Annotated in this window: 52 protein-coding genes and 13 pseudogenes (2 of these 65 cut by a window edge); 27 read left to right on the top strand and 38 right to left on the bottom strand. The window is 67.7% G+C overall.

The features are described 5' to 3' along the window. The 5 genes and pseudogenes from ACFJGX_RS26720 to ACFJGX_RS26700 form a co-directional block, all read right to left on the bottom strand. A protein-coding gene (locus tag ACFJGX_RS26720) for a cupin domain-containing protein (protein ID WP_382161853.1) crosses the window boundary here: on the bottom strand, positions 1-188 show its 5' portion. Its footprint begins 178 nt before the window's first position; 188 of the gene's 366 nt are visible here — the first part of the coding sequence; its start codon is at positions 186-188; its stop codon lies off the left edge, out of view. Positions 189-214: 26 nt separating this feature from the next. After that, positions 215-1,133: pseudogene (locus ACFJGX_RS26715) on the bottom strand (zinc-binding alcohol dehydrogenase family protein). Between the two features lie 131 nt (positions 1,134-1,264). Further along, positions 1,265-2,164, bottom strand: coding sequence for a 3-keto-5-aminohexanoate cleavage protein (locus ACFJGX_RS26710; protein WP_382323223.1), 900 nt, complete (start codon positions 2,162-2,164; stop codon positions 1,265-1,267). 17 nt (positions 2,165-2,181) lie between these two features. Further along, positions 2,182-2,943, bottom strand: coding sequence for an SDR family NAD(P)-dependent oxidoreductase (locus ACFJGX_RS26705; RefSeq protein WP_382323224.1), 762 nt, complete (start codon positions 2,941-2,943; stop codon positions 2,182-2,184). An 18-nt stretch (positions 2,944-2,961) separates the two neighbouring features. Further along, positions 2,962-3,780: a dioxygenase gene (locus ACFJGX_RS26700; RefSeq protein WP_382325875.1), complete on the bottom strand. Its 819-nt coding sequence runs from the start codon at positions 3,778-3,780 to the stop codon at positions 2,962-2,964. Between the two features lie 202 nt (positions 3,781-3,982). Here ACFJGX_RS26700 and ACFJGX_RS26695 point away from each other — a divergent pair, with 202 nt between their 5' ends. The 7 genes and pseudogenes from ACFJGX_RS26695 to ACFJGX_RS26665 all read left to right on the top strand — a co-directional run bounded on the left by ACFJGX_RS26695 (position 3,983) and on the right by ACFJGX_RS26665 (position 10,781). Further along, entirely contained in the window at positions 3,983-5,065 is a 1,083-nt protein-coding gene (locus tag ACFJGX_RS26695; RefSeq protein ID WP_382323225.1) for a LacI family DNA-binding transcriptional regulator, read from the top strand. Between the two features lie 76 nt (positions 5,066-5,141). Next, entirely contained in the window at positions 5,142-6,512 is a 1,371-nt protein-coding gene (locus ACFJGX_RS26690; RefSeq protein WP_382327417.1) for an amidohydrolase family protein, read from the top strand. Beyond that, positions 6,509-7,498, top strand: coding sequence for a tripartite tricarboxylate transporter substrate binding protein (locus ACFJGX_RS26685; RefSeq protein WP_382327415.1), 990 nt, complete (start codon positions 6,509-6,511; stop codon positions 7,496-7,498). The genes ACFJGX_RS26690 and ACFJGX_RS26685 overlap by 4 nt, the downstream gene beginning before the upstream one ends. Before the next feature lie 62 nt (positions 7,499-7,560). After that, positions 7,561-8,661 (top strand): Bug family tripartite tricarboxylate transporter substrate binding protein, encoded by a 1,101-nt coding sequence (locus tag ACFJGX_RS26680; RefSeq protein WP_382327413.1) that lies wholly within the window; start codon positions 7,561-7,563, stop codon positions 8,659-8,661. Beyond that, positions 8,658-9,414: pseudogene (locus ACFJGX_RS26675) on the top strand (sulfite exporter TauE/SafE family protein). The gene ACFJGX_RS26680 and the pseudogene ACFJGX_RS26675 overlap by 4 nt, the downstream one beginning before the upstream one ends. 13 nt (positions 9,415-9,427) lie before the next feature. Further along, positions 9,428-10,177, top strand: a complete 750-nt coding sequence (locus tag ACFJGX_RS26670; protein WP_382323229.1) for an AAA family ATPase — start codon at positions 9,428-9,430, stop codon at positions 10,175-10,177. Positions 10,178-10,457: 280 nt separating this feature from the next. Further along, the gene (locus ACFJGX_RS26665) at positions 10,458-10,781 is read left to right on the top strand and encodes a hypothetical protein (RefSeq protein WP_382323230.1); all 324 of its coding nucleotides are present in this window, start codon (positions 10,458-10,460) and stop codon (positions 10,779-10,781) included. Here the strand turns inward: ACFJGX_RS26665 and ACFJGX_RS26660 are convergent. Further along, positions 10,760-11,857: a hypothetical protein gene (locus ACFJGX_RS26660; protein WP_382323231.1), complete on the bottom strand. Its 1,098-nt coding sequence runs from the start codon at positions 11,855-11,857 to the stop codon at positions 10,760-10,762. The two genes, ACFJGX_RS26665 and ACFJGX_RS26660, sit on opposite strands and share 22 nt — an antisense overlap. A 130-nt stretch (positions 11,858-11,987) precedes the next feature. Between ACFJGX_RS26660 and ACFJGX_RS26655 the strand changes: the two genes are divergently transcribed. Together ACFJGX_RS26655 and ACFJGX_RS26650 are read left to right on the top strand one after the other, a co-directional pair. Then, positions 11,988-12,617 carry a GNAT family N-acetyltransferase gene (locus ACFJGX_RS26655; protein WP_382323232.1) on the top strand — a complete coding sequence of 210 codons (630 nt, stop codon included), beginning with the start codon at positions 11,988-11,990 and terminating at the stop codon, positions 12,615-12,617. Positions 12,618-12,769: 152 nt separating this feature from the next. Beyond that, the gene (locus ACFJGX_RS26650) at positions 12,770-13,303 is read left to right on the top strand and encodes an RNA polymerase sigma factor (RefSeq protein ID WP_382327411.1); all 534 of its coding nucleotides are present in this window, start codon (positions 12,770-12,772) and stop codon (positions 13,301-13,303) included. A 24-nt stretch (positions 13,304-13,327) separates the two neighbouring features. Here the strand turns inward: ACFJGX_RS26650 and ACFJGX_RS26645 are convergent, their stop codons facing one another. From ACFJGX_RS26645 to fliF, 14 genes and pseudogenes are all read right to left on the bottom strand, one after another. After that, positions 13,328-14,890, bottom strand: a complete 1,563-nt coding sequence (locus ACFJGX_RS26645; RefSeq protein WP_382327409.1) for a methyl-accepting chemotaxis protein — start codon at positions 14,888-14,890, stop codon at positions 13,328-13,330. 135 nt (positions 14,891-15,025) lie between these two features. Then, positions 15,026-15,793: a flagellar biosynthetic protein FliR gene (gene fliR, locus ACFJGX_RS26640; RefSeq protein ID WP_291113517.1), complete on the bottom strand. Its 768-nt coding sequence runs from the start codon at positions 15,791-15,793 to the stop codon at positions 15,026-15,028. A 19-nt stretch (positions 15,794-15,812) separates the two neighbouring features. Continuing rightward, on the bottom strand, positions 15,813-16,082 hold the full coding sequence (fliQ, locus tag ACFJGX_RS26635; protein ID WP_382323234.1) for a flagellar biosynthesis protein FliQ: 270 nt from the start codon (positions 16,080-16,082) through the stop codon (positions 15,813-15,815). Positions 16,083-16,091: 9 nt separating this feature from the next. Then, complete coding sequence (gene fliP / locus ACFJGX_RS26630) at positions 16,092-16,868, bottom strand: flagellar type III secretion system pore protein FliP (RefSeq protein ID WP_382323235.1); 777 nt, start codon at positions 16,866-16,868, stop codon at positions 16,092-16,094. Next, positions 16,855-17,220 carry a FliO/MopB family protein gene (locus tag ACFJGX_RS26625; protein WP_382327407.1) on the bottom strand — a complete coding sequence of 122 codons (366 nt, stop codon included), beginning with the start codon at positions 17,218-17,220 and terminating at the stop codon, positions 16,855-16,857. The genes fliP and ACFJGX_RS26625 overlap by 14 nt, the downstream gene beginning before the upstream one ends. A gap of 130 nt (positions 17,221-17,350) precedes the next feature. Beyond that, positions 17,351-17,772: pseudogene (fliN, locus tag ACFJGX_RS26620) on the bottom strand (flagellar motor switch protein FliN). Next, positions 17,762-18,766 (bottom strand): flagellar motor switch protein FliM, encoded by a 1,005-nt coding sequence (fliM, locus tag ACFJGX_RS26615; RefSeq protein ID WP_382327405.1) that lies wholly within the window; start codon positions 18,764-18,766, stop codon positions 17,762-17,764. The pseudogene fliN and the gene fliM overlap by 11 nt, the downstream one beginning before the upstream one ends. 15 nt (positions 18,767-18,781) lie before the next feature. Next, entirely contained in the window at positions 18,782-19,354 is a 573-nt protein-coding gene (gene fliL / locus ACFJGX_RS26610; protein ID WP_382327403.1) for a flagellar basal body-associated protein FliL, read from the bottom strand. Between the two features lie 240 nt (positions 19,355-19,594). Next, the gene (locus tag ACFJGX_RS26605; protein ID WP_382327401.1) at positions 19,595-20,881 is read right to left on the bottom strand and encodes a flagellar hook-length control protein FliK; all 1,287 of its coding nucleotides are present in this window, start codon (positions 20,879-20,881) and stop codon (positions 19,595-19,597) included. 34 nt (positions 20,882-20,915) lie between these two features. Then, complete coding sequence (gene fliJ, locus ACFJGX_RS26600; RefSeq protein ID WP_382323237.1) at positions 20,916-21,380, bottom strand: flagellar export protein FliJ; 465 nt, start codon at positions 21,378-21,380, stop codon at positions 20,916-20,918. After that, positions 21,377-22,811, bottom strand: a pseudogene (gene fliI, locus ACFJGX_RS26595) (flagellar protein export ATPase FliI). Before fliI ends, fliJ begins: the two are co-directional and overlap by 4 nt. 37 nt (positions 22,812-22,848) lie before the next feature. Further along, positions 22,849-23,553, bottom strand: coding sequence for a FliH/SctL family protein (locus ACFJGX_RS26590; RefSeq protein WP_382323239.1), 705 nt, complete (start codon positions 23,551-23,553; stop codon positions 22,849-22,851). A 13-nt stretch (positions 23,554-23,566) separates the two neighbouring features. After that, positions 23,567-24,565 (bottom strand): flagellar motor switch protein FliG, encoded by a 999-nt coding sequence (fliG, locus tag ACFJGX_RS26585; RefSeq protein ID WP_291113495.1) that lies wholly within the window; start codon positions 24,563-24,565, stop codon positions 23,567-23,569. Between the two features lie 161 nt (positions 24,566-24,726). After that, positions 24,727-26,428 (bottom strand): annotated as a pseudogene (fliF, locus tag ACFJGX_RS26580) (flagellar basal-body MS-ring/collar protein FliF). Between the two features lie 183 nt (positions 26,429-26,611). On the opposite strand from fliF, the gene fliE reads away from it, so the two are divergent. After that, a complete protein-coding gene (gene fliE / locus ACFJGX_RS26575; RefSeq protein WP_382161780.1) occupies positions 26,612-26,926 on the top strand; it encodes a flagellar hook-basal body complex protein FliE in 315 nt (104 codons plus the stop codon). Positions 26,927-27,051: 125 nt separating this feature from the next. Here the strand turns inward: fliE and ACFJGX_RS26570 are convergent, their stop codons facing one another. From ACFJGX_RS26570 to ACFJGX_RS26530, 9 genes and pseudogenes are all read right to left on the bottom strand, one after another. Continuing rightward, positions 27,052-27,354 carry a flagellar protein FliT gene (locus ACFJGX_RS26570; protein WP_382161778.1) on the bottom strand — a complete coding sequence of 101 codons (303 nt, stop codon included), beginning with the start codon at positions 27,352-27,354 and terminating at the stop codon, positions 27,052-27,054. 1 nt (position 27,355) lies between these two features. Continuing rightward, on the bottom strand, positions 27,356-27,766 hold the full coding sequence (gene fliS / locus ACFJGX_RS26565) for a flagellar export chaperone FliS (RefSeq protein ID WP_382161776.1): 411 nt from the start codon (positions 27,764-27,766) through the stop codon (positions 27,356-27,358). A 131-nt stretch (positions 27,767-27,897) separates the two neighbouring features. After that, positions 27,898-29,101, bottom strand: a pseudogene (locus ACFJGX_RS26560) (flagellin). 80 nt (positions 29,102-29,181) lie between these two features. Next, positions 29,182-30,355 (bottom strand): annotated as a pseudogene (locus ACFJGX_RS26555) (flagellin). Positions 30,356-30,582: 227 nt separating this feature from the next. Next, positions 30,583-31,732 (bottom strand): annotated as a pseudogene (locus ACFJGX_RS26550) (flagellin). A gap of 40 nt (positions 31,733-31,772) precedes the next feature. Beyond that, the gene (locus tag ACFJGX_RS26545) at positions 31,773-32,840 is read right to left on the bottom strand and encodes a flagellin (RefSeq protein ID WP_382327399.1); all 1,068 of its coding nucleotides are present in this window, start codon (positions 32,838-32,840) and stop codon (positions 31,773-31,775) included. Positions 32,841-33,125: 285 nt separating this feature from the next. Beyond that, positions 33,126-33,869: a flagellar filament capping protein FliD gene (fliD, locus tag ACFJGX_RS26540; RefSeq protein WP_382327397.1), complete on the bottom strand. Its 744-nt coding sequence runs from the start codon at positions 33,867-33,869 to the stop codon at positions 33,126-33,128. Between the two features lie 172 nt (positions 33,870-34,041). Further along, positions 34,042-34,536 (bottom strand): annotated as a pseudogene (locus ACFJGX_RS26535) (flagellar cap protein FliD N-terminal domain-containing protein); the annotation flags it as partial. Between the two features lie 163 nt (positions 34,537-34,699). Beyond that, positions 34,700-35,888: pseudogene (locus ACFJGX_RS26530) on the bottom strand (flagellin). Positions 35,889-36,435: 547 nt separating this feature from the next. Between ACFJGX_RS26530 and flhD the strand changes: the two are divergent. From flhD to ACFJGX_RS26475, 11 genes and pseudogenes are all read left to right on the top strand, one after another. Beyond that, positions 36,436-36,771, top strand: coding sequence for a flagellar transcriptional regulator FlhD (gene flhD, locus ACFJGX_RS26525; protein WP_297403347.1), 336 nt, complete (start codon positions 36,436-36,438; stop codon positions 36,769-36,771). Between the two features lie 65 nt (positions 36,772-36,836). After that, positions 36,837-37,374 (top strand): annotated as a pseudogene (flhC, locus tag ACFJGX_RS26520) (flagellar transcriptional regulator FlhC). A gap of 159 nt (positions 37,375-37,533) precedes the next feature. Then, positions 37,534-38,391: a flagellar motor stator protein MotA gene (gene motA, locus ACFJGX_RS26515; RefSeq protein WP_382323243.1), complete on the top strand. Its 858-nt coding sequence runs from the start codon at positions 37,534-37,536 to the stop codon at positions 38,389-38,391. Between the two features lie 20 nt (positions 38,392-38,411). Next, a pseudogene (gene motB, locus ACFJGX_RS26510) lies at positions 38,412-39,507 on the top strand (flagellar motor protein MotB). Positions 39,508-39,554: 47 nt separating this feature from the next. Further along, complete coding sequence (cheY, locus tag ACFJGX_RS26505) at positions 39,555-39,941, top strand: chemotaxis response regulator CheY (protein WP_382161749.1); 387 nt, start codon at positions 39,555-39,557, stop codon at positions 39,939-39,941. A 12-nt stretch (positions 39,942-39,953) separates the two neighbouring features. After that, a complete protein-coding gene (locus ACFJGX_RS26500; RefSeq protein WP_382161746.1) occupies positions 39,954-40,580 on the top strand; it encodes a protein phosphatase CheZ in 627 nt (208 codons plus the stop codon). Between the two features lie 311 nt (positions 40,581-40,891). Further along, positions 40,892-42,049, top strand: a complete 1,158-nt coding sequence (locus ACFJGX_RS26495) for a flagellar biosynthesis protein FlhB (protein WP_382327395.1) — start codon at positions 40,892-40,894, stop codon at positions 42,047-42,049. Beyond that, positions 42,046-44,122 (top strand): annotated as a pseudogene (gene flhA / locus ACFJGX_RS26490) (flagellar biosynthesis protein FlhA). The gene ACFJGX_RS26495 and the pseudogene flhA overlap by 4 nt, the downstream one beginning before the upstream one ends. Next, positions 44,119-45,648 (top strand): flagellar biosynthesis protein FlhF, encoded by a 1,530-nt coding sequence (flhF, locus tag ACFJGX_RS26485; RefSeq protein WP_382323245.1) that lies wholly within the window; start codon positions 44,119-44,121, stop codon positions 45,646-45,648. Before flhA ends, flhF begins: the two are co-directional and overlap by 4 nt. After that, positions 45,641-46,438, top strand: coding sequence for a hypothetical protein (locus ACFJGX_RS26480; RefSeq protein WP_291112636.1), 798 nt, complete (start codon positions 45,641-45,643; stop codon positions 46,436-46,438). The genes flhF and ACFJGX_RS26480 overlap by 8 nt, the downstream gene beginning before the upstream one ends. 2 nt (positions 46,439-46,440) lie before the next feature. After that, a complete protein-coding gene (locus ACFJGX_RS26475; RefSeq protein ID WP_291112634.1) occupies positions 46,441-47,157 on the top strand; it encodes an RNA polymerase sigma factor FliA in 717 nt (238 codons plus the stop codon). Between the two features lie 144 nt (positions 47,158-47,301). Here ACFJGX_RS26475 and ACFJGX_RS26470 read toward each other — a convergent pair whose 3' ends face one another. Together ACFJGX_RS26470 and ACFJGX_RS26465 are read right to left on the bottom strand one after the other, a co-directional pair. After that, on the bottom strand, positions 47,302-47,874 hold the full coding sequence (locus tag ACFJGX_RS26470; RefSeq protein ID WP_382323247.1) for a putative glycolipid-binding domain-containing protein: 573 nt from the start codon (positions 47,872-47,874) through the stop codon (positions 47,302-47,304). Positions 47,875-47,882: 8 nt separating this feature from the next. Next, positions 47,883-48,383, bottom strand: coding sequence for a DUF2059 domain-containing protein (locus ACFJGX_RS26465; protein WP_382323248.1), 501 nt, complete (start codon positions 48,381-48,383; stop codon positions 47,883-47,885). Between the two features lie 111 nt (positions 48,384-48,494). Between ACFJGX_RS26465 and ACFJGX_RS26460 the strand changes: the two genes are divergently transcribed. From ACFJGX_RS26460 to ACFJGX_RS26450, 3 genes are read left to right on the top strand one after another with little or no spacing between them, the layout of a single operon-like run. Further along, positions 48,495-48,866: an ankyrin repeat domain-containing protein gene (locus ACFJGX_RS26460; RefSeq protein ID WP_382161725.1), complete on the top strand. Its 372-nt coding sequence runs from the start codon at positions 48,495-48,497 to the stop codon at positions 48,864-48,866. Positions 48,867-48,926: 60 nt separating this feature from the next. After that, complete coding sequence (locus ACFJGX_RS26455; protein ID WP_291112628.1) at positions 48,927-49,565, top strand: LysE family translocator; 639 nt, start codon at positions 48,927-48,929, stop codon at positions 49,563-49,565. A 9-nt stretch (positions 49,566-49,574) separates the two neighbouring features. Continuing rightward, the gene (locus ACFJGX_RS26450) at positions 49,575-49,862 is read left to right on the top strand and encodes a putative quinol monooxygenase (RefSeq protein WP_382323249.1); all 288 of its coding nucleotides are present in this window, start codon (positions 49,575-49,577) and stop codon (positions 49,860-49,862) included. Between the two features lie 16 nt (positions 49,863-49,878). Here ACFJGX_RS26450 and ACFJGX_RS26445 read toward each other — a convergent pair whose 3' ends face one another. From ACFJGX_RS26445 to flgA, 7 genes are all read right to left on the bottom strand, one after another. After that, a complete protein-coding gene (locus ACFJGX_RS26445; protein WP_382323250.1) occupies positions 49,879-50,274 on the bottom strand; it encodes a VOC family protein in 396 nt (131 codons plus the stop codon). A gap of 33 nt (positions 50,275-50,307) precedes the next feature. Beyond that, positions 50,308-50,706, bottom strand: a complete 399-nt coding sequence (locus tag ACFJGX_RS26440; RefSeq protein WP_382323251.1) for a hypothetical protein — start codon at positions 50,704-50,706, stop codon at positions 50,308-50,310. A 57-nt stretch (positions 50,707-50,763) separates the two neighbouring features. Further along, positions 50,764-51,000 (bottom strand): hypothetical protein, encoded by a 237-nt coding sequence (locus ACFJGX_RS26435; protein ID WP_291112623.1) that lies wholly within the window; start codon positions 50,998-51,000, stop codon positions 50,764-50,766. Further along, entirely contained in the window at positions 50,987-51,136 is a 150-nt protein-coding gene (locus ACFJGX_RS26430; RefSeq protein WP_382327394.1) for a hypothetical protein, read from the bottom strand. Before ACFJGX_RS26430 ends, ACFJGX_RS26435 begins: the two co-directional genes overlap by 14 nt. 224 nt (positions 51,137-51,360) lie before the next feature. After that, complete coding sequence (locus ACFJGX_RS26425) at positions 51,361-51,741, bottom strand: hypothetical protein (protein ID WP_382161717.1); 381 nt, start codon at positions 51,739-51,741, stop codon at positions 51,361-51,363. Positions 51,742-51,767: 26 nt separating this feature from the next. Then, complete coding sequence (gene flgM, locus ACFJGX_RS26420; protein WP_382161714.1) at positions 51,768-52,085, bottom strand: flagellar biosynthesis anti-sigma factor FlgM; 318 nt, start codon at positions 52,083-52,085, stop codon at positions 51,768-51,770. A 131-nt stretch (positions 52,086-52,216) separates the two neighbouring features. Beyond that, a complete protein-coding gene (gene flgA / locus ACFJGX_RS26415) occupies positions 52,217-52,948 on the bottom strand; it encodes a flagellar basal body P-ring formation chaperone FlgA (RefSeq protein ID WP_382323254.1) in 732 nt (243 codons plus the stop codon). 194 nt (positions 52,949-53,142) lie between these two features. On the opposite strand from flgA, the gene flgB reads away from it, so the two are divergent. The 3 genes in view from flgB to ACFJGX_RS26400 are tightly spaced (at most 26 nt apart) and all read left to right on the top strand, a layout consistent with a single transcriptional unit that may run on beyond the window. Continuing rightward, a complete protein-coding gene (gene flgB / locus ACFJGX_RS26410; RefSeq protein ID WP_382323255.1) occupies positions 53,143-53,556 on the top strand; it encodes a flagellar basal body rod protein FlgB in 414 nt (137 codons plus the stop codon). A 17-nt stretch (positions 53,557-53,573) separates the two neighbouring features. Then, positions 53,574-53,978: a flagellar basal body rod protein FlgC gene (flgC, locus tag ACFJGX_RS26405; RefSeq protein WP_382327392.1), complete on the top strand. Its 405-nt coding sequence runs from the start codon at positions 53,574-53,576 to the stop codon at positions 53,976-53,978. A gap of 26 nt (positions 53,979-54,004) precedes the next feature. After that, positions 54,005-54,473, top strand: the 5' portion of a protein-coding gene (locus ACFJGX_RS26400; protein ID WP_382323256.1) for a flagellar hook assembly protein FlgD. Its footprint extends 194 nt past the window's final position; 469 of the gene's 663 nt are visible here — the first part of the coding sequence; its start codon is at positions 54,005-54,007; its stop codon lies beyond the right edge, outside the window.

Raw genomic sequence — 54,473 nt, 5'->3', positions numbered from 1 at the left:
ACGACGAAGTAGAGCTTTTCGATCGGCGACGGGTCCAGCGTGGTGTGGCCGTCGGGCAGCAGCTGGCTCATGCCCATCCACATCTGGGTGGAAGGGCCGGCCTCCTTGCCCTGCAGGCGCAGGCAGCGCATGTCGACGTGGTTGGGCGCCTCGTAGGTGGGCGCCTCGTCGAAGCGGGTGACGTGCATGGCGGCGGCTCCTCGCGGGTGGGCGTTCAGGGGCGCAGCACGACCCGGTCCGTGCTGCCACCGAGCACGGCGCGGTAGGCCTCGGCCGCATCGGCCAGGTCGTAGGCGCGGGCGATGGGGAAGGGCTTGAGCGTGCCGCGTTCGAAGCCTTCGCGCATGGCGTCGAGCTGGGCGGTGGAGGTGGCGCAGTCCATGGCGAGCGAGTCGATGCCCACGTAGGTGTGCATGCCCCGGTAGAACGCGAAGATGTCGAAGGGCACGGCACGGTCGTGCGTGGCGATGAAGATCTGCGTCGCGCCCTTGGCCATGGCCTTGTTGGCGGCGTCGAAGTAGGCGCTGCCCACGGTGTTGAACACGGTGTCGGCGCCGCGCCCCTGGGTGAGGTCGCGGGCGGTGGCGGCCACGTCAACCGCCGTCGCATCGATCACGTCCACCGGTGCGCAGCTGAAGCCGGCGAACGGGCCGGGGCCACGCTGCACGGCGATCACGCGCGCGCCGGCCTGCGTGGCGCAGCTGCACCGCGGCCTGACCGACCTTGCCGTTGGCGCCCATCACCATCACGGTCTGGCCGGCGCGGGGCATGCCGCTGCGGCGAAAGCCCTCGTAGGCGGTGACGAAGGGCACGCCGACCGCGCCCGCCTCTTCCATCGAGAGGTTGGCCGGCATGGCGCGCAGCGCGGCCAGCGGCAGTTCGAGGTAACGCGCGTGCGAGCCGTCGCGCGTGATGCCGACATCACCGCCCGAGCCATAGACCTGGCGGCCGATCCATTCGGTGGGGCCTTCGACCACGGTGCCCGCGAAGTCGCGGCCCGGGGTGCGCGGCCACACGGCCTGCGGCATGATGCCCAGGCTGGCCTTGGCGTCGCTGGGGTTGACGGCCGCCGCGCCCACGCGCACCAGCGCGTGGCCCGGCGCGGGCACGCGCTGGGGACTGTCCACCAGCATCAGGCGCAGGGTGTCGATGCTGTCGGCCTTCTGCAGCAGGCGCAGGGCCTGGCCGGTGCCGGTGGATGGGCGTGGTGGCGCGATGCCGGTGTCTTCGTGGATGCGTGCGGTCAAGAGGGTTCTCCCTTTCCTTATCGTGGGGGCAGGCCGAGCATCGCGCGCGCCTCGCGCGCGCTGGCAATGCTGCCGCCCATGCTTTGAATGATGTCCCGCGCGCGGGCGACGAGCTGGGCGTTGCTCTCGGCGAGCACGCCCTTGTCGAGGTAGATGTTGTCTTCCATGCCCACGCGCACGTGCCCGCCCGCGAGCCAGGCCTGGGCGACGATGGGGAACTCCATGCGGCCAATGCCGAAGGCCGTCCAGACCGCGCCGGGCGGCAGCATGTCGCGCGCGTAGAGCACGGTGGCGGGCGAGGGCGCGAAGCCGTACTTCACGCCGAGCACGAAGGTCCACATGCCGGGGCCTTCCAGGCTGCCGTCGGCGATCAGGTCGAGCGCGAGATGGATGTCGCCCGAGTCGAAGATCTCCAGCTCGGGCTTGACGCCGGCGGCGCGGATGGTGGCGGCCATGCGGCGCACGTTGCGCGGCGTGTTGATGACCACGTCCGGCCCCGAGTTCATGGTGTTGAAGTCGAGCGAGCACACGTCGGGCTTGATCAGCGCGATGTGCTCCACCCGCTGGTCCGGCGGCAGCAGCGTGGTGCCAGGCGCGAACACCTTGGGGTCGTCCTCGCTCGGCACGAAGCGCCCGCCCGGGCCGGTGGTGAGGTTGATGATGAGTTCGCGGTTCTCGCGCCGGATGCGGTCCACCACCTCGCGGTAGAGCTCCACCTCCATCGACGGCTTGCCGGTGTGGGGGTCGCGCACGTGGATGTGCACCTGGCCGGCACCGGCCTCGGCGGCGGCCAGGCATTCGCGGGCGATCTGCTCGGGCGTGACGGGCAGGTGCGGCGTCTGCTCGGGTTTGACCAGGTTGCCCGTGACGGCGCAGGTGATCAGGGTCTTCTGGGACAGCGGGTTGAAGAGGCTCATGGGCGCGGGGCTGGGATTCAGAGGTGGCGGCCGCCATCGACCACGATGCGCGTGCCGGTGACGAAGCGCAGGGTGGTGGCGAGGGCCTCGATGGTCGCGGCCACGTCGTCCGGCTGGCCGACGCGGCCCAGCGGCGTGGTGGCGGCGGTCTTGGTGTTGAACTCCGCGCCCCGGCCCGGCACGAAGGTGGACTCCACCGCGCCGGGCGAGACGGAGACCACGCGCACCGCGGGCGCCAGCGCCTTGGCCAGCGCGTCGCCCACCACGTCCAGGCCGGCCTTGGCCGCCACATAGGCGAGGTTGCTGCCCACGCCGGTGAAGCCCGCGATGGACGAGACGTTGACGATCAGGCCGTCGCCGCTGGCCTTGAGCAGCGGCGCGAAGGCGCGGATGGTGGCGAACACGCCGCGGAAGTTGGCCTGCATCAGCCGGTCGATCAGCCCGTCGTCGAGCGCGTCGAGGTCGGCGGCGGGCACGGGCTTGGTGAAGCCGGCGCTGTTGACGAGGATGTCGCAGCGCTGCCATTGCCGCGCCACCTGCTCGGCGGCGGCCTGGAGCGAGGCGCTGTCGACGATGTCGGCGCGCACCGCGCCATGCGCCTGCGCGCCGGGCAGGCTGGCGGCCCGCTCGGCGGCGGCCGCGCCGTCGCCCCGGTGCAGCAGCACGCAGGCGGCACCGAGCGCGGCCAGGCGGCGCGCCGTGGCCAGGCCGATGGCGCCGGTGCCGCCGGCAATGACGGCCACCTTGCCGTCGAGTCGTGTCTGGGGTTCAAAAGCCATGGGTACTTGGAGGGAAGGTCAGGGAATCGGGGCCTTGGGGAACACGGTCTCGCCGGGCTCCAGCGTGAAGTCCTGCTGCAGCCGGGCCTGGGCGCCATCGGCATCGAGCTCGAAGCGGCCCACCAGGGAGCGCGTGACGCCGAACACCGGGTCGCTGTCGAGGTTCTCGTCGGTGTCGGCGAACACCTGGGACACGCGCACCTTGAAGCCCGGCTGGCTGATCATGAAGTGCAGATGGGCCGGGCGGTTGGGGTGGCGCCGCTGGGCGCGCAGCAGTTCACCGCAGGGGCCGTCGGTGGGCACCGGGTAGCCCGCGGGCACCACGCTGCGCAGGAAGTAGGCACCCTGTGCGTCGGTGGTGAAGCGCCCGCGCAGGTTCATGTCGGGCTGGCTGTCGTCCTGGTTTTCGTACAGGCCCACGGGCGAGGCCTGCCACACGTCCACCACCGCGCCGGCCACCGGCCGGCCCTGCGGGTCGCGCACCGTGCCACGCACCTCCAGCGGCACGCCGGGGGTGCCGGCGCGCGCGATGGATTCACCGGGCTCGCACAGCGGCGCGCGCTCACGCCAGAAGGGGCCGAGCAGCGCGGCGGGCGATTCGCCGCCGGCACTGCCCGGGTTGTTGAGCAGGGCCACCAGGGTGGACACGCCCAGCAGGTCGGCCGCCAGCACCACCTCGTTCTTCTTCGGGCCGGTGGCCTGGCCGATGCCGACCAGGAAACCGATCGCGCGCTCGAATTCGGCTTCGGTCAGGCGCACTTCCTGCGCGAAGGCATGCAGGTGGCGCGTCAACGCGGCCATCACTTCGCGCAGGCGGGGGTCGGGCGTGCGCTCCATGGCGGCCAGCGCCACGGCCAACACGGACTCGGGGGTGGAGATCAGGTTCACGGCGGTTTCTCGGAAAGCGGGAAAGGCGGGTTTTTTTTGCAAACGTTTGCTTATTGTCGCTCCCCAAAGTGGGGCGAGGCATAGGGTTTGCACCAAATTATCTCTGTTGAGGTTTTGAAAGAATCCCGCCAGAATGATGGCAAACGTTTGCATGAAAACCTTCAAAGTGACCGAAACCCCCCGTTCCCCCTCCGCCACGGAGCCCGCCGGCCCCGTCACCATCCGCGACGTCGCCCGGGCCGCCGGCGTGCACCTGTCCACCGTCTCGCGCGCGCTCGATCCGCGCCGGCGCGCCGCCGTCAGCGCCGAGGTGCTCGAGGCCGTCGAACAGGCCGCGCGCCGCCTGGGTTACCGGCCCAACCGCGCGGCCTCGGCCCTGCGCACCGGCCGCACCCACACCATCGGCGTGCTGGTGCCCGACATCACCAACCCGGTGTTCCCGCCCATCCTGCAAGGCATCGAAGCCTGCGCGGCCGCGCGCGGCTGGTTCGTGATGGTGGCGAACGTGGCCGCCAGCGCGCTGGCCCGGCCCACGGTCGAGCGCATGCTGGCCCAGCAGGTCGACGGCATCGTGCTCGCCATCGCCTCGCGCGAAGACCCGCTGGTGGACTTCATCGTCGGCGCCGGCCTGCACGCCGTCATGGTCAACCGCGCCGACGAGTCCGGGCGCCTGCCCTCGGTGGTGAGCGACGACCGGCTGGCCATGAAGCTCGCGGTGGACCACGTGGTGCGCACCGGTTGCGAGCGCATCGCCCACCTGGCCGGCCCGCAGAGCCTGCCCACCGGCCTGGGCCGGCTGCAGGGCTTCGAACAGGCGCTGCGCGACCGCGGCCTGCGCAGCGCGGGCGTGGTGGCCTGCGAGTCCTACAGCCGCGAGGCTGGCCGCCTGGCCATGACCCAGCTGCTCGCGCAGAGCGCGAAGCCGCCCGAGGCCGTGGTCTGCTCGAACGACCTGGTGGCGCTGGGCGCCTACGACGCGCTGCAGGCCGCCGGCCTGCGCGTGCCGACCGACGTGGCCGTCACCGGCCACAACGACATGCCGCTGGTCGACATGGTCAACCCCTCGCTCACCACCATCCGGCTGCCGCACCGCGAGCTTGGCTGGCGCGCCGCGCAGCTGCTGTTCGACGGGCTGGACGGGCGGCAGATGTCGCCTGCCACCGTCGTGCTGCGGCCCGAGCTGGTCGTGCGCAACTCCACCCGCCCCGTCCCGCCGACGGATTCCCCGGCCTGATTCCTTTCCCACTCCCCACGAACCCCATGACCCGCCTTCTCATCAAGAACACCTGCATTCTTTCCATGGACCCGCCGTGGGCGACTTCGACGACGCCGACATCCTGATCGAGAACGACAGGATCGTGGCCGTCGGCCCCAACCTGCAGGCCGATGGCGCCGAAGTCGTCGACGGCAAGGGCCGCATCGTCACGCCCGGCATGGTCAACGCGCACATCCACACCTGGGAATTCCAGCTGCGCGGCATCGGCTCCGACTGGGTCGGCAGCCGCGACTACCACGCCAACATGCACCAGAACCTCGCCACCAAATACGGTGTGCGCGACGTCTACCTGGGCAACCTGCTGGGCTCGCTGAACCAGCTGCGCAACGGCACCACCACCATCGTCGACTGGTGCCACATCCTGCGTGACGCGGAGATGACCGACGTGGCCATCGACGCGCTGGAAGAGTCCGGCATCCGCGCCGTGTTCGCGCGCGGCACGGTGAAACCGCCCGAGCGCCCGGGCGAGGTGCCGTACCACAAGAAGCCTTTCCCGCGCGAAGAGATCCACCGCCTGCGCACCGGGCGCCTCTCGAGCGACGACCGCCTGGTCACCCTGGCCATGGCCATCCTCGGGCCCGACTGGGGCGAGTACGACGTGGCCGCGCACGACATCCGCCTGGCGCGCGAGTACGGCCTCATCAACTCCGCCCACACCTACGGCCGCAAGGGCAAGCGCGTGGTGGAGGACGGTTACCCGCGCCTGGCGAAGGAAGGCCTGCTCGGGCCCGACCACAACATCGGCCACGGCAACTGCTTCGACGACGAGGAACTCAAGATCGTGCTCGACGCGGGCTGCACCATCACCGCCACCAACCTCACCGAGATGCTGAACTACGAGCAACCCGCCATGCTGGGGCGCCTCGTCAAGCACGGCGCCATGCCCTCGATCGGCACCGACTGCGACCCCTACTTCAACAGCTCGATGCTCTCGGTGATGCGCCACGCCTTCCTGCACCAGCGCGAACTGGACAACCGCAGCCTGTGGCACGAAGGCAAGTGGCCCGCGAAGACGCAGCACTCCACGCTCACGCGCGACGCCCTCTACTGGGCCACCATGGGCGGCGCCAAGGCCTTCGGCCTGGACAAGAAGACCGGGTCCATCACGCCGGGCAAGCAGGCCGATCTCATCATGTTCGACGCGCGCGGCATGAACATCTTCCCCGCGCTGCCCGGTGGCAACCCGGCGCACATCGTGGTGATGTACGCGGAAACCTCGGACATCGAAAACGTTCTGGTGGCGGGCCAGTTCGCCAAGCGCGGCGGCAAGCTCACCTTCGACGAAGCGAAGCTGCAGAAGCTCAACGAAGAGCTCATGGCCTCGCGCATGCGCATGTTCGGGGAGGGCAACTACCAATCACGGCCCGTCGAGCGCGGACCCCAACCGGAGAGGTTCTTCTTATGAAACGCCACACTTTCACCGCCGCACTGCTCACCTGGGCAACGCTGGGCCTCTTCGGCGCCGCGGCGCACGCCCAGGGCAACGCGCCCGCCTGGCCCACCAAGCCGGTGCGCATCATCCACGGCTTCACCTCGGGTGGGCCGGTGGACAACCTCGCGCGCCTGATCGCCGCGCAGTTCGCCGAGAAATTCGGCCAGCAGGCCGTGGTGGAAGGCAAGCCCGGCGCCGGGGGCACCATCGGCGCCAACTACGTGGCCAAGGCCGAGCCCGATGGCTACACGCTGTTCCTCATGGCCTCGGGCCACTCCGCCGCGCCGGGGCTCTACAAATCGCTGCCGTTCGACCCGGTGAACGACTTCACCATGGTCTCCATGGTGGCGCGCAGCCCGTTCGCCATCATCGCCAACCCCAACGCCTCGTTCAAGACGGTGCAGGAACTGGTGCAGCAGGCCAAGGCCCAGCCCGGCAAGATCGACTACGGCACCGGCGGGCAGGGCAGCGGTATGCACCTGGCGGCCGTGCTCTTCCAGTCGCGCGCGGACGTGAAGCTCACCCACGTGCCCTACAAGGGCGGCAGCGCGCCGGCGCTGGCCGTGATCGCGGGCGAAGTGCCGTTGCTTTTCACCTCGCTGGCGGGCATGGCGGCCCACATCGAGAACGGCAAGGTCAAGCCGCTCGCGGTCACCTCGAAGAACCGCTTCGCGCTGTTCCCCAACATCCCCAGCGTGGCCGAGACCCTGCTGCCCGACTTCGACGTGAGCGCCTGGTACGCGCTGGCTGGCCCCAAGGGCCTGCCACCGGCCATCGTCGCGCAGCTCAACGAGATGGTGCAGAGCACGCTGGCGCGCCCCAACATCGTTGAAACCCTCCGCCTCCAGGCCTCCGACGCCTGGGCCACCTCGCCCCGCGAGGCGCAGGCCTTCCTGCGCACCGACGTGGCGCGCTGGACCAAGGTCATCAAGGACGAAAAGATCGAAGTGCAGAACTGAACCCCACCCGCCGCAAGCCTCCGCGAGTGAGGCAACGGCGTCCCACCCCTGGAGACAACCGCATGAAATCCCCCCGCCTCGGCCGCCGTGGCCTGCTCGCCGGCCTCTGCTCGGGCCTGCTCGCCACCTTCTCCACCGGCATCGCGCACGCGCAGGCGGCCGACTGGCCGCGCCAGCCGATCAAGCTGCTGCTCGGCTTCACGCCCGGTGGCGGCGTGGACGCCACCGCCCGGCTCGTGGCCCAGCAACTGGCCGAAGCACTGGGCAGCCCGGTGGTGGTGGAAAACCGGCCCGGCGCGGGCGGCACCCTGGCGGCCAACGCCGTGGCCAAGGCCGAACCCGACGGCCACACGCTGTTCCTCATGGCCTCGGGGCACAGCATCTCGCCCGCGCTCTACAAGTCGCTGCCCTACGACTCGGTGAACGACTTCACCATGGTCACCATGACCACGCGCTTCCCCTTCGGCGTGGCAGTGGGCGCGAGCTCACCCATCCGCAACATGGGCGAACTCATGAAACAGGCCAAGGACAAACCCGGCACCCTCTCGATGGGCCATGCCGGCGTGGGCACCGGCATGCACCTGGCCAGCGTGCTGCTGCAAAGCCGCGAGCACGTGAAGTTCATCGACGTGGCCTACAAGGGCGGCAACCTCGCGCCCACCGCCGTGGCCGGCGGTGAGATCCAGGCCGTGCTCGACAACCTCGCCAGCATGGAGCCGCTCGTCAACGGCAACCGCCTGCGCCTGCTCGCCGTCACCGGCACGCAGCGCTGGCCCACCTACCCCGACGTGCCCACCCTGGCCGAAACCGTCTCGCCGGGTTTCGACGTGACCGGATGGACCGCGCTGGCCGGGCCCAAGAACCTGCCCGCGCCGGTGGTGGCGCGCCTCTCGCGCGAGATGACCAGGATCATCGCCAAGCCCGAGGTCATCGAGCGCCTGCGCAAGCTCGGCCTGGGCGCCACCAGCACCGAGCCGGCCGAAGCGCAGAAGGTGCCTGCGCACCGAAGTGGCGCGCTGGCAGAAGCTCGTGCAGGACGAGAAGATCGAAACCCAGAACTGAAGACCCAAGGCCCTGCCGCCCCGGCGGTGCGGCCATGGCAAGATCGAAGGCGGCCCACCCGGTGGTGGGCCGCCTTCTTTTTTGAGGAGATGGGAACGTGACGACCCCAGAAATCGCCCTGCTGGTGCTGGGCGCGGCCGTGGCCGGCTTCGTGCAAGGCCTCTCGGGCTTTGCCTTCGGCATGGTCGCCATGTCCTTCTGGGTCTGGGGCATCGATCCGCGCGTGGCCGCCGTCATGGCCGTGTTCGGCTCGCTCACCGGCCAGATCGTGGCCGCGGTCACCAGCCGGCGCGCCTTCCGGCTGCAGGTGCTCGCCCCGTTCCTCGCTGGTGGCGTGCTCGGTATTCCCATGGGCATCGCCGTGCTGCCGCACCTCAACCCCGACCTGTTCCGCCTGGTGCTCGGCGGCGTGCTCGTGATCTGGTGCCCCATCATGCTGATGTCATCGCACCTGCCCAAGGTCTCGCGCGGCGGGCGCGTGGCCGATGGCGTGGCCGGCCTCGCGGGCGGCTTCATGGGCGGCATCGGCGGCTTCACCGGCGTGGTGCCCACGCTGTGGTGCACGCTGCGCGGCATGGAGAAAGACACGCAGCGCGCCATCATCCAGAACTTCAACCTCGCGGCCCTGGCCTTCACCATGCTCGGCTACGTGATCGCGGGCGCCGTCACGCGCGACATGTGGCCTCTGCTGCCCATCGTCGCGGTGGCGCTGCTCGTGCCCGTGCTGCTGGGCTCGCGCCTGTACGTGGGCTTGAGCGAGGCCGCGTTCCGCAAGCTCGTGCTGTCCTTGCTCAGCCTGTCGGGTGCTGCGCATGCTCGTGGCCGCCGTGCCGCGCCTGCTGGCCTCAACCTGAAACCCGGCCCGCCATGATCTCGTCCCAGTTCCTGCAGCGCATGAGCCTGCGCCGAGACACCGTCGACAGCTTCGAGCGCTATCCCTTCAACCTGCCCGCCGTGCGCACGCTCGACCGGTTGGACTTCCACCCCAAGGTCACCTTCTTCATCGGCGAGAACGGCTCCGGCAAATCCACCCTGCTCGAAGCCATCGCCGTCGCCCTCGGCTTCAACGCCGAGGGCGGCAGCAAGAACTTCCGATTCAGCACGCGCCGCTCGCACTCGGTGCTGCACGAGCACCTGCGCATCGCCAAGGGATTCAAGCGGCCGCGCACCGGCTTCTTCCTGAGGGCCGAGAGCTTCTTCAACGTCGCCACCGAGATCGAGCAGCTCGACGCCGAGCCCGGCCTGGGTGCGCCGGTCATTCAGTCCTATGGCGGACATTCGCTGCACGAGCAGTCGCACGGCGAATCGTTTCTGACGCTGCTGATGGAGCGCTTCCACGGCCAGGGCCTGTACATCCTCGACGAACCCGAGGCCGCGCTCTCGCCGCAGCGGCAACTGGCCGTGCTCGCGCGCATTCACGACCTGGTGAACGAAGGCTCGCAATTCGTCATCGCCACACACTCGCCGCTGCTCATGGCCTACCCGGACGCCTGCATCTACCAGTGCGGCGCCGACGGCATGGCGCCGGTGGCCTACGACGACACGGAACACGTGCGCGTCACGCGGGACTTTCTGGCCGATCCGCAGCGCATGTTGCGCGGGTTGCTGGAGCGGTAGGCACGCTCGACGTACCCGCACGGGCCCTGCGCAGGCCCCGCATCTGGTTTCTTTGCCAAGGTATTTCGTTCCGGCCAGTCTGGAACGAGGCGATCGCGCGCGGGATCGAAATGACTGATTTGGGGGATTGCTCGGGAACCGGTGGTTGTGGCAAGGCGCACACCTTCGCTTGAGCGACGGAAGGCGCGAACTTAAGGCGGAACACCCTCACTCAACGCTCGCCTTCGACACGAACGAAGGGTTGAAAACACGTCACCAACCTTGACTCTGGATCCTCGAAATGAACCCTTTCACTAAGCAGCTTGGACATGATCGGCCGATTGACTTGGCGAACATCCTTGCTCAGTTCAGCAGCAATGGCGTTTTCGGGCGCTTGATGCCGGGCATTCTGAGCCAGCTCGATCAACAAGAATTTCCCATCTATGAGGGCAATGGCCTGAAGGACTTGATTGAGCAAAAGAAGGTGGCGGAACTGGCGGAATTTGAGTCTTTCGATCACGAGTCCGTGGTCCAGGTATGCCTTGAAACGGTCGAGCAGCACCCCGATGAAGTGACCGTGCTGCTTTGGAACAAAGAGCTGGCTCAGGCGTCGATCAGGGCCTGAAGTTCGGTGAACTTCGCCTTCTTGTTGATGGCCGCCTCGAACCGTTTCTGGAAGGGTTCGAACAGTTCCGGATGGCCCATGGCCTCCACAAAGTCCTTGATGCCGTCCATGTCGCCCGCGAGGGCTTCCAGGTCCGCCGTGAGCTCCAGCTTGATGGAGTTCTCCATGTTGCTGGAGGTGTCGTTGCTGGCGATCTTGATCGAGTTGGTGACCTCACACTCGTTGCGCCTGGCCAGACGGTCGTAGTAGGCCCCGACGAAGTTCTTGATGGCGTAGACGCCCACGACGATTGGGGCGATGACGGCGGCCGCGGGCCCTGAGCTGATGCCGGCGAGGGTGAGCGATTTGATGACGATGCCGCCGACGGCGTTGCACAGCCGGGTGGAGGCGCCGAACAGGGCCGCGATGTTGGACTTGATCTTGTAGCGCACCGAATCGAAAAGGTGCGTCAGGACTTTCGAGCCGGCTTTGCCTTTCAGTTTCTCGATGGCCCGTTTGAACGCGTCCCTGCGTTCCAGCAGGAAACCGCGTGTGTCGGAAAAGCGCTTCAACTCGAAAACGCTTCGGCCCAGGCTCACCACATTGGTGAACAGGCCAAAGCCCGTTTTTTCCAGCGCCCAGAATTCCTTCTCGGCGAAATCCTCCTTCTGGTCCTCAATGAGATTCATCACTTCTTGATTCAAAGGCCGCTCGCCAAGGCGCGCCATGAACTCATCCATGCCCGCCTCGTCGCGGATCAACAGAACATCCGGGTCGTCCGGGAGCAGCTCGCTCAACTGCTCGGCGATGCCTCGAATGTCGGAAGTGAGGTGCACATTGCCAACGAATTGGATGAAGGCATGGAGCGCGTTCGCAGCGTCCGCCTCAAGCTGCGTGGCGACTTCGCCCAGCCCGGGCATGCCCAGCGCCGATTTGATCAACTCATTGCATTGGGCCCGGATCCTGGCGGCTTCGAGCGGGTTCAAGTCCGCTCGGTTAGCCCAAGCCCGCGTCAGCTCGGTCAGTCCGCATTGGAGCGCCTTCTTGGCGTGCAGATGCCGCTGGACGCCGGCCGAGGCGGTCAGGCCGTCCAGCAAGGTGACGATGGTGACGCACGATGAGATGGTGGCTGCTACACATTGCCTCCCTGTCGTTTGGTGGCTTGCGGCGCACAAGGCCTTGAGCAGACGCTAACGTCGCTGCCCAGTTTTGGAGGGGCCATCAGCAATGATCGACATGGAAAGCGCGCAGGGCACGCTGCGCGAGGCGGCGTGCACGCGGCCGATGCAGGCCGCGACAGCCGGCCTGGACATCCGGCCTCTCATGCGCACTCACGCCGGGCGCTGGTTTGCCGCTGTCGATCGATCCAGGGCGGACATTCTGCGGTGGGAGGAATGGCCCGACGCGATCCGGTCCGAAGAGGACGCCCATGTGCTTCTTCAAAAACTGGAGTCGGAATGGACATCCGGCCGCACTTTTTCCTGCGGAATCTTCACTGAGGAAGGCGCGGTGATCGGCGGTGTGACCGTGTCCAACATCCTGTGGGACTGTCGGTGCGCCGATCTGGGCTATTGGGTGGAGCCCCGTTATCGCGGCAAGGGTGTTTCGGCGTGGGCCGCGCGCTACCTGATCGATTTTTGCTTCCGCGTCCTGCGGCTGCAGCGGCTGGCGCTGGTCATCCGGGTGGACAACGTCGCGAGCCAGCGGGTGGCGGAGAAGCTCGGCGCGCAGTTCGAGGGTGTCGCCAGAAAGCGCATCGTTCACGACCAGCGGGCGCTCGACGCCAAGGTCTACGCGATCACCCAGAACGGTGACCCGTCCGCAGGGTCTGTTTCCACTGGTTACGCCGGTTGTTAAAAATCTCGACCAAGCGGTCGGGTTCGCGGTTCGAGGGAGGCTTCAAGCGCCTTGATCGTGGTTCTTCCCTGTCCGTTCCTTCCATTCCTTGAGCGTCGGGTCGCGTCCTAAAGTGCAGCGAAGTTTGTAGCAACGCCCCGAGAGGAGAGACCGTGGAAGTCAATCGAGCAGAGGAAGGCGACGGCACCTTTTCGGACTTGCACGCCCAGTTGGCGACGCTGGCATTGCGCACCGATGGCAAGCTCAGAAGCTTCCTGCGGCGGTTTGAACGCGATCCCCAACTGGTCGACGATCTGGTCCAGGACGTGTATGTGGAAGTGTTGAAATCGCTGCGGAACTTCGGCGGGCGATCGTGCCTGGAGTCCTGGATCTTTGGCGTCGCGCAGAATGTCGGCCGACAACACGTCGCCAAGGCCGTCGCTCATCGCGCGCGCTTCGTGGACATGGAAGACGGGCCCGCCGACACGCGCGGCGCCCCCGATGTCCTTCACATCGTTTCCCTGCAGCAGCGGCTGCGGCTTGTCGATCAGAAGATGCGCGCCATGCCCGAGGCCCTGTCGTCGACGTTCGAGGCCTACATCGAAGAGGGCCTGACCTACGAGCAGGCGGCCAAGTCGCTCAGCATCCCGATCGGCACGGTCCGCTCCCGCATCTTCCGTGTGCGGGAACTGGTGCAGGACTGCTGAGCGCCCGAAAGACCGTGGCGGTGGTCACGCCGCGAGCGGCATGCCCAGGCGCGGATCGCGGTTGAGTTTGAAGACGGCAACGGCTTGCACCAGCTGCAGGGCCTGATGTTTCAGGCTGTCTGCGGCGGCGGCGCTTTCTTCCACCAGCGCGGCGTTCTGCTGCGTCACGCGGTCCATCTGGCTGATGGTTTCGCCCACCTGGCCCACGCCCGCGCTCTGTTCGCTGGTGGCGCTGCTGATCTCGCCCACCAGGTCGGAGACGCGGCGGATCGCCTCGACCACGCCTTGCATGGTGACGCCGGCCTGGTCGGCCAGCAGCGTGCCGCTGGCCACGCGTTCCACGCTGGCGTCGATCAGGCCCTTGATCTCCTTGGCCGCCTGGGCGCTGCGCTGCGCGAGGTTGCGCACTTCACCGGCCACCACCGCAAAGCCACGGCCCTGTTCCCCGGCCCGCGCGGCTTCCACCGCCGCGTTCAGCGCCAGGATGTTGGTCTGGAACGCGATGCCGTCGATCACGCCGATGATGTCGGCGATGCGCCTGGAGCTGTCGTTGATGCCTCGCATGGTTTCCACGACCTTGCCCACCACGTCGCCGCCTTCGGCCGCGACCTGAGAGGCGGTTTTCGCCAGTTCGTTGGCCTTGCCGGCGTGGTCGGCGGTCTGGCGCACGGTGGTGCCCAGTTCCTCCATTGACGCAGCGGTTTCTTCCAGCGCGGCGGCCTGCTCTTCGGTGCGGGTGGAGAGGTCGGTGTTGCCCTGGGCGATCTGCACGCTCGCATCCGACACCAGCGCGGCGTTGTCCTGCACGTGGCTCACGGTGTCGCTGATGCGCTTCTGCATGGTTCGCATGGCGCCCAGCAGCTGGCGGGTGTCGTCGTTGCCCACCAGCGCGATCGGGCGGGTGAGGTCGCCTTCGGCCAGGTGGCCGGCGGCGGCCACGGCCTGGTCCATGGCGATGGCGATGAGGCGGGCGACCCAGAGCGCGCCCAGCACCAGCAGCACGGTGGCGACCAGCACCGCGATGGCGATGGTCCAGAGCGATTGCGCGACGCTGGCCGCAGCGGCCTCGGAAATCGTGGCACCGTCCTCCTCGATCATCCCCGAGAGTTTCTCCAGCTGGTCTTCGAGTTGGGCGAAGGCCTGGTTCAGCGCCGGCAACTGGGCTTCGGCCTGGGCCGCGCCCTGGGCGGCGCCGCCGATGACGGCCTGCGCGGCCTGGGTGTATTGCCGCACCACGGGCAGGGTGGCGTCCAGCGCCTTGCGGGCTTCGGGGTCGATGCCGGAGGCGGCGATTTTCTTCAGGGCCTCGTCCAGTGTCGCGACGTGGTCATCGAGATCCTTGCGCGCGGCGGTCACGGTGGCCGTGTCGTTCTTCATCACCGCCAGCAGCGCGCGCTGCGCGTCGCCACGCAGGGCGTCGTGCATCATGTCCGCGCTCAGGGAGGCCTGCAGGGCCTGGCTGGAGAGTGCGGAGGCCTCGACCTTGGCGGCCATGGATGAGACGGCGAGCAGGCCGATGCCGCCCGCGGCAGACACCAACGCGGCGCCGGCCAGGCCAAGACAGAGGATCTGGGTGCGAAGTTTCATGAAGTCTCCGGAAGAGATGCGGATGGCGCGGCGAAGGTGCCGCTGACCCCTGAGGCCTGTTTCGACGCGCCCCCGCGCTTGTGTAGCGCGGCCGGACAGGCGGTTGGCGTGGTGGAACCAAGCACCGCCGCCGCCTCAACCGCCGGTGAAGATTTCGGTGGCCAGCTTCATGAGCGCGGCCACCGGCGTGTCCAGCATGGGCAGGGTGAAGGCGATGCCCACCAGGCCGGCCGAGAGGGTGAGCGGGAAACCGATGGCGAAGGCGTTCATCTGCGGCGCGATGCGCGAGATGAAGCCGAGCACGATGTTGATGAACAGCAGCATGCCGATCATGGGCAGGGCGATCCACAGGCCGTAGCGGAACACCACCGAACCCAGCTCGTGCAACTGCATGCGGTTGATCGATTCGAAGGCGCTGCCGCTGAGCGGAAAGGTGTTGAAGCTGGCCACGACGGCCTGCAGCAGCATGAGGTGGCCGCCCATCACCACAAACAGCAGCATGGTGGTGTTGCCGAAGAAGCGGCCCACGGCGCTGGACTGCGAGTTGGTGGACGGATCGAAAAAGCCGGCGAAGTTCAGGCCCATCTGCAGGCCGATGAGTTCACCGGCGAGCTCGACGGAGGCGAACACGATGCGCACCGCCAGACCGATGGCGATGCCCACGATCACCTGCTGCATCACGACGGCGAAGGCGCCTGCGTCGGTGAGGCCGATCACGGGTTGCTCGGGCAGGCCGGCCTGGGCGCACACCGCCACCAGGAAGGCCAGGCCCACGCGGGTGCGCATGGGCACCGAGCGCGAGGAGAAGATGGGCGCGCTGGAGAAGACGGCCAGGATGCGCAGGAAGGGCCAGAACACCGGCGAGACCAGCGCCATGATCTGCGCTTCGGTGAACGTGGGCATGCGACGGCCGATCGCGAGATCAGATGGCGAAGTTGGGGATCGACAGGATCGTGCTGCGGATGAACTCGACCATGGTGGTCATCATCCACGGGCCCGCGATGGCGAACACCGCGATGGCCGCGATCAGCTTGGGCACGAAGGCGAGCGTGGCTTCGTTGATCTGCGTGATGGCCTGGAACAGGCTGACCAGCAGGCCCACCCCGAGCACCGTGGCGAGCACCGGCGCGGCGACCATGAGCAGCATGAAGAGGGCGTTCTGCCCCATCGTGAGGGCGGCTTGGGGATCCATGGTGTTCCTCTAGGTGGAGAACGAGGCGGCGAGGGAGCCGAGCAGCAGGTTCCAGCCATCGGCCAGCACGAACAGCATGAGCTTGAACGGCAACGCCACCAGCACGGGCGAGAGCATCATCATGCCCAGCGACATCAGCACGCTGGCGACGACCATGTCGATCACCAGGAAGGGGATGAAGATCATGAAGCCGATCTGGAACGCGGTCTTGAGCTCGCTGGTGACGAAGGCCGGCACCAGCACGCGGAAGGGGGCGTTCTGCGCGGTCACGTCGTTGGGCAGCTTGGCCAGCTTGGCGAAGAGTTCGAAGTCGGACTGGCGCGTCTGCTTGAGCATGAACTCGCGCATGGGGGCCTGGCCGCGTTCGAGCGCCTGGTCGAAGGTGATGGCGTTGCGCGAATAGGGTTCGTAGGCGTCGGCGTACACGCGGTCCAGCGTGGGGCCCATCACGAACAGCGTGAGGAACAGCGAGAGGCCGACGATCACCTGGTTGGGCGGGGCCGACTGCGTGCCCAGGGCCTGGCGCAGCAGCGAGAGCACGATCACGATGCGGGTGAAGCCCGTCATGAGCAGCAGCACGGCCGGCAGAAAGGACAGCGCGGTGAAGAACAGCAGGGTCTGGATCGGCACCGAGTAGCTGGTGCCGCCCGCGCCCTGGCCGATCATCAGCGGCAGCGTGGGGCCGGCGGGTGCGGCGGGCGCGCCCTGGGCCCAGGCCGCGCCGGTGGCGAAGAGGGCGAGCGCGGCCAGCAGCAGGCCGGTGCGCAAGGGTTCAACGCGGCGCATGGGGGCCTTTGAGGGGTTGGGTCAGTTGGGCCAGGCGCGCGGCGAAGCCGGAAGCGGGCGTGACGATGGGGCCGGCGGGGTCCACCAGATCGGCCGGCAGGGCCATCTGGTGCAGGGCGTTCACGCTGCCGGCGGACACGCCGAGCACCAGGCACACGCGGTCTTCGCCCTGGCCGATCTGCACCGTCACCACGCGCTGCTGCGGGCCCAGCGAGAGGGTGGAGAGCACCTGCATGGGCGGGCCGCTGTGGCCCACGGCGCCGGGCAGGCGGCGGCGCGCCCACTTCAGGGCGAAGGCCAGGCCCACCATGAGGGCGAGCAGAAGCAGCGCGGGCATCGCGTTTTGCAGCATGAGGGGCTCGATCGGAGAAGAGGTTTTTAGTCCAGGGATGCCGAGGAACCGGCTTTGCCGGGCCTCTGGCGTCGCCTCCCTGCCAGGGGGGTGGCGCCGAAGGCGACGCGGGGGGTGACATGACCCATGGTCATGTCCTGCTCACCCTGCGCATGCGTTCGGACGGCGTCACGATGTCGGTCAGGCGGATGCCGAACTTGTCGTTCACCACCACCACCTCGCCCTGGGCGATCAGGTAGCCGTTGATCAGCACGTCCATGGGTTCGCCGGCCAATGCGTCGAGTTCGACGATGGAGCCCTGCGCGAGCTGCAGGATGTACTTGATCGGCACCCGGGGTGCGGCCCAGTTCCACCGACAGCTGGACGGGGATGTCCAGCACCATCTGGATGTCCTGCATCGGGCTCGTGCCCGAGGCCACGGGGGGCGGTGCTGGCCTCGAACTCGGGCGCGCCGTCGGCGACCGTTTCGGTGGTGGCGGCCTGTTCTTCCAGGGCCTGAGCCCATTCGTCGGCAACAGCGTCGTTCATGGTGTTGGTGCTCTCAGTTGACATAGGAATCTCCCAACCAGTGCAAATCGGTGCCACGCAGGTTGCGCTCGACGCGCAGGGCGTACTTGCCCTTGTGGGTGCCGTACTGGCATTCAAAGACGGGCACGCCGTCCACGTGGGCCTTGATCGAAGGGTGGCGATCGAGTTCGATGAAGTCGCCGATCTGCACGGCCAGCAGCTGTTCCACCGTGGCGTCGGTCTGGGCCAGCTCGGCGACCATGGTCACCTCGGCGGCCTGGATCTCGTGGCTCAGCAGCTTGACCCAGCGGCGGTCGACCTCGATGGCATCGCCCTGCACGCTGGAATACAGCACGTCGCGGATCGGCTCCAGCGTGGCGTAGGGAATGCAGATGTGCAGCGAACCCGCGATGTCGCCGATCTCCAGCGTGAAGCTGGTGGAGACCACGATTTCGCTCGGGGTGGCGATGGTGGCGAACTGGGGCTGCATCTCCGAGCGCTGGTAGGCCAGTTCGATCGGGTACACGCCGCGCCAGGCCTTCTTGTATTCCTCGGCCACCACCTCCACCAGGCGGTTGATCACGCGCTGCTCGGTGGGCGAGAAGTCGCGGCCCTCGATGCGGGTGTGGAACTTGCCATTGCCGCCGAACAGGCTGTCGATCACGCCGAACAGCAGCGTGGGCTCGCAGACCACCAGGCCGTTGCCGCGCAGCGGGCGGATGGCCATGATGTTGAAGTTGGTCGGCACCACCAGTTCCCGCAGGAAGGCGCTGTACTTCTGCACCTGCACCGCGCCCACCGAAATCTCGGGGCTGCGGCGGATGAAGTTGAACAGGCCCAGACGCAGGTTGCGCGAGAAGCGCTCGTTGACGATTTCCATGGTGGGCATGCGCCCACGCACGATGCGCTCCTGGCTCGAGAGGCTGTAGTCGCGCACACCGCCGGTGGGCACTTCCTCTTTCGCGAGTTTCTGGCTCTCGCCGGTGACGCCTTCGAGAAGGGCGTCGATCTCTTCCTGGGACAGAAACGAATCGGCCATGGCGTGTCGTCCTGCTTATTGAACGATGAAGCTGGAGAACAGCACGGCCTGCACGGGGTTGGCGGCGGCCTTCGATTTCTTCTTGCGCGTCGCCTCTTCGCCCTCGGTGGACACGGCGTAGCCCATCTCCTTCGAGATCGTCGCGATGATGTCGCTGGCGAGCTTTTCCTTGCCCTTGAGCGCCAGCATCTCGTCGGCGGTGCGCTGCGAGATCAGCACCAGCACCTGGCTGCGGATGCTGGGCAGGTAGGCCTTGACGGCGGTCTCGGTGGCGGCGTCCTGCAGCTGCAGCGTCAGGCCGAGCTGGATGAAGCGGTTGCCGCCGGGGTCGGCCAGGTTGATGACCATGTTCTCCAGCGGCAGGAAGACCGGCGCGGTCTTGGGGTTCTTGGCGGCCTGTTCGACGGGGGCGTGCCCATCGTCCTCGTAATCGTCTTCGGCGGTGTTCTTCTTGAGGATGAACAGCGCGGCGGCGGCGCCGATCAGCGCGAGCACGACCACGCCGAGCACGATGAACAGCAGTTTCTTGCTCTTCTTCTTGGGCGCTTCGGGGGCGGCAGCGGTGGCGGTGGCGGCGGCAGCGGACATGTTCTTCCTTCAATGTGGCCCACCGGCCATACCGGGTGGGGTTGAAAGAATTATTGGGCGCCACTCCCTCCGCCGTTCGCCAGATAAGCGCCGGAAAAGGGGGTTATTCAGTCGCTAGGTGGCAAGGTGTGCCGCATTGCACAAACGCCGCCAGGGCACCCGCGGAACCGGCTTTGCCGGGCCGCCAGGTGCGCCCCCTTGAGGGGGAGACGCCGCAGGCGGCGCAGGGGTGCTTCCGAATCAGGCGAACACGTCCAGGGGACGGCTGCCGTCGGTGCGGGGGGCCAGCACCGGCCGCGCGGCCGGTTCGGCCGCCTGGCTGGCGCGGCCCAGGGCCTCGGTGCTCAGGCCGGCCGGGCGGGGCTGGTACGAACCATCGCCCTGCGCCTGGCCCTGCGAGCCCACGGACACGCCGCCGAGCTGGATGCCGCTGCGCTGCAGCAGGTCGGCCAGCGATTCGCCGGCGCTTTCGCGCAGGGTGGCGCGCGCCTCGGCGTTGTCGGTCTGGAAGGCGACCTGCACCTCCTGGCCCTTCACGGCGAGCTGGATGTCGATGGCGTCGGCGCCTTCGCCGCCCACGCGCAGGCTGGCGTGGCGCATGTGCTGGGTGCCCCAGTGGCTCACGGTCGGGGCTTCGGCGTCGGCGCGGGCGTCGGCCGGGTTGCGGCCGTCGCCGTTGCCCTGGTCGGTGAAGGACTGGGAGGAAGCGTCGCTGTTGCCGCCGCCGCTGCTGTCGCCGGGGGCGGTGCCGCTCGCGGCGGTCAGGCTGCCGTCCAGCGCCGGGCCGGTGGCCGTGGCGCCGGCGGCGGGGCTGCCGCTCAGGGCGAATTCGCGCGGGTTGGTGGGGCCGGCGCCCACGTCCGTGCCGGCCGAGGCCACGCCCAGGCGCTCGTTGAGGGCGACGGTGGCGCGCACTTGCGCGAACTGGGCGCTCTGCTGTTGTTGCAGGGCTTCGGTGCTGGAGACCGCGCCGCGCTGCCAGACCATGGCGGGAGCGCCGCCTGGCTGGATGGTGCTGTCCCCGGCGCGCTGGGCGGCGGCGGTGGCGGGGGCTGCGGCGTTGGGGTTCAACGGGCTGAAGGCCGGGCGCGAGGCGGCGGCGGCGCGCGCTTGCGCGGCCGCGTTGGGCAGGGTGGGCGCGGCTTCGTCCACGCGGGTCATGCCGCTGACGTCGATGCCACCCTCGCGGGCGGCGCCTTCGGCCTTGCCGGAGGTGGATGCGGCGGCCGCGCCGGTGCCGGTGGTGGACGCGGTGTTGCCGGGCAGGCCCCAGGCGAGCAGGGCGGCCAGGGGGTTGTCGTCGGTCGGGTCGTCGGCCTCGGCCTGCGCGTCGTTGGCGGCTTCGCCGTCGGGCAGGGTGTTGCTGGCCGCGGTCTGGTGCGTGTCGCTCACCAGGCTCAGCAGGCTGGCGAACAGGTCCTCGGCCGGCTTGTCGGCGTTGGCGCGCGCGTTGCCACCCGGCTGGGCCGGCTTGGACGCGGCTTCGGCGGGCTTGGGCGCTTGGATGCTGGCGTGCGTGGTGGTCATGGTGTCGGCGTCGGGCTGGGGGTCGTCGGGGGCTTCAGTTGCGGGCCTGGGCCTGGGCCAGGCTTTGGCGCAGGTGGATGGACAGCGCCATTTCGTCGGTCTGCTTCTGTTCCTGGCGCTGGGCCTTGTGGGCGATGGCCTGCACCTTGCGGTCGGTGAACTTGCGCAGGCCGGCGAGGTCGCGCTCGGTGACGTGCACCTGCTCCTGCGCGGTGTCGATCAGGCGCTGGCGGTCGGCCAGCACGCCGCGCTGGAATTCCACGGCGTGGTAGATCTTGTGCATGAATTCGCGGTGGTGCATGAGCAGCGCGGGGTCCACGCCGGTGGCGCTGCGGGTCACCCAGCGGGCCTCGGCCTCGAGGGCGTAGGCCTGCAGCTGGTCCATCTGGTCCTGGGCCACCTTCAGCTCACGCTGCATCTGGGCCACCACGCCCAGGGCCTCGTCCCGGCGTTTCTCGGCGAGTTCCACCACTTTGTTCAGGGTGTTCAGCGCGGTCATCCGGCGTTTCCTTCATAGGGGTTGTGGTGGGGGCGGGTCTGGCGCTGGGACGAAGGCTTGTCCTTCTCGTCCTGCAGCGCGGCCTGCATCTGGCGCAGGCTCTCGGGCAGCGTGGCGGCCTCGTGCATGTCCTGCATCAGGAAGCGCTGCAGGGCGGGGTAGAGCACGATGGCGCGGTCGGTCTCGGGGTCGCTGCCGGCCACGTAGGCGCCGAGCTGGATCAGGTCGCGGCTCTTCTGGTAACGCGAATACAGGCTGCGGAAGCGGCGCGCCAGCTCCAGGTGCACCGCGCCGGCCACGTTGTGCATCACGCGCGAGGCCGAGGCCTCCACGTCGATGGCGGGGAAATGGCCGGATTCGGCGAGCGCGCGCGAGAGCACGATGTGGCCGTCCAGGATGGCGCGCGCCGCGTCGGCGATCGGGTCCTGCTGGTCGTCGCCCTCGGAGAGCACGGTGTAGAAGGCGGTGATCGAGCCCTTGCCGTTGAGGCCGTTGCCGCTGCGCTCCACCAGCTGCGGCAGCTTGGCGAAACACGATGGCGGGTAGCCCTTGGTGGCGGGCGGCTCGCCGATCGCCAGCGCGATCTCGCGCTGCGCCATGGCGTAGCGGGTGAGCGAGTCCATGAGCAGCAGCACGTCCAGGCCGTCGTCGCGGAAGCGTTCGGCGATCGCGGTGGCGTAGGCGGCGCCCTGCATGCGCACCAGCGGCGGCGCGTCGGCCGGGGCGGCCACCACCACCGAGCGCTGGCGGCCTTCGGCGCCGAGGATGTCCTCGATGAATTCCTTGACCTCGCGGCCGCGTTCGCCGATCAGGCCGACCACGATCACATCGGCCTTGGTGTAGCGCGCCATCATGCCCAGCAGCACGCTCTTGCCCACGCCGGAGCCGGCGAACAGGCCGATGCGCTGCGCCACGGCCCACGGTGAGCAGGGCGTTGATCGCGCGCACGCCGGTGTCCAGCGGCTGGCGCACCGGGTCGCGGTCCATGGCGTTGAGCGGAGCGCGGTCCATCGGCTCGACGTCCACGTTGGTGATAGGACCCTGGTGGTCCAGCGGGTTGCCGTGCGAATCGACCACGCGGCCGAGCAGGCCGGCACCCAGCGGCAGGCGCAGCGTGCCCCGATCGTCGGGCGAGGGCGGCTTGTTGGCCTTGCCCACGCGCGGCACGGTGCGGAAGGGGGCGAGCGGCGTCACGCTCGCGCCGCTGGACAGGCCATGCGTGTCGCCGGCCGGCATCAGGTAGGCCTTGTCGTTGGAGAAGCCCACCACCTCGGCCAGCACCGGGTCCTTATGGCCGTTGTCGATCAGGCACTGCGAGCCCACAGGCACCTTCAGGCCCACGGCTTCGAGCACCAGGCCGGCCAGGCGGGTGAGGGTGCCGCGCACCTCCAGCGGTGTCTTGACGGCGGCGTTCGCGCGCACGTCTTCCATGAAGTTGTCCCAGCGGCTCTCAGTGCCGAAAATGCTGTCAGACATCGGCGTTCCCCGGGTTCCAGGCCGCTTCCATGCCGAGGTTGCCCACGGCGCGCGACCAGCGTTTCTCGATGGTGGCGTCCACCGTCATGGTGGCCGACTCGATCAGGCAGCCGCCCGGGCTGATGGCCGCATCGGCCACGAACTCGGCGGGGTGGTTGCCCATGTTTTCCTGCAGCGCGCCCTTCATCATGGCCAGGTCGCCCGGGTTCAGGCGCACGGTGGCGGGCTGGCCGTCGTCCACCAGCTGGCCCAGGGCCTCGGTGATCACCGGCCGCAGGTGGGCGGGGTCGCTCTTGAGCTCCTGGCGCACCACCTGGCGGGCCAGGTCGCAGGCCAGTTCCAGGATGTGGCGCGAGATCTGGTCTTCGCTCTTCTTGAGGTGGTCGCGCGTGTTGTGCAGCAGCTGGGCCATGCGCACCGCGGTTTCCTCGGCGGTCTTGCGCACCGTGGCTTCGAGCGCGTCGCGCACTTCCTGGCCGCCGGCATCGTGGCCGCGCGAAAAGCCTTCGGCATAGGCCTGCTGGCGCGCTTCCTGCAGCACCTCGGAGGTCACGCCCTCGCTGGCGGTGCCGTCGGCCGGGCCGGCCTTGGGCAGGTCGTCGCTGCCGTCCACGGCGGAGAAGTGCCAGGCGGCGACGCCGTCGATCTCCTCGCGCGGGATGAAACGGGAATGGGGGTTGGGTTTGGAAGACGCCATGGTGTTCTGTTCCTCAGACGAACGCCTCGTCTTCGCCGCCGCCCATGATCACGATCTGGCCCTCGTCGGAGAGCCGGCGCACGACCTTGAGGATTTCCTTCTGCTGCGCTTCCACTTCCGACAGGCGCACCGGGCCGCGCGACTCCAGGTCTTCGCGCAGCGCCTCGGCCGCGCGGCTGGACATGTTGCCCAGCACCAGCTCGCGCAGTTCGTTGGTGGCGCCCTTGAGCGCGATCACCAGCGAATCGGTCGCCACTTCCTTGAGCACCATCTGCACCGACTTGCCGTCGAGCTTGAGCAGGTCCTCGAAGGTGAACATCTTGTCCATGATCTTCTGCGCCAGGTCGGCGTCGAACTCGCGGATCGATTCGATCACCGAGGTTTCGATCTGGGTGCCCATCATGTTGATGATCTCGGCGGCGGTCTTCACGCCACCCATGGAGGTCTTGCGGATCTTGTCGCCGCCGGCCAGCACCTTGTAGAGCACCTCGTTGAGGTCTTTCAGCGCGGTCGGCTGGATGCCTTCGAGCGTGGCGATGCGCAGCATCACCTCGTTGCGGGTGCGCTCGGTGAAGTTCTTGAGCACGCCGGCGGTCTGGTCCGATTCGAGGTGCACCAGGATGGCGGCCACGATCTGGGGGTGTTCGTTGCGCAGCAGTTCGGCGATGGACAGCGGGTCCATCCACTTCAGGCTTTCGATGCCCGAGACATCGCCGCCCTGCAGGATGCGGTCGATCAGCAGCGAGGCCTTGTCGTCGCCCAGCGCGCGCTTGAGCACGGCGCGCACGTAGTTGTCGGTGTCGGACACCAGCAGGCTCTGCGACGAGGCCGCGCTGGTGAATTTCTGCATCACCTGGTCCACGCGGTCGTGCGAGACCGCGCGCGTCTTGGCGATGGTTTCGCCCAGTTTCTGCACTTCCTTGGGGCTGAGGTGCTTGAACACCTCGGCCGCTTCCTCTTCGCCCAGCGACATGAGAAAGATGGCGGCGTCCTGGATTCCCTGGTCTTCCATGATTCAGATTCCTTTAGCCCGATTCGCACAATACGGTCGAGTGCCGAAGCCTCTGACCAGGGGCACCGCGGGTCCGGCTTCGCCGGCCCCAGGTGCCGTCCTCCTCCCGCCGCAGGCGAGAGAGGGGGAAGCCGCGAAGCGGCGCAGGGGGTGGCTCCTGCTCATGCAGGGGCCTCGCCATTCACCCAGCCCTTGACGATGTTGGCCACGGCGGCCGGGTTCTCCAGCGCCAGGCGCTTGGCATCGGCCAGGCGCTGCGCCTCGGCGGTAACTTCGTTGCTCGGCATGGGCAGGCCGGGGCGCTCGGGCGATTCGTTGAGCACCGCGTTGAGCGGTTGCACCGGGGTGGTGTCCAGGCGGCGCGCGGCCGGCGTCTTCATCAGCTTCAGGCCGGGGCGGACCATGCCCATGAGCACCAGCAGGCCCAGGCCCACCATGCCCAGAGGCCAGGCCAGGCTGCGCAGCAGTTCCTGGTTGTCCGACTGCTGCCACCAGGCGCCGGCATCCACCTCGCTGGTCTTCTCGACGTTGAAGGCCGCGTTGACCACGTTGACCGAGTCGCCGCGGTCCTTGTTGAAGCCGATGGTTTCACGCACCAGGGCGGTCATCTGTTCGAGCTGCTGAGGCGGGATCGGGGTGCTGGTTTCCTTGCCGGCCTTGTCCACCGAGGTGCGGTGGTTGATCACCACCGCCGCGCTGAGGCGGCGCACCTGGCCGCTGGACTCGCGCACCACCTTCACCGTCTTGTCCACCTCGTAGTTCACGACCGACTCGCGGCGCGAGTTGCCGCCCTGGCCGCCGGCGCCCTGGGCGCTGGCGCACGCCCACGGGGGCGGCGGCGCCGTTGATGGGGGCCGTGCCGGTGGCCGGGGGCTGGTTGCTCACCGCGCCGGGCACGCCCGAGGGCTGGGCGCGCGGGCCGCTGCCGTCTTCCACGGTCTGCTGGCTGCGCACCGTGGCGGCGGCCTCGGGGCCCTGGTTGGGGCGGTGCTGTTCGCTGGTGGATTCGACCTGCGAGAAATCGACCTCGGCGCTGACCTGGGCCTTGACGTTGTTGCGGCCCACCAGCGGCTCCAGCATCTCCATGATGCGGCGTGTGTAGAGCTGTTCGAGCTGCTGCACGTACTGCAGCTTCTGGGTGTCGGCGCCCTGGGCCTGGCCATCGGGCGGGCTGGAGAGCAGGTTGCCCGCGTCGTCCACGATGCTGACCGCCTTGGGGTTCATCTCGGGCACGCTGGAGGCCACCAGGTGCACGATGCCGGCGACCTGCGCGCGGTCCAGCGTGCGGCCGGGGTGCAGGGTGAGCAGCACCGAGGCGCTGGGTTTCTGCTGTTCGCGGAAGAAGCCGTTCTGGTTCGGCAGGGCCAGGTGGATGCGCGCGCTCTGCACGGAGGAGAGCGACTGGATGGAGCGGGTGAGTTCGCCTTCCAGACCGCGCTGGAAGGTCAGCCGTTCCTGGAACTGGGTCATGCCGAAGCGGTTGGCCTCCATCAGCTCGAAACCGGTGACCGAGCCCTTGGGCAGGCCTTGCGAGGCCAGGCGCAGGCGGGTGTCGTGCACCTTGTCGGCCGGCACCATGATGGCCTGGCCGCCCTCGGCGTGCTTGTAGGGCACGTTCATCTGGGACAGCTGGGCCACGATCGCGCCGCCGTCCTTGTCGCCCAGGTTGGCGTAGAGCACGCGCCATTCCGGCTGGCGGCCCATGAAGAAGAAGGCCAGGGCGATCGCCAGCAGGGCCAGGGCGCCCAGGCCGAGCTTGATTTTCTGGGCCTGGTCCATGCGCGCGAAGCCGTCACCGAATGCGCTGCGCTCCTTCGCGGCGGTCGGTGTGACATCCAGTTCGGCAACGGCGGTGGTGCTCATGGCTTTCGGGGCTCGGGTAGATGGTCGATGGCAGAGGGAGATACACCCTGTTGCGGTCGATTATTCGGTCCCGGTGCCCCCGCCATAGCCATGAAAAGGCGGGGGTTTGTGCCCTTATTCCCGTCCCGTGCGGGCGGGGCGCCCTCTAGCATCTGGGCTCATACCACGTCGAAGGAGTCCGCCATGGACATGCGCATCGCCCCCCTGAGCAGCCAGGCCTTGAACGGCATCGGCTCATCCGCCCTGAAACGCCCCGGCGCGGCCGGTGGCGTGGAGTCTGGCTTTGCCGCCAACTTCAAGTCGGCGCTCAAGGAAGTCAGCGCGTCTCAGGAGGCCGCTTCCAAGCTGCAGACCCAGGTCCAGCTGGGCAACCCCAAGGTGAGCCTGGAAGAGACCATGCTCGCGATGCAGAAGGCCCAGGTCGGTTTCCAGGCCACCTTGCATGTGCGCAACAGGATGGTCCAGGCCTATTCCGACATCATGAACATGAGCGTCTAGAACGGTTCCACCCCGTTGCTTGCTCACTGCGTGTAGCCGCATCCCCCTTCCAGGGGCGATACCAGCGGCCCGGCAAAGCCGGTTCCGCGGTATCTCTGGATTCATTTACTTCGCTCCGGACCCGTTCAATGCATCGGGGCGGGGCTGCTCCGGTCGATCATCTGCGCCAAGTCGTTCAGCCAGGGCTCCGCCAGGCAGCGGATCTCGGCGTCGATGCGCAGGATGCGCTGCATGATCTTCGTCTTTTCCTTGCGCTCGTCGGGGCCTAGCTGGTCGGTGGCCGACTTGTGGCGCAGCTGGGCGATCAGCACCGCGCAGGCGCCTTCGAGGCGTACCACCTGGTCCCAGTTCTCCGTCTGCGCGGCTTCCAGCATCTGGCGGCTGGTGTTCTCGATGGCTTTGTAGTAGTCCAAAAGATGGTGCTCCATGTCAGGCTCCCTGCAGGGCGCCAGCGCGAATCTGTTTCCAGGAGTCGGCCAGGGGTTCGATGAGGTTCAGCACCTCGTGGATCGGGGCCGCGTCGTTGCGCAGGTTCGCCAGGGTCAGGCGCTGCACGCTGTACTCGTACAGGCCCTTGAGGTTGGCGGCCAGTTCGCCGCCTTCCTGCAGGTTCAGGCCGGCCTTGAGGCCTTCTTCCACGATCCGGATCGCCTTGCCGATGGCCGCGCCCTTGCTCGCCACGTCCTGGCGTTCCATCGCGCCGCGAGCCAGGTTCAGGCTCTGAATCAGCGCGTCGAACAGCAGGCTGACCAGCTGGTGCGGGTCGGCCGTCTGCACGCCGGTGTCGACGGCGACGCGTTTGTAGGTGGAGGCTGCGCGGGTGTTGACAGAGGTGAACATGGCTTGGGTTCCTGATGTCTGATACCTTTCTGTATCGGCACCGGGCGGGCTGACTGTAGGCATGAACGGCGCCATTTGAGGGGTCAAGTTCATGCTTTACATCCTTTAGTAACAGTCGCCCGTGGGCTCCATCAGCGCAGCAGCGAGAGCACGCCCTGTTGCGCCTGGTTGGCCTGCGCCACCATGGCGGTGCCGGCCTGCTGCAGGATCTGGGCGCGCGAGAGGCTGGAGGTTTCCTTGGCGAAGTCGGCATCCACGATGCGGCCGCGCGCGGCGGAGATGTTCTCGCCGGTGATCTGGATGTTGGCCACGGCGTTCTCGAAGCGGCTTTGCAGGGCGCCCAGGGTGGCGCGCGAGCTGTTCACGTCGTTGATGGCCTTGTCGATGATCTTGAGCGAGAGCTGGGCACCGCCCGCGGAGGCGACGGAGATGCCCCGCATGTCGTAGGCGCCGGCAAACATCGCGCCGCCCTGCAGGTTGCCGGTGGCCGCCGTGTTGAAGCCCGCGAGGTCCGCGGCCGCGCTGAAGGCGGTTTTTTCCGAGAACAGGTGGTAACCCGTCAGCGTGCCAGCCGCGTTGTACGACAGCTTGGCGAACACGCCGGTGTCGGCGGACCGGGCGTTCACCGCGTCCACGATCTGGCCCGCGCGTTCGGTGGCATTGGCGGCGGCCTTGATGGCGCCCAGCGACACCGCGGAGGTGTTGTCGCCCGGGATGGCGTTGATGGTCAGCGCACCGGCGGCGACCGCCGTCAGGTCCGTGAGCGAGCCCAGTGCCATCTCCGTGGAGACCTGGATCGTGGTGTAGCCCATCGCGCTGGGGGAGCTCATCGAGTCCAGCTTGACCGACACGATGGAGTCGATGGAGATGCCCTCGCCGGCGTTGGCGCCGACCTGGAAGGTGGCGTTGGCGAACGAGCCATCGAGCAGCTTGGTGCCGTTGAAGGCCGTGGTCTTGGCGACGCGGTCGATTTCCTGGCTCAACTGCGTGACTTCGGCCTGCAGGGCGGTGCGGTCGCTGCCGTTGTTGGAGGCGTTGGCCGACTGCACGGCCAGTTCGCGCATGCGCTGCAGCATGTCGCCGACCTTGCCCAGCGCGCCTTCGGCGGTCTGCGCCAGCGAGATGCCGTCGTTGGCGTTGCGCACGGCGACGTTCAGGCCGCGCACCTGGGCGTTCATGCGCTCGGAGATGGCGAGGCCGGCGGCATCGTCCTTGGCGCTGTTGACGCGCAGGCCCGAGGAGAGGCGCTGCATGGAGGTCGCGCAGCGAGCTGGAGGTCGTGCCCAGGTTGCGCTGGGCGGTCATCGACATCACGTTCGTGTTGATGGTGGTCATGAAGTGCTCCGGTCAGACGAAAAAAAAGCGGTTGCAGGCTTTCGCCATGCAACCGCCCTGGGGGCGATGCCCTGGCGAGATCAGCGCAGCAGGGACAGCACGCCTTGCTGGGCCTGGTTGGCCTGCGCCACCATGGCGGTGCCGGCCTGTTGCAGGATCTGGGCGCGCGAGAGGTTGGACGTTTCCTTGGCGAAGTCGGCGTCCACGATGCGGCCGCGCGCGGCGGAGATGTTCTCGCCGGTGATCTGGATGTTCGCCACGGCGTTCTCGAAGCGGCTTTGCAGGGCACCGAGGTCGGCGCGCGAGCTGTTGATCGAGTTGATCGCCTTGTCGATCACCTGCAGCGCCTTTTGCGCGTCGCCGAAGCTGTTGACGTTGATCGCCGACAGCGTGGTCAGGGTGCCGGGAGGGGCGGTGTCGCCAGGCGCGCCGGTGGCGGCGGCGGTGAAGGCGGCGCCGAAGTCGGTGGCGGCGGTCAGGTCGCGGCTCGAGAAGATTTCATAGGCGCCAGCGCCGGTTTCGCGGGCGAACACGCCGGTGTCGGCCGACTTGGCGTTGATCGCGTCCACCACCTGCGTGGTGCGCTGGGCGGCGGTCGTCGAGGCGGCGATGCCACCCAGGGCCACGTCCACGCCGGCGGCGTTCTTGATGCTCCAGCCGGTCGTGCCTGCCGGGATGGCGGCGTTGGCGGCGGTGGAGGGCGCGGCGACGGCTGCCACGAAGTGTTCAGTGGCGCTCAGCTGGCCCAGGGCGGTGGAGTTGGCCGAGACGATGCTGTCGATGGCGATGCCTTCACCGGCGTTGGCGCCGACCTGGAAGGTGGCGTTGGCGAACGAACCGTCGAGCAGCTTGGTGCCGTTGAACGAGGTGGTCTTGGCGACACGGTCGATTTCCTGGCGCAGCTGCGTGACTTCGGCCTGCAGGGCGGTGCGGTCGCTGCCGTTGTTGGAGGCGTTGGCCGATTGCACAGCCAGTTCGCGCATGCGCTGCAGCATGTCGCCCACCTTGCCCAGCGCGCCTTCGGCGGTCTGGGCCAGCGAGATGCCGTCGTTGGCATTGCGGGCCGCCACGTTCAGGCCGCGCACCTGGGCGTTCATGCGCTCGGAGATGGCCAGGCCAGCGGCATCGTCCTTGGCGCTGTTGACGCGCAGGCCCGACGAGAGGCGCTGCATGGAGGTTGCGCAGCGAGCTGGAGGTCGTGCCCAGGTTGCGCTGGGCGGTCATGGACATGACGTTGGTGTTGATGGTGGTCATAACTAACTCCTGTGAAGTGGTTGGGCTGACTGCCCGGCTGCCCGGGCCACGAACCCATGGAGAAGTTCGTTGAATCTAATTTCGGTGGTGCCTGAGGAATCTTTAGTCCCTTGTGACCACCGTGTGTCGTGTCAAGCCCCGTTCATCGGGTGCCGTCGACCGGTCAAGAAAAGGGCGGTTGCCCGGCTTTCGCCGCGCAACCGCCCTGGGGGCGATGCCTGCCGGAATCAACGCAGCAGGGACAGCACGCCTTGTTGTGCCTGGTTGGCTTGGGCGACCATCGCGGTGCCGGCCTGCTGCAGGATCTGGGCGCGCGACAGGTTGGACGTTTCCTTGGCGAAGTCGGCGTCCACGATGCGGCCACGCGCGGCGGAGATGTTCTCGCCGGTGATCTGGATGTTGGCCGACGGCGTTTTCGAAGCGGCTTTGCAGGGCACCGAGGTCGGCGCGCGAGCTGTTGATCGAGTTGATCGCGTTGTCGATCACCTTCAGGGCCTTTTGCGCGTCGCCGAAGCTGTTGACGCTGATGTCGTCGAGCTGGCTGGCGGCGGCGGCACCGACGGCCACCGTGCCGGTGGCGGCGGCGGTGAAACCACCGAAATCGGCCACGGCGATGGCGCCTTCGGAGAAGGTCTCGAAGCCCGTCGCGACGCCGGCCGTGTAGGTGGCGCGGGCGAACACGCCGGTGTCGGACGACTTGGCGTTGATCGCGTCCACCACCTGCGTGGTGCGCTCGGCCGCCGAGGTGGCGGCGGAGATCGGGCCCAGGGCCACGCCCTTGACGGTCAGCGCACCGGCGGCGATGGCGGCGTTGGCGCCGGCCGTGGTGGTGATCGTGCCCGCGCCGGTGACCAGCGAGGTGTTGCCCAGCGAGGTGGAGTTGGCGCTGACGATGGAGTCGATGGCGATGCCTTCACCGGCGTTGGCGCCGACCTGGAAGGTGGCGTTGGCGAACGTGCCGTCGAGCAGCTTGGTGCCGTTGAACGAGGTGGTCTTGGCGCACGCGGTCGATTTCCGAACGCAGCTGGGTCACTTCGGCCTGCAGGGCGGTGCGGTCGCTGCCGTTGTTGGAGGCGTTGGCCGACTGCACAGCCAGTTCGCGCATGCGCTGCAGCATGTCGCCGACCTTGCCCAGCGCGCCTTCAGCGGTCTGCGCGAGCGAGATGCCGTCGTTGGCGTTGCGGGCCGCCACGTTCAGGCCGCGCACCTGGGCGTTCATGCGCTCGGAGATTGCGCAAGCCGGCGGCGTCGTCTTTCGCGCTGTTGACGCGCAGGCCCGAGGACAGGCGCTGCATGGAGGTTGCGCAGCGAGCTGGAGGTCGTGCCCAGGTTGCGCTGGGCGGTCATCGACATCACGTTCGTGTTGATGGTGGTCATGGTGTTTTCCGTTCAAAAAATGGAGGTGATGGACGATCGATCAGCGCAGCAGGGACAGCACGCCCTGTTGCGCCTGGTTGGCTTGCGCCACCATGGCGGTGCCGGCCTGTTGCAGGATCTGGGCGCGCGACAGGTTCGACGTTTCCTTGGCGAAGTCGGCGTCGACGATGCGGCCGCGCGCGGCGGAGATGTTCTCGCCGGTGATCTGGATGTTGGCCACGGCGTTCTCGAAGCGGCTCTGCAGGGCACCGAGGTCGGCGCGCGAGCTGTTGATCGAGTTGATCGCGGTGTCGATCACCTTCAGGGCCTTTTGCGCATCACCGAAGCTGTTGACGCTGATGTCGTCGAGCTGGCTCGTGGCCGCGGCGCTGTCGGCCGGGGCCGCGCCGGTGGTGGTGGCACCGAAGCCGACGAAGCTGGCGGCCGTGATGGCGGTGTCGGAGAACACCTCGAAGCCGGTGGCGGTGCCGCCGGCGTTGTAGGTGACGCGGGCGAACACGCCGGTGTCGGACGACTTGGCGTTGATCGCGTCCACGACCTGCGTGTTGCGACCGGCGGCCGTGGTGGCGACGGAGACCGGGCCCAGGGCCACGCCGCGCACGGTCAGCGCGCCCGCGGCGATGGCGCCCAGGGCGGTGCCGTCGTTGATCGCGCTGGTCGAGGTGCGCAGCGAGGTGTTGCCCAGGGCGGTGGAGTTGGCGCTGACGATGGAGTCGATGGCGATGCCTTCACCGGCGTTGGCGCCGACCTGGAAGGTGGCGTTGGCGAACGAGCCGTCCAGCAGCTTGGTGCCGTTGAACGAGGTGGTCTTGGCGACACGGTCGATTTCCTGGCGCAGCTGCGTGACTTCGGCCTGCAGGGCGGTGCGGTCGCTGCCGTTGTTCGAGGCGTTGGCCGATTGCACGGCCAGTTCGCGCATGCGCTGCAGCATGTCGCCGACCTTGCCCAGGGCGCCTTCGGCGGTCTGGGCCAGCGAGATGCCGTCGTTGGCGTTGCGGGCCGCCACGTTGAGGCCACGCACCTGGGCGTTCATGCGCTCGGAGATGGCGAGGCCGGCGGCGTCGTCCTTGGCGCTGTTGACGCGCAGGCCCGAAGACAGGCGCTGCATGGAGGTCGCGCAGCGAGCTGGAGGTGGTGCCCAGGTTGCGCTGGGCGGTCATGGACATGACGTTGGTGTTGATGGTGGTCATAACTAACTCCTGTGAAGTGGTTGGGCTGACTGCCCGGCTGCCCGGGCCACGAACCCATGGAGAAGTTCGTTGCAACCTATTTCGGTGCCTGCCACGTTTTCTTGAGGAAATCGAACCCGACCTGCCGCCGTTGCGGAAAAACGCACAAAAAAAAGCCCTGGTCGCATGAAGCGCCAGGGCATCCGTGGAGCGGACCCTTCAACTCAGCCTGTGGACTTGTTCCACTGCGCGATCTGTTGCGTGACGAAGGCGTTGAGCGAGTTGAGCTGGCCCACCATCGCGTCCATCGCGTTGTACTGCTTGAGGTAACGCGATTCGGCGCGGACGGCGCGTTCATTCACCTTTTCCTGTTCCTTGGTGTTGCGCTTGGCGGCTTCGCGCAGCGATTCGGAGCGCGAGGTCAGCGTGCCGCTGGCGCCCGCGAAACCTTCGGCGAAGGTCTTGAGCTTTTCGCCGAAGCCCTGCGCCGTGGGGTCGATGTGGTCGGCGTTGAACAGGTTCTGCACCGCCTGGGGGTTGTCCAGCGCCTTGCCCAGCTTGGTGCTGTCGACGGTCATCTTGCCGCCCGACTTGATGTCGATGCCGATGTCGGCCAGCGTGGTGAACTCACCGCCCGGCGTGAACGAGCGCATCATGCCGCGCAGCGCGTTCTGCAGGCCCACGGCCGTGCTGTCGCCCTGCAGCGAGCCGGCCACCTTGGTCTCCGAGTTGTAGCCCGTGGTGCTGCTGAGCATGTCGTTGAGCGCGTTGTACGCGTCGACGAAGGACTGGATGGTCTTGGTCATCGCCTCCTTGTCGTTGGTGATCGAGATCTCCACCGGCGCCGTCGTCGTCTGCGAGAACTGCAGGGTGATGCCGGGCAGGCCGTCCTTGTAGGTGTTGCTGGCCGACTCGATGGCGATGCCGTTGATGGTGGCCAGCGCGTTGGCGCCGTGCGTGATCTGCACGCCCGAGGCCACGCCGCCCTGCACCGCCAGGCGCGAGAGACCGGTGTTGCGCCGCACCGTCGCTGTCGGTGACCTGCATCTCGAAGCCCATGGCTTCGCCGGTTTCCTTGGAACGCATCAGCAGGCGTTCGCCCGTGGCGTCGCGCAGCACGGTGGCGGTCACGCCGGCGTCGGCCGCGTTGATCTTGGCCGCGATCGCCGTGAGCGTGTCTTCGCCTTCGGCGATCTCGATGTCCACGGCGGCCTTGTCGCCGGCCACGAAGGAGCCCGAGCTCCAGTCGCCCAGCGTGATCTTCAGGCTGCCCGCGCCCATGGCCGTGTCTTTGGGCACCGCCAGCGTGGCCGTGGACTGCGCCCGGGCCAGCTGCGACACCTCGACCGACATCGCGGTGGGCGCGGTGCCCGTGGCCGCGGTGACGCCGACGGCGGCGGCCAGCGAGGAACTCCCCTTGACGGCCTTGAAGGCATTGGGGTCGGCCAGCTTGGTGCCGAGCTCGCCCAGCGAGTTCATCATCGACGTCAGCGTGCCGAAGAGCGAGATCTTGCTCTGGATCTTGGTGGCCTGCGTCTGCAGCCCCGCCAGCGGCGCGCGTTCGAGTGCGACCAGCTGCGAGACGATGGTTTCGATCGGGACGCCGCTGGCGATGCCGGTGGAGGTGATGGGCATGTCAGGTCTCCGCGCCGGCGCGGGGCGCCGGCGTGTGGGTGGAAGCGGGTCGGTTCTTCATGTTCTGTTTCCTCCGGGATGTACGCACCACACGCCAGGGCATGCGGTCTGTGCATCCCGCAATCGCCGTTTGCGCACGGCGCATGCGGATGTGCGCGCTCGATCAGGAACGCAGCAGCGAGAGCACCCCCTGGGGAATCTGGTTGGCCTGCGCCACCATGGCGGTGCCGGCCTGTTGCAGGATCTGGGCGCGCGAGAGGTTGGACGTTTCCTTGGCGAAGTCGGCGTCGACGATGCGGCCGCGCGCGGCGGAGATGTTCTCGCCCGTGATCTGGATGTTGGCCACGGCGTTCTCGAAGCGGCTTTGCAGGGCACCGAGGTCGGCGCGCGAGCTGTTGATCGAGTTGATGGCGTTGTCGATCACCTTCAGGGCGAGCTGCGAGTCGCCGAAGGAGTTGACGTTGATGTCTTCGACGAAGGAATCGGCGGCGGCGGCGGTGGCCGCGCCAGCGCCGGTGGTGCCGGCGGCGAAGTTGCCGAAGTCGGCGGCCACGAGCGCGCGGTCGGAGAACACCTCGTAGCCGTCCATCACGCCAGCGGTGAAAGTGGGGCGGGCGAACACGCCGGTGTCGGAGGACTTGGCGTTGATCGCATCGACCATCTGGCCGGCGCGTTGCGCCAGCGTGGTGGCTTCACCGATGGGGCCGAGGTTGACCGCGTTGCCGTTGGCGTCGTCGATCGAGAGCGGCGTGGCGCCACCGGCGGGGATGGCGGCCAGCACGGCGGGCGCGACCGGCGTGGCCGGCGGCACGATCTTGGCGGTGGTGTGCACCGAGGTCTGGCCCAGCGCCGCGGAGTTGGAGTTGACGATGCTGTCGATGGAGATGCCTTCACCGGCGTTGGCGCCGACCTGGAAGGTGGCGTTGGCGAACGAGCCGTCGAGCAGCTTGGTGCCGTTGAACGAGGTGGTCTTGGCGACGCGGTCGATTTCCTGGCGCAGCTGCTGCACCTCGGCGTTGAGCGCGGTGCGGTCGCTGCCGTTGTTCGAGGCGTTGGCCGACTGCACGGCCAGTTCGCGCATGCGCTGCAGCATGTCGCCGACCTTGCCCAGCGCGCCTTCGGCGGTCTGGGCCAGCGAGATGCCGTCGTTGGCGTTGCGCGCGGCCACGTTGAGGCCACGCACCTGGGTGTTCATGCGTTCGGAAATCGCGAGGCCGGCGGCATCGTCTTTCGCGCTGTTCACGCGCAGGCCCGAAGACAGGCGCTGCATGGAAGTTGCGCAACGAGCTGGCCGAGCTGCTCAGATTTCGCTGAGCATTCATCGACATCACGTTCGTGTTGATGGTGGTCATAACTAACTCCTGTAAATGGACTTGGAAAGTGAACCGGCTTCATGGACATTGCTGCCCATCGCCGTGTCGACCCTTGCGGGCCTCCACCGTCGCTGCTCGCCGCCTTTGCTGGCCGGACGACGAACCCATTTGGAAGTTCGTTGAGTCAATTTCGGTGATGAGTGGAGATTCTTGAGGTTTGTCTGCAATCCAACCGGCGGATAAACCGGGCCGTTCGGCGCCAGTTCATGGCTTAAAGAGGCTCCCCCCTGCGCCGCTTTGCGGCTTCCCCCCTCTGTGGCGCGCCTTCGGCGCTTCGAGGGGGGGACGGCGTCTCGGGCCGGCGGAGCCGGACCCTTGACGCCTCTTGAGGGGGCGGCTTCTCTCCTGCGCCGCTCCACAGGCAGGATCGTTTTGAGTACCAAGGTTGTAGGTGTTTGGATGACAAGGGGGTGCTGCGCGCCTGACGCAACGCACAGACATTTCCCGATTCAAGTTTTTTTACCGCTCGACACAATTCATACATCGGGCCAACAAACAGCGGCTCCTACTGAAAGAAGGAAACATCATGGACAGCGAACAACTCCTGGCAGAAATCCGCGAAGCCAACCTGACCTACCTCATGCTGGCGCAGAACCTGATCCGCAAGGACCGCGCCGAAGCCCTGTACCGCCTGGGCCTGACCGAAGAAGCCGCCGACCTGCTGGGCATGCTGTCCACGGCGCAACTGCTCAAGATCGCTTCCAGCAACATGCTGCTGTGCCGCTTCCGCGTCGACGACGACCTGGTGTGGAACCTGCTGACCAGCCACAACGTGAAGAAGGTGGACAACAGCACCACCACCCAGCTGCACGCCAGCATCCTGATGGCCGGCCGTTTCGCCGAGTCCATGGCCGCTCACTGAGCCGCGCTCCCGCTTCCCTCCTTCTTTCTTCTTCTCTCTCACCGTTTCATCTCCAGGAGCCCACCATGGCCGCAGGCAAGAGCATCCTCAACGAGTCGCGTGACATCGAGCGCGCTGTCGCCCTGATCCAGCTTGGCGCCCGCCTGCAGGTGCTGGAGTACGAAACCAGCCTGTCCTACGAGCGCCTGCTGCGCCTGTACAAGGAAGTCGCCGGCAAGTCGCCCTCCAAAGGCCAGCTGCCCTTCTCGACCGACTGGTTCCTGACCTGGCAGCCCAACATCCACTCGTCGCTGTTCCTCAACATCCACGAGTACCTCTCCAAGACCAGCGAACTCGAAGAGATCGACACGGTCATCAAGGCCTTCCGCCTCTACAGCGAACAGATGCAGGCCAGCGCCATCGAGCCGCTGCTCTCCGTCACCCGCGCCTGGCGCCTGGTGAAGTTCGTCGACAACGGCATGCTCACGCTGACCAAGTGCTCCTGCTGCGGTGCGCGGCTTCGTCACCGAACCCTACGAAAACCGCCATTTCGTCTGCGGCCTGTGCCAGCCGCCGGCCCGCGCCGGCAAGGGCAGCGCCAACGGTGGCCTGCGGTTGCATTGAGCCCGAGCCTTTTCGCTCAAACCCTGAAATGGACCCCGATGCGGGTCCATTTCGCGTTTATGGCCCCCTTCAATCCCCCCTAGAGTTGGCCGATAGAAAACACATTCCTCCAAGTCACGCGTGCGCCCCTGTGCCGCGTCCTCTTCCAGGCACAAGAACATGTTCGTCATCATTGGTTTCGTGGTTTCGATGGTCTGCATCTTCGGGGTATTCATATTCCACGGAGGCAACATCGGTGTCGTGCTCAAGGCGCTGCCCTTCGAGCTGACGACCATCCTGGGCGCCGCGCTGGGGGCTTTCCTCATCAACAACCAGATGAAGGTGGTCAAGGCCTCGTTCAAAGGCCTGGCGCAGTGCTTCAAGGGCAGCCGCTACACCAAGGCGCGCTACATGGAGCTGCTCGCGCTGCTGTTCGACATCCTGCAGAAGGCCCGCAAGGAAGGCCTGATGGCGATCGAGCAGGACGTGGAGAACCCGCACGAGTCGGCGCTGTTCAAGAAATACCCCACCATCTCGGCCGACCACCACGTGGTCGAGTTCATCACCGACTACCTGCGCATGATGGTCTCGGGCAACCTCAACGCGCACGAGATCGAGTCGCTGATGGACGCCGAGATCGAAACCCACCACCAGGAGGCGCATGCCCCGGTGGCTGCCATCGGCCGCCTGGCCGGCGGCCTGCCGGCCTTCGGCATCGTGGCCGCCGTGCTGGGCGTGGTGAACACCATGGGCTCGGTCGGCCAGCCGCCCGCCGTGCTCGGCGCCATGATCGGTTCGGCCCTGGTCGGGACCTTCCTCGGCATCTTGCTGGCGTACGGCGTGTTCGAACCGCTCGGCGGCCTGCTGGACCAGAAGATGGAAGAGGGCAGCAAGGAGCTGCTGTGCGTCAAGACCACGCTGCTCTCCAGCATGCAGGGTTATGCGCCGCTGACCGCGATCGAGTTCGGCCGCAAGGTGCTGTTCGCCGACGTGCGGCCGACCTTCGCCGAGCTGGAAACCCACGTGAAGAAGAAGTGATTTCCTTCGGGTAGAGCACCATGGCAGGCGACGGCAAGAAACTTCAGCCCATCATCATCAAGCGCATCAAGAAGGGTCGGCCATGCCGCCCATGGTGGTGCGTGGAAGATCGCCTACGCCGACTTCGTGACCGCGATGATGGCCTTCTTCCTGCTCATGTGGCTGCTGGGCTCCACGGCCAAGGGCGAGCTGCAGGGCATCGCGAGCTACTTCCAGTCGCCGGTGAAGGTCTCGCTCATGGGCGGCCCGGGCACCGGCAACAGCAGCAGCATCCTGCCCGGCGGTGGGCGCGACCTGAGCAAGTCCTTCGGCCAGATGGACAGCGGCGAGGCCGAGCGCGCGGCCAAGCTCATCGGCGCCCAGATGGCGCGCGCCGACTCGATGCGCCGCGACGCCGCGCGCATCGACGCGCTGGAGCGCAAGATCACCACGCTGATCGAAAAGAACCCCAAACTCTCGGAGTTCGGTTCGCAGATCCAGCTGGAAAAAACCCTCGACGGCCTGCACATCCAGATCGTGGACCAGCAGAACCGGCCCATGTTCGACACCGGCAGCGCGCTGGTGAAGCCCTACATGCGCGACATCCTGCGCGAGATCGGCGCGGCGCTGGGTGATGTGGAGAACCGCATCGCCCTGGCGGGCCACACCGACGCCACGCCCTACGGCAGCGGCGAGCGCGGCTACAGCAACTGGGAACTCTCGGCCGACCGGGCCAACGCCTCGCGCCGCGAACTGGTGGCCGGCGGCCTGCCGCAGGACAAGCTGCGCCGGGTGGAAGGCCTGGCGTCAAGCCGCCTGCTGCGCGAAGACCTGCCCACCGACCCGATCAACCGCCGCATCAGCATCGTGGTGATGACGCAGGAGGCCGAAGACCGCCTGCTGCCCCGCTCGTCGCCCACGCCCGTGATGCCCATGCTCGAACCCATGCCGCCGCCGCTGCCCACCGCGGCCGCCAAGCCCCAGACCGCCCCCCGCGTGGCCGCCCAGCCGGCCGCCGCCGGCGCCGCACCGGACGTGCCCGCCGTGCCTGTGAAGACCGCCGACCCCGTCATTGCGCTGCCCACGCTTCAGATTTCCGGGCAAGTGACGAAATCTCCTTCACAGAGCGGTGGCTGACGCGGCCGGCTCCTCTTCCTTGATCCTTTCCTCCCACGGAGGCTTTCATGTCCACCCCGATGAAATTCCTGATCGTTGACGACTTCTCCACCATGCGCCGCATCGTGCGCAACCTGCTCAAGGAGATCGGGCACGCCGACGCCGACGAGGCCGAAGACGGTGCGATCGCGCTGAGCAAGCTGCGCAACGGCGGCTTCAACTTCGTGGTGTCGGACATCAACATGCCCAACATGAACGGCTTCGAGCTGCTGGCCCAGATCAAGCAGGACGAGAAGCTCAAGCACCTGCCGGTGCTGATGGTGACCGCCGAGGCGCGCAAGGAAGACATCGTGATGGCGGCGCAGAACGGTGCCGCCGGTTACATCGTCAAGCCCTTCACCAAGGCCACGCTGGAAGAAAAGCTCGCGAACATCTTCAAGAAGCTCGGCATCTGAGAGGGCCGCACCATGAATCAACAACAAGAAGAGGCGGCGTCGGGCAACCCCGACATGTTCCGCCAACTCGGTTCGATCACGCGGCAGCTGCACGATGCGCTCAAGGAGCTGGGCTACACCGACAAGCTCAAAGGCACGGTGGACCAGCTGCCCGACGCGCAGAGCCGCCTGTCCTACATCGCGCGCCTGACGGGCGAGGCGGCTGAAAAGGTGCTCAACCACGTGGACGAAGGCAAGGCCGAGCAGGCGAAGATCGCCGAACGCGGTCGCCAGCTGGCCGACACCATCTCCCGCGTCCCCGGCCTGGCCCGCGCCATGCCCGAGCTGCTGGAATGGTCGAAAGACATCGTCGAGCTGAGCGACAAGTCCGACGCGCGCCTGACCGACATCATGATGGCGCAGGACTTCCACGACCTCACCGGCCAGGTGATCGGCCGCGTGGTCCAGCTCGCCGGCACCATCGAAGAACAGCTGCTCAGCCTGCTGCTGCAATCCGCCCCCGGCGGCCAGCCAGGCCAGGACCATGCCATCGTGGACCAGCCCGCCCTGGCTGGCCCCGTGGTCAACGCCGAAGGCCGCACCGACGTGGTGAGCGACCAGGCGCAGGTCGACGACCTGCTAGCGAGTTTGGGGTTTTGACCCCCGCGGCGCTTCGCGCCACCCCCTTTCAGGGGGCAATGCCAGTGGCCCGGCAAAGCCGGTTCCACGGCATTTCTGGAAAAGCCCTCGTTGGCGCGCCACTGGCTCGGGGATGCCGGGCGTTCTGCGCAGCGGGGTAAAGGAGGAGGACCGGCGAAGCCGGTTCGGGGGACACCCGCGGAGCAGAACGCCCGGCGTCCCCGAGCCCGCGAGGTGACGGGAAAGAAAAGCGCCGTTCAAGGGCGTCTTATCGCCCTTTAGTTTTTCCTGGCGGCTTCCAGAATCGGATTTACCGATCGTGTGAACCGCCCATGGACTCCTCCGCCCAAGACAAGAACCTGCCAGCCACCGCGCAGCGCCTGAAAAAGGCGCGCGACGATGGCCAGGTGCCGCGTTCCAAGGACCTGTCCAACCTCGCCGTGCTCGGTGGCGGCGCCCTCATCCTGGTCGCGCTCGCCCCCGTCGGCTTCGAAAAACTGCGCAGCGCCCTGCAAGGCCAGCTGCGCTTCGACCACCAGACCCTGCTCAAACCCGAACTCGCCACCGAACGCCTGGTGGACGGCTTCGCGCAAGGCCTCATGCTCTACCTGCCGCTGGGCGTGGCCGTGCTCGCCATCGTGCTGCTCGCCGCCTTCGGCTCCGGCAGCTGGGCCCTGAGCACCAAGCCCCTCGTGCCCGACCTCAGCCGCATCAACCCGCTCAAGGGCATCGGCCGCCTCTTCACCAAACAACAGCTCTTCGACACCGCCAAGCTGGCCGCCATCTCCGCCATCGTCGGGCTGGTGGCCTGGCAGTTCCTCTCGTCCCACGTGCAGGACTTCGCCATGCTGGTCATGCAGCCGCTGGAATCGGGCCTGGGCCAGCTCGGCCACTGGCTCATGCTCGGCGTGGGCCTGCTGCTGATGGTGGTGGCGCTCGTCGCCGTGATCGACTTCCCGGCGCAGAAATTTTTGCACGCGCAGCGCATGCGCATGTCGCACCAGGAAGTGAAGCAGGAACACAAGGAAGCCGAAGGCGACCCGCACTTCAAGTCCAAGCGCCGCGCGATGCAGCGCGAGATGGCCCAGCGCAACAGCGTGGGCGCCGTGCCCAAGGCCGACCTGGTGGTCATGAACCCGACCCACTACGCCGTGGCAGTCCGCTACGACGACGCCAGCATGAACGCGCCGCGCGTGATCGCCAAGGGCGCCGACCTGCTGGCCATGAAGATCCGCGACGTCGCCAAGGCCCACAAGGTGCCGGTGCTGCAGTCGCCCATGCTGGCGCGCGCGCTCTACGCCCACGCCGAGATCGACGACGAGATCCCATCGGCGCTCTACACCGCCGTGGCCCAGGTGCTGGCCTACGTGTACCAGCTCAAGGCCGCCATGAAGGGCCAGGGCGCCATGCCCGCCGCGCAGCCCGAACCCCTGGTGCCGCCCGAGCTCGATCCGCACTTCAAGAAACCCGCCAAAGAGGCCTCTGAATGAACCTGCAAACGCTGCAGCAATGGTTGAACCGCAACGCCAGCTGGGCCGGCGGCCTGGCCGCGCCCATGCTGGTCATCACCATCCTGTCGATGATGGTGCTGCCGCTGCCACCCTGGCTGCTGGACACCTTCTTCACGCTCAACATCGCGCTGGCGCTGGTGGTGATGATGGTGGCGGCCTACATGAAGCGGCCGCTGGACTTCTCGGTCTTTCCCACCGTGCTGCTGCTCACCACGCTGCTGCGCCTCTCGCTCAACGTGGCCTCCACCCGCGTGGTGCTGCTCGAAGGCCACACCGGCCCGGGCGCGGCCGGCGCGGTGATCGAGGCCTTCGGCCACTTCCTGATCGGCGGCAACTTCGCGGTCGGTTTCATCGTGTTCGCGATCCTGGTGGTGATCAACTTCGTGGTGATCACCAAGGGCTCGGAGCGCATCGCCGAGGTCTCGGCCCGCTTCACCCTGGACGCCATGCCCGGCAAGCAGATGGCGATCGACGCCGACCTGAACGCCGGCCTGATCGACGACAAGGAGGCCAAGCGCCGCCGCCGCGAAGTGGGCGAGGAAGCCGAGTTCTTCGGCTCCATGGACGGTGCCTCCAAATTCGTGCGCGGCGACGCCATCGCCGGCATCCTGATCCTGTTCATCAACATCATCGGCGGCTTCATCATCGGCGTGCTGCAGCACGGCCTCTCGGCCGGCCAGGCGGCGGACAACTACATCCTGCTGGCCGTCGGTGACGCGCTGGTGGCGCAGATTCCCTCGCTGCTGATCTCGGTGGCCGCGGCCATGGTGGTCTCGCGCGTGGGCAAGGACGAAGACCTGGGCGTGCAGGTGATGGAGCAGATGTTCCTCTCGCCCAAGGTGCTGGGCATCACCGCCGCCGTGCTGTTCATGCTGGGCATCGTGCCGGGCATGCCGCACCTGGTGTTCCTGAGCTTCGCGGCCATCGCCGGCGGCCTGGCCTACTGGGTGGCGCGCGAGCAGGCCAAGCCCGCGCCCGAACCGGAAGCGCCGGCCGTGCAGGGCGACGGCGAAGCCACCTGGGACGACCTGCAGCCGGTCGACCTGCTGGGCCTGGAACTGGGCTACCGCCTGATCGCCATGGTGGACAAGACCCGCCAGGGCGACCTGCTCACCCGCATCAAGGGCGTGCGCAAGAAGTTCGCGCAGGAGGTCGGTTTCCTGCCGCCCGCGGTGCACATGCGCGACAACCTGGAGCTGCGCCCCAGCGCCTACCGCATCACGCTGCGCGGCGTGGTGGTGGGCGAGGGCGAGGTGTTCCCGGGCATGTTCCTGGCGATCGACCCGGGTGGCATCGGCACCCCGCTGATCGGCACGCCCACCACCGACCCGGCGTTTGGCCTGCCCGCGCACTGGATCGACGAAAAGCAGCGTGAGAACGCGCAAATGGCCGGTTTTACCGTGGTTGATTCCGAGACCGTGCTGGCGCACGCATCTTTCACACTTGATGCAAGTCCAGGCGGCCAAGTTGCTGAGCCGGACGGAGACCCAGGACCTGGTTGAACACGTCACCCGCCTGGCCCCCAAACTGATCGAAGAAGTCGTGCCCAAAATGGTCCCGGTTGCCACCTTCCAGAAAGTCCTCCAGCTGCTGCTGGAAGAGTCTGTGCATGTGCGCGACATCCGCACCATCATCGAATCGCTGGCCGAGCACGCCCCCCACACCACCGACCCGACCGAGCTGGCCCGCCGCGTGCGCATGGCGCTCTCGCCGGCCATCGTGCAGCAGATCTACGGCCCGGTGAAGGAACTCGAGGTCATCGCCATCGAGCCCGGCCTGGAGCGCCTGCTGATGCAGGCCCTCTCGGGCAGCGCCAACGGCGCGCTGGACCCGGGCGTGGCCGAGATGCTGAGCAAATCCGCCACCGACATCGCCAACCGCCAGGAAGAGAAGGGCGTGCCCGCCTGCCTGCTGGTGCCCGACGCCATCCGCAATGCCATGTCCCGCCTGCTGCGCCGCGCCGCGCCGCGCCTGCAGGTCCTGGCGCACAGCGAAATACCTGAAACCCACCTGATCCGCATCGGCCCGATCCTTGGAGAACTTGCAGCATGAACATCCAACGCTTCATTGCCCCCACGTCCCGCGAAGCCATGAACAAGGCGCGCAAGACCTTTGGCGACAGCGCCGTGATCCTCTCCACCCGCAACACCGCTGAAGGTTTCGAGGTGATGGCCGCCGCCGAGGAAAGCCTGGCTTCGCTGGCCGATCACGCGAACGCCGCGCCGGCCGCCGCCGCTGCCGCTGCCGCGCCCGCCCGTCCCAAGGCCTCCACCACCGGTTCGCTGGCCGCGCCGCAGTCGGTGCAGAGCGACACCGAGACGCTGGCGATGAGCACGCTGTCGTTCCAGGACTATGTGCGCGAACGCATGCTGCGCAAGCGCCGCGAGTCGCTGCACGGCACGCCCGCCGCGGCCGCCGAAACCGCGGCGCCCGCCATCGAGCGCCGCGCGCCGGCCCCGGTCGCCGCGCCGCAGATCGTGACCCGGCCCGAGCCGATCGAGGTGCCGGTGCAGCGCTTCAACCAGCCCGAACCCATCGTGGCGCGCAAGCCCGCCCCGATCCGCACCCGCTCCAGCGAGCCGGCGTGGGAAGACTCGCAGCCGCCGTCCACGCGCTTCCCCAGCCACGACGACAGCCGCATGGCGGTCGAGCTCTCGGCGCTCAAGGACATGATCGAGGAGCGCTTCAACACCCTGGCCTGGCTCGGCTCGTCCAAGCAGAACCCGATCCAGTCCAACCTGATGCTCAAGATGATCCGCGCCGGCTACTCGCCCGCGATGTCGCGCGCCGTGCTCGAGCGCGTGCCGGCCGAGGCCAATGCCGCCGAAGCGGTGCGCTGGCTGATGGATGTGATCACCCGCAACCTCAAGGTCGCGACGCCCGGCGCCGGCCTGTGCGACGAAGGCGGCGTGGTCTCGCTGGTGGGCGCCACCGGCGTGGGCAAGACCACCACCGCCGCCAAGCTGGCCGCGCAGTGCGTCAAACAATACGGTGCCGGCAGCGTGGGCCTGATCACGCTGGACACCTACCGCGTCTCCGGCTTCGAGCAGCTGCGCGCCTTCGGCCGCATGCTGGGCGTCGTGGCCCACCTGGCGCACGACCGCGCCGCGCTCAAGGACCTGCTCAACCTGCTGGGCAACAAGCGCCTGGTGATCATCGACACCGCCGGCCTGGGCCAGCGCGACCAGCGCATCCAGGACATGCTGGACGTGCTCGACATCCCCAAGGTCAAGAAGACCCTGGTGCTCAACGCCGGCTCGCAAGGTGACACGCTGGACGAGGTGCTGACCTCGTTCAAAGCGAGCTCGCTGCACGGTGTGGTGCTCTCCAAGGTGGACGAAGCCGTCAAGCTCGGCCCGTCGCTGGACGCGCTGATCCGCCACCAGGTGGTGCTGCGCGGCGTGGCCAACGGCCAGCGCGTGCCCGAAGACTGGCAGAACGCCGATGCCGCCGCGCTGGTGCGCCTGTCCATGGGCACGCAGGGCAAGTCGGCCTACGACCCGCAACCCACCGACATGGGTTTCTTCTTTGCCCAGGCCTCCGGCCGCGGCATCGACCTGGGGGCGGCCCATGTTTGAACCCGGCTTCGACCAGGCCGCCGGTTTGCGGGGCGAACCGCCCGTGGGCGGGCCGGTGCTGGTGCCGGTGTCCAGCCCGGCGCAGCCCGCGCGCGCCTACGAATGGCTCTGCACGCTGGCCACCGCGCTCACGGCCGAAGGCCGGGCGGTGGTGATCGTCGATGGCACGGCCACCGAAGCCCGCAGCCGCGACCGCCACGACGGCGCCCACCTGGGCCTGATGCGCGTGCTGCAAGACCCCTCCATCGCTCACCTGGAACACCCCCTGGATGGCGCCGACTGGCTCGTGATGCCCGGCGCCGCCGGCCTGCAGGCCTTGCAGGAAACCGCGCAGGCCGCGGGCAGCCAGGTCGCGCTCTCGCGCCTGCTGACGCCGTTCGCCTCGGGCGCGGTGGTGCTGCTGTTCGCGCCCGCCTTCTCGCTGGCCGGTTTGCTGCACGGCCTGGGTGCCCGCGCGCTGGTGCCCGTGATCGAACAACCGCAGTCCAGCATCGACGCCTACGGCGCGGTCAAGCTGCTGGACGCGGCCGGCCTGGCGCCGGTGCTCGCCCCGCTGGCCTCTGGCGCGCCCGCCGCGCTGCAGACCGTGGTGCACACGGTGATCGACACCGCGCAGCGCCACCTCGGCCTGTCGCTGGACAGCTGGCCCGTCGCAACCTGGGCCCTGCGCGCGCAGGAAAGCGCGATCGAGAGACCCCGCCCGACCCATGCGCACGGCTACCACGGCCTGGTGCCCGGCGCCTCGCGCACCGGCCGCTCCACGGCCGCCGCCCCTTCTCTCTGGAGCTGAAGATGTACACCGCCAAAGGCACCCTCAACCGGGACGACCAGTTGCGCAAATACAGCCCGCTGGTGCGCCGCCTCGCTCACCACATGATCGCCAAGCTGCCGCCCAGCGTGGAGCTCGACGACCTGATCCAGGTCGGCATGATCGGCCTGACCGAAGCCATCGCGCGCTTCGAGCCCACCCAGGGCGTGCAGTTCGAGACCTTCGCCAGCCAGCGCATCCGCGGCGCGATGATCGACGAATTGCGCGAGGGCGACTGGATGTCGCGCGGCTCGCGCAAGAGCCAGAAAGACATCGAGCAGGCCGTGCACCGCCTGCAGCAGAAGCTGCACCGCGTGCCCAAGGAAAGCGAGATCGCCGCCGAGATGGGCATGAGCCTGGCCGACTACCAGCACCTGCTGGCCAAGGTGCGCGGCACCCAGCTCGTGTACCTGGAGGACATCAGCGGCAACAGCGACGACGAAGACGGCTTCCTGGACCGCCACATGGGCGACCACGAGGCCGACCCCTCGGCCGTGCTGCAGGACCACCGCATGCGCACCGCCCTGGTGGCCGCCATCAAGGTGCTGCCCGAGCGCGAACAGCAGATCATGTCGATGTACTACGAGCACGACATGAACCTGAAGGAGATCGCGGCCGTGCTGGGCGTGACCGAGTCGCGCATCTGCCAGCTGCACAGCCAGTCCATCGCGCGGCTGCGCTCCAAGCTGCGGGCGCATTGACGGAAATAGAAACACCCCCCTGCGCCGCTGACGCGGCTTCCCCCCTCCGTGGCGCGCCTTCGGCGCTTCGAGGGGGGACGGCAGCTTGGGCCGGCGGAGCCGGACCCTCGCTGCCTCTGACCAGTGCCGCGCGCCGGTAATGCCTCAGATGCGCTTGAAGAGGCCCGGGTAGTCGAGAACGATGCCGTCTTCGTCCACCGGCAGATCCACCTGGAATCCACTGCCGTCCAGGCTCTCGAAACGGTAGAGCCGCTCGGCCAGGCGCGTGTAGGCCTGGGGCTTGGCCTGCACCGTGAGTTCGGGGGCGCTTACCCAGGCCATGCGGAACTCGCGGCGCTCGCCCACGGCCATCGGCTCGCGCCGGATCGGAAAACTGTTGGTGAAGGGCGTGGGCCAGATGTCGATGTCCAGGCAGCCCTCCAGCTCGCGCAGCGCGCGGTTGTTGCCGTCGTGCCAGTGGCCCTGGCCGTCGGTGCGCAGGCTGAGCGCGCGCGAGGCCTGGGCGGTGTCCACCAGCAGGTCGGCCCGGCGCAACTGCCACGACCGTCCCCAGGCCAGTCGGTAGCTGAGCCGGAACGGGCCGCTGGTTTCATCGAATGCCAGCACCACGGCGCTGGCCTCGGTGTCCGACAGCAGCAGGTGCTCCAGTCCCACGCCCTCGTGGGTCGGGTTCCAGGTGGGCTGCCAGCAGAGGGTGCGGGTGTCGGTGTGGGCCATGGGGAAGCCTACTGCGCCAGCCGGGCTTCCTTCATCACCTCCACCATCTCGGCCTGCAGCTTGGGCATGAAGGCCTGCAGCTGTTGCTGCGAGGCCTCCATGGAGCGCTGCATCACCACCGGCATCTTGGCCACGAAGGCCTGGCCGACCGGGCTCTGGTAGAAGGCGATGAGGCCGTCGACCTCGGCCTGCTCGAAGTTCTCGCGGTAGATCTGCACCATCATGGGCTCCAGCTTGGCCCAGGTGATCTCCTCGCGCATCACCTTGGCCAGCCGCGCCGGCGCCAGCTCCATCACGCGCGCCTGCTGGGCCGTCAGCGCCTTGCCTTTCGTGGCGGCCTGCATGCCCTGGCGGATCATCTGCTCCATGTTGGCGTACAGGGTGTCCATCATCTTGTCCGACTGCGTGACCGACAGCAGCGTGGCGATGGAGGCGTCCGAAGGCGGGGCGGCGTGGGCCGACAGGGCCAGGGTGCTGGTGAGCAGGAGGGCGGCAAGGGTTTGTTTCATGGTCATGGCGGCGGCCTGCGGGTAAGGTTCAGGGAAGGTGATCGGACGATTGAAACACAGCGCCCGGGCCCCGCGCGGGTGGCCGCGTGGGCCGTTTGGAAAGGAGGAGGGATGTCCGCTGGAGACTGGAAAGAGCTGTACCAGGCGGCCTGCGAGGGCCGCATCGAGCTGGTGCGCTACCACGTGAGGGAGCGGGTGAACCTCGACCACGCGCACCCCGAGTACCTGTCCACGCCGCTGGTGGCCTGCATCCTGGCCCGGCAGGAGGCGGTGGCCCATCTGCTGCTGGACCACGGTGCCAACCCGCTGCTGCTGTCCGAGTTCGAGGCCCTCACACCGGTGCAGGCGGCGCGCCAGGCCGGACTGAGCGGGCTGGAGGCGCGGCTGCGCGCCATGGGGGCGCCGGACCCGGCCGCGCGGCAGCCGGCGCGGGGCGGCTGGCTCGCGCCCCTCCTGGGCCGCTGGCTGTGGTGGGCGAGGTGAACACGGGGTTGTTCGGCCTGGCCTAGGATGTGGGGTCCCCACCCCCACCGAGGTTTTTTCATGGTTCCCCTGAACGACTGGCTGCTCTTTGCCGGCGCGGCCCTGCTGATGGCGCTGACGCCCGGCCCCAACATGGTCTATCTGATCTCGCGCTCGATCTGCCAGGGCCGACGGGCCGGCGTGATCTCGCTGTTCGGCGTGGTGGCCGGCTTTCTGGTGCACATGTTCACCGCCGCGGTGGGCCTCACGGCGCTGTTCATGGCCGTGCCGCTGGCCTACGAGATCCTGAAGTGGGCCGGCGCGGCCTACCTGCTGTACCTGGCCTGGCAGGCGGTCAAGCCGGGCGCGCGCTCGCCCTTCGAGGCGCGCGACCTGCCGCAGGACTCGCCGCGCAAGCTGTTCGCCATGGGCTTTCTCACCAACCTGCTCAACCCCAAGATCGCGGTGTTCTACCTCGCGATCTTTCCGCAGTTCGTCTCGCCCGAGCATGGCTCGGTGTTCGTGCAGAGCGTGGTGCTGGGGCTGACGCAGATCGTCTTCAGTTTCAGCGTCAACCTGAGCATCGCCCTGTCGGCGGCGAAGCTGGCGCGCTGGTTCCAGCACAACCGCCGCTGGCTGGCGGTGCAGCGTTACGTGATGGGCGGTGTGCTGGCCGCGCTGGCGGTGCGGCTGGCCGCCGAGCAGCGCCGCGTGGCCTGACGCGCGGCCATGCTCAAGGTCATCGCCCAGGATTTCATCCGGCCCGAGTGCCTGGCCCAGGTCGAGCCGCTGTACCGCGAACTGGTGGAGAAGACCCGGCAGGAGCCGCTGTGTCTGGCCTACGAACTCTGCGTCAACCAGAAGGACCCGGGGCATTTCATCTTCATGGAGGCCTGGCCCGACCGGGCCGCGCTGGACGCGCATTGCCAGACCGAGCACTTCCGCCGGCTGGTGCCGCAGATCGACCAATGCCAGCGCCAGGCCGGCACCTTTTTGTTGATGGACGTGGTGGCCTGAAGGCCGTGCCCGGCGCTCAGCCTGCCGCCGGCGCGCGCGCGTAGCTCACGGTCAACATTTCCCACTGGTGGCGATCGGGCTGGTTCCAGTAGACGATGCGCCCGCCGTGGGCCGTGTCCACCTTCGAGTCGACCGGCCCGTGCACCAGGCTGCGGTAGGGGATGCCGGCGGCCTGAAGGCGCGCAAGGATGGCGTCGAACGCGTCCTCGCTCACGCGAAACGCGAAGTGGATGTTGGGCACGGGCCCATCCCACTGATCGAAGTCGAGGGTCAGGCCATCGTTGACGTAGACCGGTGCGAACGGCCCGATGCCGCTGGCGGACCAGGGCACGCCGAGCAGCTCGGCGAGTTGCCGCGCGGCGGCGATCTTGTCGCGAGATGGCACGAGCAGGTGATCGAGTTGAATGTTCATCGCGATGCCGCCGTGCGCCTGGGCCGTCGGTGTTCAGTAGGAGCGCAGCGCGATGCCCCAGCGGCCGGCCGAGCGGGTCACGATCCAGAGGTTGTGGTACCGGTTGAGCACCTCGCCCGCCGCGGTGCGCCGGGTGTAGTCCACCAGGAAGTGCACCTTGTCGGCGCTCGCCAGCACGGGGGTGATCGACTCGGTTTGTGTGCGCGCCCAGCCCGTGGCGCGCAGGCTGGTGAAAAAGTCGCTCGGGAGCTGGCCCGGCGCGAACCATTCCAGGCGGTGCGAGCCGGAGAGCATGGTGTGCGGGAAGTTCAGCTCGGCATCCATGCCGACCAGGTCTTCGGCGTTGAAGGCGGTGGCGAAACGGTCGATGCAGGCCCAGGCTTCCACCGTGTCTGCGCTGTTCACACTGTCGGGGGTGGGGTTCTCGTTCATGGCTGGAGCGAAAAATGGGTCACTTGTCCATCATGGTGGCGCCCGCGCAAAAAGGCGTCAACCCTGCTGGCAGAGCGCGCCGGGGTGTTCCCAGCCGGAGCCATTGCGGGGCCATTCGACCAGCACGCCTTCTTCGGTCTGGGCGACCACGCGGCCGTCCACGCGGTCCAGGCTGCCTTTGTGAAGGCGGTTGACACGGGCGCCGGCAGCGAACTGGGGCGTCTGGAAATAGGATTTGAGCAATTCGATCATGGTGTGGGTCTCGGGATCGGGATGAGGGTCAGAAGGCGCCATGGTGGTGGTGGCCTCGGTGGGCCTGGTCCCAACGGCGTTGCATGTCCTCCAGCTGGTGGAGGCTCTTGGCGGTGCTGAGGTATTCCTCCAGCCCGTCGGAAGCGCCGGCGGCGGCGCGGCGGAAAAAGCTGGCCAACGGCACCAGCCAGTCGGGTCCACAGGGAAGTGATGAGGGTGTTCATGGCAATCAATCTAAGGGTTAACCCGTATTTTAGAAGGGCTGCCGCTAAAAAGGTATATCCATCAGATTGGCTAATGAGATATCAGAGGCGATCTCTCAAAGGACCTTCTGGATACGGATGGATTCTGTAGACGTAAAAAAACCGGCAGATGCCGGTTTTTGACGGGAGAAGAAGAGACTCAGGCGGTCAGGAAGCCGCGCCCCGCGCCGCCGAGCGGTGAGGGTTTGACCATGCGGCCATAGGTGGGCTGGCGCTGCAGCGACTGCTGGGGCAGCAGGCTGGCGACTGCGCGTTCGTTCTGGGCGTTGGAGCGCAGCACGGCCTGGCGCAGCTGGGCGAAACGCTGCGCGGCGCTCTGGGTGTCGCGGCGCAGCGCGCTGTCGGGGTCGGCGAAAGCCGGCGTGCGGGGGGCTTGCTGCAGCACTGCCTGCATGGCCGCGCTGGCCTGTTCCACACCGGGCGCATCGCCGCGCAGCAAGGCGGCTTCGAGCGCATCGAGTTCGGCCTGCAACGAGTCGATCCAGGGTTGGTGGGGCGTCGTCGTTGCGGCTGAGGTCATGGTGCGGTCGGTGGGGGGTGGAGAAATCAGGCCTTGCTGCCGTTGAGCATTTCGGCGGCGTTGGCCAGCATCTTGTCGGCGATGGCTTCGGGATTCACCTGGAAGGTCCCGTTGGCGATCGCCGCTTTCATGGCTTCGACTTTTTCCGTGTTGAACACCTCGTTGCCGCCCGAGCCCAGGGCCGAGACGGTGGAGGGGGACAGCGTCACGGTCACGCCCTGCGGCTTGGCCGTGGGGGCGCCTGCGGCGGCCAGTTCGGCGACCGCTGCGGGTTTTTCGGCGGCCTTCTGGGGACCACCGGCCACGGAACCTATATAGGAATCGGGTGACGAATCGACTTTCATTTCACGCTCCAAACCCTGTAGTCAGGGTGATGTGTGAGAACTATCGACCTGGGTGGAACGAACTTTAGGCATTTTTGAGGAGCCGGTTCGGGCAATCCGTCACGTTGGCGGGGCCGTTGCGGACGTCCGGCTCAAAGCGCCATCTCAACGGTCTGGTCTTCCTGCACCAGACCGGTGACCACCCGCCCGCCGGGCAGGCGGATGCGGGCGGACTGCCCGACCAGGCCGGCGGTGAGCGCCAGGCCGGTCACGGAAATGCTGAACCCGGTGCCGTTGCTGTTGACCCGCACCTGGTCGCCCGCGGCGAAGGCCTTGGTCGGGCGCACCATGTTCTGGCGGATCGCCAGGCCCGGGGTGAGGGCGAAGGCGGTTTCCTGGCCGATCCACATCTCGGGGCGGGCCAGCACCGTGGCGGGGCTGGCCGCCCAATCCACTTCGGCCAGTTCGGCGTCTTCTTGAGTGAGGGTGGCACCGGCGTCCACCGGGCGCTTGATCACCCAGGCCGGGCCGAAGGCCTTGACCGTGACCGGCACGAAGACGTTCCAGCGCGAAGGGCCCTCGACGCAGCGCAGGCCGATGCGGCTGCGGCCCCACAGGCGCGAGCCGGCCGGCAGGTGGGGCTCGACCCTGGCGCAGGGCGCCAGGCGCAGGCGGGTGTCGAGCGCGCCCATCACGACCTCGGTGCGCAGGGGCAGGGCCTCGTCTTTCGGGATCGCGGCCTCCAGCGCGGGCTGCAGCCACGCGCGCGCGGTCTTCTCCAGTTCGTCGGTCTGGTTGTTCGCGTGGGCCGTGCCCAGGCCCGGCAGCAGCAGGGCCAGGGCCCAGCCGCAGGCGGCGAGCAGGCGGTGCAGGGTGGGGCGCATGGGCGGTCTCCGATGGGTGGTCCGGCCTGCACTGTAGGCCGGCGGCCGCCCGGACAAAGGCGGGAAATGGCTTGCAAAGCGGCGCTTGTTCCGGCCATTGGCGACCCTCAAGATTTCCATAATTCGTCCAACCCCCGGTATCTGGGCCTCCCTCTGGAGACCCGAGCCGGCCCCCAACCTTGCTGGAGTGGACGATGCTTGAACAGATGACCGGCCGGCTGGACTTCCATGCCAACGCCCTGCTGCTGCGCTCGCAGCGCCAGCAGGTGATCGCCAGCAACATCGCCAACGCGGACACGCCCGGCTACGTCGCGCGCGACTTCGATTTCGCCAGCGCGCTCAAGAACGTCTCGGGCATGCAGACCGGCGCCACCGCCGGCGTGACCCAGACCAACGCCCAGCACATGCGCCTGGGCACCACCAGCGCGGGCCCGGCCCGGCCCGACATGGCCTACACGGTGCAGACCCAGCCCAGCCAGGACGGCAACTCGGTCGACCTCGACCGCGAGCGCGCCAACTTCGTGGACAACAGCGTGCGCTACGAGTCCACGCTGCGTTTCATCAATGGTCACGTGAAGACCATGCTCAGCGCCATCACCGGCCAATGAGCTGAAAGGACCCTGTCATGTCGATGTTCTCCATCTTCGGTGTCTCGGGCAGCGCGGTCAGCGCGCAGTCCCAGCGCCTCAACGTGGTGGCCTCCAACCTGGCCAACGCCGACGCGGTGGCCGGCCCGGATCGCCAGACCTACAAGGCGCGCCACATCCTGTTCCAGACCGTGCCCATGGGCGGCGAGGGCAATGCGGGCGTGAAGGTGCAGAACATCGTGGAGAGCGACGCCCCGGGCCGCCGCGTGCACAACCCCACGCACCCCAGCGCCGACGCCGAAGGTTATGTGACGCACGCCAACGTGAACCCGGTCGAGGAGATGGTCAACATGATCTCGGCCTCGCGCTCGTACCAGAACAACGTCGAGGTCATGAACACGGCCAAGTCGCTGTTGCTCAAGACCCTGCAAATGGGGCAATGAGCCCGACTTTTGGAAAGACCTGACCCATGTTCATGACCCCCATCGACATCAGCAAGCTGGGCAACACGCCCGGCAGCACGACCGGCACCTCGGCCCAGAACAGCATGGACCCGAAGGCCTCGCAGGACCGCTTCCTCAAGCTGCTGGTCGCGCAGCTCAACAACCAGGACCCGTTGAACCCGATGGACAACGCGCAGATGACGACCCAGATGGCGCAGATCAACACGGTCAGCGGCATCCAGGAACTCAACGCGACGCTCAACAACATGGCCGCGCAGTTCTCCTCGCAGACCGCGCTGCAGGGCACCTCGCTGATCGGCCGCGAGGCCCTGCTGCCGGGCGACAAGCTCACCTTCAAGGACGGCCAGGCCAAGGCGGCGTTCTCGCTCGACACCAAGGCCACCGACGTGAAGGTCGACATCATGGGCACCAACGGCGAGGTCATCAAGACCGTCGAGATGGGCGCGCTGGGCAGCGGCCTGCACCGCTTCAACT

This window comes from Hydrogenophaga sp. UC242_50 (assembly GCF_042697355.1).
Classification (GTDB): Bacteria; Pseudomonadota; Gammaproteobacteria; order Burkholderiales; family Burkholderiaceae_C; genus Hydrogenophaga.
The sequence above is the reverse complement of the archived record's forward strand: the minus strand, read 5'-3'. Positions and strand labels throughout refer to the sequence as shown.

Bases quoted from the DNA above. Each gene is read 5' to 3' on its own strand.
- fliE (WP_382161780.1), top strand. From the start codon at position 26,612: ATGGACATGCGCATCGCCCCCCTGAGCAGCCAGGCCTTGAACGGCATC.
- ACFJGX_RS26460 (WP_382161725.1), top strand. From the start codon at position 48,495: ATGTCCGCTGGAGACTGGAAAGAGCTGTACCAGGCGGCCTGCGAGGGC.
- fliQ (WP_382323234.1), bottom strand. From the start codon at position 16,082: ATGGATCCCCAAGCCGCCCTCACGATGGGGCAGAACGCCCTCTTCATG.
- ACFJGX_RS26665 (WP_382323230.1), top strand. From the start codon at position 10,458: ATGAACCCTTTCACTAAGCAGCTTGGACATGATCGGCCGATTGACTTG.
- ACFJGX_RS26465 (WP_382323248.1), bottom strand. From the start codon at position 48,383: ATGAAACAAACCCTTGCCGCCCTCCTGCTCACCAGCACCCTGGCCCTG.
- ACFJGX_RS26700 (WP_382325875.1), bottom strand. From the start codon at position 3,780: ATGGAGCGCACGCCCGACCCCCGCCTGCGCGAAGTGATGGCCGCGTTG.
- ACFJGX_RS26625 (WP_382327407.1), bottom strand. From the start codon at position 17,220: ATGCTGCAAAACGCGATGCCCGCGCTGCTTCTGCTCGCCCTCATGGTG.
- flgC (WP_382327392.1), top strand. From the start codon at position 53,574: ATGTCGATGTTCTCCATCTTCGGTGTCTCGGGCAGCGCGGTCAGCGCG.
- ACFJGX_RS26590 (WP_382323239.1), bottom strand. From the start codon at position 23,553: ATGGCGTCTTCCAAACCCAACCCCCATTCCCGTTTCATCCCGCGCGAG.
- flgB (WP_382323255.1), top strand. From the start codon at position 53,143: ATGCTTGAACAGATGACCGGCCGGCTGGACTTCCATGCCAACGCCCTG.
- ACFJGX_RS26500 (WP_382161746.1), top strand. From the start codon at position 39,954: ATGAATCAACAACAAGAAGAGGCGGCGTCGGGCAACCCCGACATGTTC.
- ACFJGX_RS26705 (WP_382323224.1), bottom strand. From the start codon at position 2,943: ATGGCTTTTGAACCCCAGACACGACTCGACGGCAAGGTGGCCGTCATT.
- ACFJGX_RS26695 (WP_382323225.1), top strand. From the start codon at position 3,983: ATGAAAACCTTCAAAGTGACCGAAACCCCCCGTTCCCCCTCCGCCACG.
- flgM (WP_382161714.1), bottom strand. From the start codon at position 52,085: ATGAAAGTCGATTCGTCACCCGATTCCTATATAGGTTCCGTGGCCGGT.
- flgA (WP_382323254.1), bottom strand. From the start codon at position 52,948: ATGCGCCCCACCCTGCACCGCCTGCTCGCCGCCTGCGGCTGGGCCCTG.
- ACFJGX_RS26495 (WP_382327395.1), top strand. From the start codon at position 40,892: ATGGACTCCTCCGCCCAAGACAAGAACCTGCCAGCCACCGCGCAGCGC.
- ACFJGX_RS26710 (WP_382323223.1), bottom strand. From the start codon at position 2,164: ATGAGCCTCTTCAACCCGCTGTCCCAGAAGACCCTGATCACCTGCGCC.
- ACFJGX_RS26680 (WP_382327413.1), top strand. From the start codon at position 7,561: ATGAAATCCCCCCGCCTCGGCCGCCGTGGCCTGCTCGCCGGCCTCTGC.
- ACFJGX_RS26440 (WP_382323251.1), bottom strand. From the start codon at position 50,706: ATGAACGAGAACCCCACCCCCGACAGTGTGAACAGCGCAGACACGGTG.
- ACFJGX_RS26445 (WP_382323250.1), bottom strand. From the start codon at position 50,274: ATGAACATTCAACTCGATCACCTGCTCGTGCCATCTCGCGACAAGATC.
- fliR (WP_291113517.1), bottom strand. From the start codon at position 15,793: ATGCCCACGTTCACCGAAGCGCAGATCATGGCGCTGGTCTCGCCGGTG.
- ACFJGX_RS26685 (WP_382327415.1), top strand. From the start codon at position 6,509: ATGAAACGCCACACTTTCACCGCCGCACTGCTCACCTGGGCAACGCTG.
- ACFJGX_RS26470 (WP_382323247.1), bottom strand. From the start codon at position 47,874: ATGGCCCACACCGACACCCGCACCCTCTGCTGGCAGCCCACCTGGAAC.
- ACFJGX_RS26435 (WP_291112623.1), bottom strand. From the start codon at position 51,000: ATGGCGCCTTCTGACCCTCATCCCGATCCCGAGACCCACACCATGATC.
- ACFJGX_RS26455 (WP_291112628.1), top strand. From the start codon at position 48,927: ATGGTTCCCCTGAACGACTGGCTGCTCTTTGCCGGCGCGGCCCTGCTG.
- cheY (WP_382161749.1), top strand. From the start codon at position 39,555: ATGTCCACCCCGATGAAATTCCTGATCGTTGACGACTTCTCCACCATG.
- fliJ (WP_382323237.1), bottom strand. From the start codon at position 21,380: ATGACCGCGCTGAACACCCTGAACAAAGTGGTGGAACTCGCCGAGAAA.
- fliP (WP_382323235.1), bottom strand. From the start codon at position 16,868: ATGCGCCGCGTTGAACCCTTGCGCACCGGCCTGCTGCTGGCCGCGCTC.
- ACFJGX_RS26450 (WP_382323249.1), top strand. From the start codon at position 49,575: ATGCTCAAGGTCATCGCCCAGGATTTCATCCGGCCCGAGTGCCTGGCC.
- ACFJGX_RS26645 (WP_382327409.1), bottom strand. From the start codon at position 14,890: ATGAAACTTCGCACCCAGATCCTCTGTCTTGGCCTGGCCGGCGCCGCG.
- ACFJGX_RS26605 (WP_382327401.1), bottom strand. From the start codon at position 20,881: ATGACCACCACGCACGCCAGCATCCAAGCGCCCAAGCCCGCCGAAGCC.
- fliG (WP_291113495.1), bottom strand. From the start codon at position 24,565: ATGGAAGACCAGGGAATCCAGGACGCCGCCATCTTTCTCATGTCGCTG.
- ACFJGX_RS26570 (WP_382161778.1), bottom strand. From the start codon at position 27,354: ATGGAGCACCATCTTTTGGACTACTACAAAGCCATCGAGAACACCAGC.
- fliM (WP_382327405.1), bottom strand. From the start codon at position 18,766: ATGGCCGATTCGTTTCTGTCCCAGGAAGAGATCGACGCCCTTCTCGAA.
- motA (WP_382323243.1), top strand. From the start codon at position 37,534: ATGTTCGTCATCATTGGTTTCGTGGTTTCGATGGTCTGCATCTTCGGG.
- ACFJGX_RS26475 (WP_291112634.1), top strand. From the start codon at position 46,441: ATGTACACCGCCAAAGGCACCCTCAACCGGGACGACCAGTTGCGCAAA.
- ACFJGX_RS26545 (WP_382327399.1), bottom strand. From the start codon at position 32,840: ATGCAGCGCCTGTCTTCGGGCCTGCGCGTCAACAGCGCCAAGGACGAC.
- ACFJGX_RS26480 (WP_291112636.1), top strand. From the start codon at position 45,641: ATGTTTGAACCCGGCTTCGACCAGGCCGCCGGTTTGCGGGGCGAACCG.
- ACFJGX_RS26655 (WP_382323232.1), top strand. From the start codon at position 11,988: ATGATCGACATGGAAAGCGCGCAGGGCACGCTGCGCGAGGCGGCGTGC.
- fliL (WP_382327403.1), bottom strand. From the start codon at position 19,354: ATGTCCGCTGCCGCCGCCACCGCCACCGCTGCCGCCCCCGAAGCGCCC.
- fliS (WP_382161776.1), bottom strand. From the start codon at position 27,766: ATGTTCACCTCTGTCAACACCCGCGCAGCCTCCACCTACAAACGCGTC.
- ACFJGX_RS26670 (WP_382323229.1), top strand. From the start codon at position 9,428: ATGATCTCGTCCCAGTTCCTGCAGCGCATGAGCCTGCGCCGAGACACC.
- flhD (WP_297403347.1), top strand. From the start codon at position 36,436: ATGGACAGCGAACAACTCCTGGCAGAAATCCGCGAAGCCAACCTGACC.
- flhF (WP_382323245.1), top strand. From the start codon at position 44,119: ATGAACATCCAACGCTTCATTGCCCCCACGTCCCGCGAAGCCATGAAC.
- ACFJGX_RS26425 (WP_382161717.1), bottom strand. From the start codon at position 51,741: ATGACCTCAGCCGCAACGACGACGCCCCACCAACCCTGGATCGACTCG.